This is a genomic window from Pseudoxanthomonas sp. CCNWLW251, assembly GCF_037402255.1.
Taxonomy (GTDB): domain Bacteria; phylum Pseudomonadota; class Gammaproteobacteria; order Xanthomonadales; family Xanthomonadaceae; genus Pseudoxanthomonas_A.
The window spans coordinates 116,199-171,906 of record NZ_JBBEGA010000006.1 but is presented as its reverse complement, the minus strand read 5'-3'; the positions used below and the strand labels follow the sequence as shown (position 1 = coordinate 171,906).

The following is a 55,708-nucleotide window of genomic DNA, read 5'->3' as shown; positions in this document are numbered from 1 at the left end:
AGCCTGCGCTTGTGGTCGGCCACCGTGCGCCAGCGGGTGGAGGAAATGTTGGGTTCCTCCGGCGTGTTGATGCCGAATGGCACCGATGCATTGCGGATCACGCTGAAGACGCTGGCCAGTGCCTTCACCGGATCTTCGCTCTTCGGAATCGCGTTGACGTAGAACGACGCGCGCGCGAAGCGGTCCGCGGCGCGGTTGGTACCCGGCAGCATCACCGTGCCCCCGATCTGCTTCCAGTACGCGTTGAGCGCGAGCTGCTGGTCGAACACCGGCGAATTGGTCATCACCTGGTACTGGCGGCCGTGGTGGATCACCTGCTTCCCGCCGATGTACTCGATGATGGCGCTGTCGCCGCTGGCGTCCGACAGCGACAGGTGCAGCGTGGCCAGCCGGTCCTCGCCGGGCACCTTGTCGGTCACCAGGGTGAAGGGCTCCTTGCGCAGCGCCTCGACGGCTTCCTTCACGCTGCCGTAGTTGTCCAGCGCGTACTGCGCCCACGCCGCGATGCTCAAGCCCGGGCCGCGCCCGTTGTAGACCGGGTACTCGGATTCCACCAGCCACAGCACGTTGGCCATCAGGCCGGCTTCGTTCATGCCGTCGGTGGTGGAGACTTCGTAGCCGGTGGCGATGACGCTGCCGTACTTCGATGTCCACGTGATCGAGTTCGGCCCCGCCTGTCCGCTGCGCTGCATGCCGCGCGGGAAGATCCACAGGTTCGTCGCCACGTCGTTCTTCCAGTCCATCGAACGGGCGGTGATGACGTCGTTGCCCGCCCCCAGATAGACCAGCCGGGTGCAGGCAGCGGCGGGCCGGGAGGACAGGGTGGGCAACAGCACGGCGGCAAGGGCAAGCGGCAGAACGAAGCGACGATCCATGGCGATCTCCGTAGGCGTGGGACGGCAGCAGGCGATGGCGGCGGGGGCCCGCCCTTTGAGCCAGCGAGTGTGTTAAACAGCGGTCCTCCCCCGCATCCGGAGATGCTGCCATGACATCCCCTCGCCTGTTGCACCGTTCGTCTTTCCAGGCCTTCCTGCTGACAGGCGCCGCCTTCGCCCTGTCTTCCTGCGTCAGCACCCCCGGCCCCCAGGTGGAGGGCGGCGGGCGCTGCAGCGATAGCGCGCTTGGCTGGGCGACGGGTCAACCTGCGGACGAGGCCACGCTCAAGCGCCTGTCGCGCGAGAGCGGTGCCGGGCTGGTCAACCCCATCGGCCCGAAGACGGTCGTGAAGCACGACGCGCGCAACGACCGCCTGCGCGTCTACCTCGACGCCGACAACCGCATCACCGCGGCCCGCTGCGAGTAAGCAGACCCCCATGCGCCGCGACCACATCCTCACGCTCTCCTGCCCGGATACCACCGGCATCGTCTATCGCGTCACCGGCCTGCTGTTCGACGCGGGCTGCAACATCCTGGACGCCCAGCAGTTCGGCGACGACGAATCCGGCCGCTTCTTCCTGCGCGTGCATTTCGATCTGCCGGAGGCGATTGCCGCCGATGCCCTGCGCGCGCGCTTCGCGCCGCTGGCCGACGCGTTCGCGATGGAATGGCAGATCCACGACGCACGCCGCAAGGCGCGGCTGATGGTGCTGGTAAGCAAGCAGGGCCATTGCCTCAACGACCTGCTGTTCCGCGTGCACAGCCGGCAGCTGCCGGTGGAGATCGCCTGCGTCGCGTCCAACCACGACGACTTCGCGGCGCTGGCGCAATCCTACGGCGTGGCGTTCCACCACCTGCCCGTCTCCGCAGCGCATCGGGATGAGCAGGAGCAGCGCATCATCGACCTGGTCGAACGCGAGCAGATCGACCTGGTCGTGCTGGCCCGCTACATGCAGATCCTCTCGCCCGCGCTGTGCGATGCGCTGGCCGGCCGCGCGATCAACATCCACCACAGCTTCCTGCCCAGCTTCAAGGGCGCCCGGCCGTACCACCAGGCGCACCAGCGCGGGGTCAAGATCATCGGCGCCACCGCGCACTACGTGACCCGCGACCTGGACGAAGGCCCGATCATCGAACAGGACGTCGCCCGCGTGGACCACGCGATGACGCCGAAGGAACTGGTCCGCATGGGCAGCGATATCGAATCGCTGGTGCTGGCCCGCGCAGTGCGCCGCCACGTGGAACACCGGATCCTGTTGAACGGGCACCGGACGGTGGTGTTCCGCTGAGCAGGGGATGGGCTTCCTGTAGGAGCGACGTCAGTCGCGACCGCGCCCCGATAGCGATCCACCGTGCAGAACAGGAACGCGCCGCAGCGCGCCCGCACGGAGAACAACCGGCTTGCCATATGAAGATTGGCCGTGCGGTCGCGACTGACGTCGCTCCTACAGATCAGGCCCCAACACGCCGACGCAGCCCCACCAGCACCGCGTACACCACCGCCAGCACCACCACCGCCACACCGATCGCCGTCCATTCGCGCGCGCTCAGCGTGGTCAGGATGGCGACCATGCCGACCACCGCCAACCCCGGCACCAGCGGACCGCCGCGCAGCACGAAGGGCTCGCCGCGTTCGCGCAGGTCGCTTCGTTGCGCGCGCCATGCCGCCACGCACACCATCACGTACACCAGGCACACGGCCCCGCCCGAGATCAGCACCAGTGCTTCGAAGTTGCCCACCACCGCCAGCAGGCAGGCAATGCCGGCGTGCGTGGCCAGCGCCAGCAGCGGTACACGGTGGGTGGCGCTGACGCGGCCGAAGGCCTGCGGCAGGTAGCCATCGCGCCCCAGCGCGAACAGCAACCGCGACGAACCCAGCAGGTTGCCCAGCAGGAAACCCGCCATCGAGATGCAGGCGGTGACCAGCAGCGCGATGCGCGCCGGATCCCACAGCCGCCCCGCGGCCTCGGCGATCGGCACGCTGCTCGAAGCCAAGGCCGGGCCCAGCACGCCCTGGCAGACGATCTGCAGGCCCAGGTACAGCAGCACCACCAGCAGGATGGCGCTGAGCGCAGCGCGCGGCACGCTGCGCGAGGGATCGCGCACTTCGCCACCGGGAATCAGCGCCGTCTCCACGCCGGAATACGCGAACACCACCATCACCATGGCCGCGCCCAGCGCCGTCCACGACGGCACGTCGGTGAAGGCAAAGCTGACCTGCGTGGTGTCGACGAAGGCCAGGCCCACGAGCACCAGCAGGAACAGCGGCACCAGCTTCAGCGTGGCCAGCGTCATTACGGCGCGCGCGCCCAGCTTCACGCCGAAGGCGTTCAGTGCGTAGATCGCGGCGTACACGCCCAGCAGCAACAGCGCGCGCGGCACCGGCGCGGCGACCACCGGCCACAGGCTGGCGACCTGCAGCGACAGCGCCGCCGCCACGCCGGCACTGGAGGCCACGTTGCAGATCCACATCAACGCCCCGGCCAGGAAGCCCGGCAGCGTGCCGAACACTGCGCTGACATAAGTGTATGGCCCGCCAGTGGCGGAGGCGCGGCTGCCGATGGCGGCGAAGCACAACGCCACCGGCACCATCACCACCGCGCCGGCCAGCAGCGCCAGCGGCGCAGCCGCACCGACCTGCGATGACAGCGCCGCCGGCATCTTGAAGATGCCGCCGCCGACGATGATGTTGATGACGGCCGCCGCCAGCGCCAGGCTGCCCACCGCACGCAGCAATGCGGCATCGCCCTGCAGCGGACGGGAGGAAGCAGGATCGGCGTCGCGGGTCATGGGTGTACGAGGGGCTGCTCAGTGGCCTGCGAGCCTGCCACGCGCGCCTATCGAATGCGAGCCGCGCGCGGGCATGCGCTCATGGTGATTCGCCATTGGACGCGCGCGCCGCAGGGGCTAGCATCGTGCTCCCCGCACGCCCCGGATGCCACCATGCTTCGCGCCCACCGCCTGTTCGCCGCCCTGCTCGTCGCCACCGCCGCACTGGCAGGTGCCGACGTCCGTGCTCAGGACGCCACCGCGCTCGCTGCGCTCGAGCGTGCGCAACCGCAGCTGGTGCAATGGCGCCGCGACTTCCACCAGCATCCCGAGCTGGGCGAGCAGGAAGTCCGCACCGCCAGGCGCGTCGCCGACCACCTGCGCTCACTCGGCCTGACGGTCCGCACCGGCGTCGGCAAGACCGGCGTGGTCGCGGTGTTGAAGGGCGCGAAGCCGGGTCCGCGCATCGCTTTGCGCGCCGACATGGACGCGTTGCCCGTCACCGAACAGACCGGCCTGCCGTTCGCCTCGAAGGTGAAGGCCGACTACCGCGGCCAACCGGTCGGCGTGATGCACGCCTGCGGCCACGATGCGCATGTCGCCATCCTGATGGGCGTGGCGCAGGCGCTGGTCGCCGCGAAGGACGAGCTCGCCGGCGAGGTTATGTTCGTCTTCCAGCCGGCCGAGGAAGGTCCGCCGGTCGCGGGTGAAGTGTTCGGCGCGGCGTTGATGCTGCAGGAGGGCGTGTTCAAGGACTTCACGCCCGATGCCGTGTTCGGCCTGCATGTCTGGGCCGGCCTGCCGGTGGGCAGCGTGGGCTATCGCAGCGGTCCTCTGCTCGCGGCGGCGGACGAGTGGTCGCTGGTGGTGAAGGGCAAGCAGACGCACGGCTCGCGTCCGTGGGATGGCGTGGACCCGATCACCCTGGGCGCGCAGATCCTGCTGGGCACGCAGAGCATGATCGCGCGGCAGGTGAACATCGCCACCAGCCCGGTGGTGCTGACGGCGGGCCAGTTCCAGGCCGGCGTGCGCTTCAACATCATCCCCGACGAGGCCACGCTGGTCGGCACGCTGCGTACGTTCGACCCGGTGGTGCGCGAAGACGTGATCGCACGCTTCCACCGCATCGCCGACGACTACAGCCATGCCAGCGGTGGCAGCGCCGAGCTGAAGGTGGCCAACAACGCGCCGGCCACCATCAACCAGCCCGCGCTCACCCAGCGCGTGCGGCCTTCGCTGGAAAAGGCGGTCGGCGCAACGAACGTGGTCGAGATGCCCTTGGTGACCGTGGCCGAGGACTTCTCGCAGTTCGCCAATACGGTGCCGGGCTTCTACTTCTTCGTCGGTGCGACGTCGAAGGGCATCGATCCGGCCACCGCACCGATCAACCACTCGCCGCAGTTTCTGCTGGACGAGCAGGCGCTGCAGACCGGCAGCCAGGCGATGCTGCAGGTGGCACTGGACTATCTCGCTACGAAGCCTTGATCTTCCCCTCTCCCCGCCTGCGGGGAGAGGGTGCCGAAGGCGGGTGAGGGGCAGACGAAGCCGTCGACCCCGACGTGTGCAGGACGCAATCGAAGCATCGCGCTCGCCCCTCATCCACCCTCCGGGCACCTTCTCCCCGCCTCGCGGGGAGAAGGACTACAGGCCCACCCACATCCGCAACGGATGCTGCGGATCGGCCAGCAGGCGGATCGCCAGCGCGATCGACACCGTGACCAGCAGCGGCTTGATGATGCGGGCGCCCTGCTTCATCGCGAAGCGCGAGCCCAGCTGCGCGCCGAGGAACTGCCCCGCGCCCATCACCAGCCCCACCTTCCACAGCACCGCGCCGAACGCGAGGAACACCGCGAACGCGCCCAGGTTGGAACCGAAGTTGAGGAACTTGGTGTGCGCGGTGGCCTTGAGGATGCCGAACCCGGCCAGCGCCACGAAGCCGAGCATCAGGAACGACCCCGTGCCGGGACCGAACACGCCGTCATAGAAACCGATCACCGGCACGAAGGTCAGCCCGAACACGAGCGGGCGCATGCGCTGGTGCCGGTCCACATGGCCGATGTCGGGCTTCAGCCCGAAATAGATGGCGATGCCCACCAGCAGGAACGGCAGCGCCAGCTTCAGCCACTCCACCGGGATGATGGTCGCCAGCAGCGCGCCGCCCACCGCGCCGAGCGCGGCGGTGAGTGCCATCGGCAACTGGCCTTTCAGGTCGACATGCCCATGCCGCGCGTAGGCCCAGCTGGCCGAGGCCGAACCGAACAGCGACTGCAGCTTGTTGGTGCCCAGCACGTGCAGCGGCGGAATGCCGGCCAACAGCATCGCCGGGATGGTGACCATGCCACCGCCGCCGGCGATGGCATCGATGAAGCCCGCCAGCATCGCGGCGAGGAACAACAGCAGGAGTACCTGCAGGGCGAGGTCGGGCATGGGGGTTCCGGACGGAAGTCGGTGCGTGTCCGCGTGTGCATTCTAGAAGCCGCGGCGGGGTTGTAGGAGGGGCTTCAGCCCCGACCTGACGTTATCGGCAAGGCGTCGGGGCTGAAGCCCCTCCTACAGTGCCAGCCCATTGCGGTTAGCATCGGGGCTTGCCTCCAGGAGCCGACACGATGCGCCACGCACGTCCCTTCGCCGTTTCCCTGCTCACCGTCGCGCTGGCCTGCGCACTGCCCGCCGCCGCGCAGGACGCCGCACCCGCGCAACGAGCGGAAGTCGCTGCCGCCGGCAAGGCCGTGCAGCAGCAGGTCGTGGACTGGCGCCGGCACTTCCACCAGCATCCGGAGCTGTCCAACCGCGAGGAGCAGACCGCCAGGCGTGTCGCTGAAGAGTTGCGCAAGCTCGGTCTGCAACCGCGCACCGGCATCGCGCACCACGGCGTCACCGCCGTCATCAAGGGCGGCAGGCCGGGTCAGCGCATCGCGCTGCGGGCGGACATGGACGCGCTGCCGGTGACCGAACGCAACAGCCTGCCGTTCGCATCGAAGGCGACCGCGACCTATCGCGGCGAAACCGTCGGCGTCATGCATGCCTGCGGCCACGACGCGCACACCGGCATCCTGCTGGGCGTGGCGAAATCGCTGGTGGCGATGAAGGACACGCTGCCCGGCGAAGTGCTGCTGGTGTTCCAGCCTTCCGAGGAAGGCGCGCCCGCCGGCGAAGAAGGCGGCGCATCGCTGATGCTGAAGGAAGGCCTGTTCAAGGACTTCAAGCCGGACGCGATGTTCGGCCTGCACGTGTTCTCGTCGATTCCCGTCGGCCAGATCGGCGTGCGCCAGGGCCCGTTGATGGCGGCCTCGGACAGCTTCAACCTGAAGGTCGTCGGCCGGCAGACGCATGGCTCGCGGCCATGGGGCGGCGTGGACCCGATCGTGGCGATGGCCGATGTCATCGGCACCACGCAGACGATCGTCAGCCGCCGCACCGACATCTCCCGGCAACCCGCGGTGGTCAGCTTCGGCGCCATCAAGGGCGGCATCCGCTACAACATCATCCCCGACGACGTGGAAGTGGTCGGCACCATCCGCACTTTCGACGAAGGCATGCGGCAGAAGATCTTCGCCGACCTGAAGAACGTCGCCAGCCACGTGTCCGCCGCGCACGGCGCGAAGGTGGAAGCCAACGTGCCCGACCGCAGTGGCAACCCCGCCACCATCAACGACCCCGCGCTCACCGCGCGCATGACGCCGAGCCTGCAGGCCGTGGTCGGCACGGACAACGTCATCACCCCGCCGCTGCAGATGGGCGCCGAAGACTTTTCGTTCTACGCGCTGGAAGTGCCGTCGATGTTCTTCTTCGTCGGCAGCACGGCGAAAGGCACCGACCCGGTGACCGCGCCCAGCAACCATTCCCCGGAGTTCATGCTGGACGAAGCCTCGCTCGACGTCGGCGTGCGCGCACTGCTGCAGGTCACGCTGGATTACCTGGAGAAGCCGAGGGGCTGAGATAGTTTCTCCCTCTCCCTGCGCCAGCGGGGAGAGGGTGCCGAAGGCGGGTGAGGGGCGAACGGAGACCTGTTCCTCGACGGCACGCGAAACCATTAGAAGAAGTGATCACGCATGTAATGGGCGCGCGACATGGCCAGCATCGCCGCTTCGTTCGCCCCTCATCCGGCCTGCGGCCACCTTCTCCCCGCCACGCGGGGAGAAGGAAAAGCCCGTCACCGATGCTCGCCTTCCACGTACAGCCACCGCCCGTCGAGACGGACGAAGCGGCTGCGCTCGTGCAGCCGCACGGCGCTGCCACCGCCGACGCGGTAGCGGGCGACGAACTCCACCTCGGCGGTATCCGGTCCGGTGACGCGATGCTGCTTCACCGACAGGCCCAGCCACGTGGTGCGTGGCGCGCCGGGCGCGTCCAGGCCCAGCTCGACCGGACAGGTGTCGGGATGCCAGGTGGCGCGCAGGTAGCCGGCATCGGCCATGACGAAGGCGCTGTAGCGCGAACGCATCAGCGCTTCGGCATCCGGGGCGATGCCACCGGCGTGGTAGCGGCCGCAGCAGGCCGCGTAATCGCGGCCGGTGCCGCAGGGGCAGGTGGTCATGCTTGTGCCCTTTGTAGGAGCGACGTGAGTCGCGATCGTATGCCTCCCGATAACGGGAAAGCGGGCGCCACGGGATACGGCAGGCGAATGGACGCAGACGTCATCCGGTCGCGACTCACGTCGCTCCTACAACGTCGCCCGCCCTCACCGCCGCCCGTTGCCGGTCTCGATGAAGCGCAGGAACTCGGCGCGGGTGCGTGCGTCTTCGCGGAAGGTGCCCAGCATCTTGCTGGTCACCATGCTGACGCCGCGCTTGTGCACGCCGCGCGTGGTCATGCATTCGTGCGCGCCGTCGACGACGACCGCCACGCCGCGCGGCTGCAGCACGTCCTGGATGCACTGCGCGATCTGCGCGGTCATCTTCTCCTGCACCTGGAAACGGCGCGCATACACGTCCACCACGCGCGCCAGCTTGCTGATGCCCACCACCTTGCCGTCGGGCAGGTAGCCCACGTGCGCGCGGCCGATGATCGGCGCCATGTGGTGCTCGCAATGGCTTTCGAACTCGATGTCGCGCAGCACGATCATCTCGTCGTAGCCGGCCACTTCCTCGAACGTGCGCGCCAGGTACTCGCGCGGATCCATCTGGTAGCCGCTGAACCAGTCGCGGTAGGCCTTGGCCACGCGCTTGGGCGTGTCCAGCAGGCCTTCGCGCGCCGGGTCTTCGCCGGCCCATTCGAGCAGCACGCGCACGGCATCCTCGGCCTGCGCCTGGGTGACCTTGCCGGGGTTGTCGTCGGACTGGCTCATCGCATCGATTCCTGCGGGGGGCGTGGAGGATAACCCATCATGCCGGACATGGCCCGGGCGGCCCCGGGCTGGGCCGCGTTCACCACTACGGAACGGGGCAACGTCCGGATGCGCGCCTCCACAGCGCGCGGCGCACCCTGCCGATGTCCGCTGCCGGAACAGGACTGCGGGCACGCGCCGGGGATCCACGACATGACGCCGCGCATCGCGCCTCGCATGCGCTTCACCTGAGCGCGCGCAGTTGGCTATGTGAACGTCGTGCATGCGTCGCCGTCACATCGTGTTTTCGTGCCTGCGCCTAGAACGGTTACTCCTTTCACAGCCACGGAGTACCGCCATGGCACGTTCCCGCACTGTCAACACCGCGCAAGTCCACGAGCTGCTGCTGCAGGCCATCGAAACCGAACGCGGCGGCATCCAGATCTACACCACGGCGATCAAGGCCGCAGTGAACAAGGACCTGAAGAAGGAGTGGGGTGAGTACCTCGACGAAACACGCACGCATGAAGAAGTGCTTACCCGCGTGTTCGAGCAACTCGGCATGGATACCGAAGAGAAGTCGCCAGGCCGCAGCGTGGTCGCGCACCAGGGCGCTTCGCTGGTGAAGGCCATCGAGATGGCCATGAAGAGCGACACGCCGGAGGCCGCCGAACTGGTCGCTGCCGAATGCGTCGTACTGGCCGAAACCAAGGACCATCAGAACTGGGAACTGATCGGCAAGGTCGTGGAACAGGGCGGCGAACTGGCCAAGGTGCTGGAGCCCGCGTACAAGGCCGTGGAAAGCGACGAAGACCACCACCTGTACCACACGATGGGCTGGTGTCGGGAGCTGTGGATCCAGTCGCTGGGCATGCCCGCAGTGCTGCCGCCCCCGGAAGAGGTCAAGAAGGTCGAAACCGCGATCGGTGCCTCGCGCGCCGAACAGAGCCGCGACGAGATGCTCGGGCACAAGCACTGAGTTTCCACCGGCCGCACGCCCGGTCTCCGGCCATCCTTCTCCCCGCATGACGGGGAGAAGGAATGGGCGCACCGTCTTGCCGCCCACCTGGCTACCGGATCAGGGCTTCCTGCCGATGAAGGTGATCTCGCCCGAGGTTTCCAGCACGGCCAGTTCGATTTCCCCCAGCGTGGCGTAGCCTGCGGAACGGCGCGCGATGGCGAAGTCGTGCTCGCTCAGCGACTGGCGCGCCAGCTCATCGCGGAAGAGTTCGCCATGCCGCAGCAGGATCACCGGCTTGCCCTCCACCACCTGGTCGAAGCGGCGGCTGCGCGCGGAAAGTTTGCCCACGCTCCAGTTCAGGCCCAGCAGCGTAGCCGCCAGGATCAGGCCGCCCAGCAACGATGTGTCCTCGCCGATCAGCGAGTTCTGCACCGCCGTGCCCAACAGCACCACCACCAGCAGATCGAACGGCGTGAACTGGCCCACGGTGCGCTTGCCGGTCAGGCGCACCATCAGCAGCACCACCACGTAGACGGCGACGGCACGCAACACGAATTCCCACCACGGCATGCCCAGTTCGAACAGGCTGCGCGCCACGCTTTCCATCGTCGTCACCTCGTCGTGTATCAGGGTTTGCCCGCCGGCCGCTCATCGCCGTCGGGCGTGTAGGCGGGCGGGGAATAGAAGTTGACCGTCTTCAGCGGCGTACGGCCGGTGGCGCGGATCTCGTGGCGTTCGCCGCGTTCGATCAGCAGCAGGCTGCCGGGCTTCAACGCGCGGCGCGCGCCTTCCACGATGGCCACGCCCTGGCCCTCGGCGACGAACAGCCACTGATCGGCGCCGCGATGGCGATTGTCCGGTCCGCCTTCCCTGCCACCGGGCCTGATGACCATCTGCGCCGCCTGCACACCGTTGACCTCGAAGATCGGCAGGAAGCCGACGCCCATGCGCAGATGCCTGGATTTCATGGATCTTTTCTCGCCTGTTGCGCGGTCCGTGCGCAGCATCGGTCGTCGCACGTGCAGGTTCCGTCAAAAAAAACGGCGGGGATTGCTCCCCGCCGCGTGCATTCCCTTGCTGCCTCACCTCAGTGAGGCCTGGATTCCGGAATGTTCACTTTGTCGATGCCGTGGATCACGCCATTCCTGGCCATGATGTCGGGCCGGGTGAGGTGGGCGCCGTCGATGCTGATCTGTCCGTCGGCAATCCTGATCGGCGCGCCCTGGCCCTGCACGGTGCGCGCGGACTGCCATTTGCCCACATCGGCCGTGGTCTTGCGGCCGGTGACCAGGTGATAGTTCACCAGCGCGGTGAGCTCATCCTTGTTGGACGGTTCCAGCAGGCGATCCAGCGTTCCGGCGGGCAACGCCGAGAACGCATCATCGGTCGGCGCGAACAGGGTGTACTGATCGCTGCCATTGAGGGATGCGGTCAGCCCTGCCTTGTCGATGGCATGGGCGAACGTGCCGAACGTGTGGTTGCTCCTCAGGGTGCCTACCAGGTTCTGTTGCACGAGGCCTTCTTTCTGCTGCATTTCCATGGGGGTTCCTGCGGGATGGACCCTTCCTGGGTCTCGTGGACGGCCAAGGCCGTGACCCGGCGCGATGCCAGGTGCAGCTCAATGCGGAGGATGGGGAAGACGTGGCGCGCGGCTGAGCAGCCGATACGGTATTGCACCGTAGCTGCGCCACGATGCGCGCCCCGTCGTGACCGTGGCGTGACGCCCGCCTGTCCGAAACCGCGCCGTGCATGCTGGCGACGTGCTAGCTTGGCTTCACGCGGAATTCCGAAACTGGTTAACTTCCGCGCCCGCAGTGTGCCGGCTCGCACAACGTCCGGAGCCGCCATGAACACCAAGTTGCATCGCGTCATCTCGAATGCATCCGGCTTCCAGCGCGTCGCGCACCTGCTGAATGACCGCGCGGTGGAATGCGCCGAGAACGAAGGCTGGCCCATTCCGGCCGAGGCGCGCGAACCCATGCTGGTGGTCGTGCAGACCGGCGTGGTGCAACGCGTGGCGGTGTTCTTCGGGCAGCATCTCAAGCGCGAGATCCATTTCTGGTCCGGGCGCAAGGATGCACTGCGCAGGGCGAGGCCGCGGCGCGCACTTCCGTCGCTGCTGCTGCACGCATCCGCCTCACCGTGATCACGCCGCCCGGGTGAGGCCACGGCCGCATCCGGCACTGCAGATCCCGATACCTCGCTTGGCCCCGGGCGCGTTGCGCATGCCGGGGCTGCATGGCTGGACAGTATTGCGGATGGAATGGCATGGTCGCCCTGCCCGCGACGGATGCGGTTCCCGCCGCCATCGCGCCACCCTGCACGGAGGCTCCATGAAGACCAAGTCCCTCGCCCTGTTGGCCGCACTCACCCTGCACGCCGCGCCCGCGTTCGCCGCATCACCGCTGGTCGGCCGCTGGGCACTGGATGTGGCGACGTTGCCGATGCCCCCCGACGCACGCCCGCGCAGCGTCACGATGGAATTCAGGCAGCCCGGCGACGGGATGTGGTCGACGCATATCGAGATCGTCGATCCGAATGGCGGCACGATGGATTCGGACGCCACCCTGGCGCTGGACGGGACACCCGGCAAGATCACCGGCAGCTACTGGGCCGACGTCGGCACGGCGAAGATGCCCGCCCCCAACGTGGTGGTGCTGCAGCTCGCCTACCAGGGCACGCCCTCCTCGACCCGCATCTACTCGGTCACGGAAGACGGCGGCACGCTGACCGAAACCAAGGCCGCCTTCCACAAGGACGGCACTCCGTTCCTGCAGACGACGACGTTCAAGCGGCTGCCCTGAAGGCGCACCCGCCCCACCTGCGGACCACCGCCAACGAAAGGAACGTCGAAGTTCCGCCCGCCTCCCTCCGATTCCCCATGCACAAGGAACGCGCATTCGTGAAGCTACGCACCCGTCTTTCCGCCATCGCCCTGGCCCTGTTCGCTTGCGCACCGCCGCTCCATGCGGCGGACGCCATCCTTGATGAAGTCATCGCGGCGGCACGCACGCGAGGCGTGAATGGCCACCTGCCGGATTGGCCCGTCGTTGAACGCGAGGCGTACGTGTTGCTGGCGGCCTCGCCCGGCGAAGCCGGTCGCACCACTGCCATCCGACATGTCCTTGGCGCCCTCAAGGATGGGCATTCCTTCTACATGCCACCCCCGCCTTCGTCAGCGCCGTCCGGAGCAGCGGCCGGCACGTCCACCGGCAACCCGGCGGCACGCACGCCGAAGCCCATCGCGCAGGCGCATGGCACCGTCGAAGGCGTCGGCCATCTGGCGATCAACGCCTGGAGCGGCGGGTCGGCCGAGACGCCCGCGGCGACGCGCGATGTGCGCGATGCACTCAACCAGTCACTGGCCAACGCCCCCTGCGGATTGATCATCGACGTCGCCCACAATCCGGGTGGCAACATGTGGCCGATGATGGGCGGCATCGCGCCGCTGTACGACGAGGGCGTACTGGAGACCTTCCAGGGACGCAGCGGAGCGCCGCAGGTGGTCAACGTCCGCGACGGACAGCTGCGGATGAACGAAAGCGTGTTTCCGCGCGTGGAGCTGCCGGCCCTGGTACGCAAGCCCGCGCACCTCGCCGTCATCCTGGGGCCGGGCACAATGAGTTCCGGTGAGATCCTGGCACTGGGCTTCAAGGGCCAGCGCAACGTGCGCTTCTTCGGCCAGCCCACCCGGGGCGCCACCACCGCCAACGCGAGCATGCGCTTGTCGAACGGCGGCATGGTGGCGTTGACCACCGCGCATATCCAGGACCGGCGTGGCGTGATCCACCAGGGGCCCGTCGTGCCTGACGAGACCACGGACCAGCCGCTGCAGGCCGCACGCGCGTGGCTGGTCAAGCAGTGCGCGCAACACTGACGCCGAGGTTGGCGTGAGCCTGCGGGCGATCCGCGGGGGTCCGGGCACAAGGAGGCACGGCGCCGCGCGAAGCGGTGGCGCACGCTCCCGGCATTGCTGCACGTGCCGTCCGTATCACCCGGATCGCGCCGCCCGGATGACGTCATCACTTCATCCGATGCTGCCAGACACCGACCTCTCCGTTCGCAGGCATGGCAAGGATGCCTGCGCCCAACGTAGGCGTGCGGCGTCCATGGCTGCGGCCAACCGCACCACCGCATGGCGTCACCGCCCTGGCGCAGCGCGCTGGTGGCGGTGCCGGCGGCCATGCTGAGCTGGCGCCCAGAGCATCCGCCATTGCGCGTCCCTGCGCTCCCCGCCGACCATGGCCGTCGTACGACCGCGCATGGACACGCGCCATGCCTCATCCACTCCGAGCCCGCCCATCGCCCATGTGTTCGTCTGAACGTCCTTCAACCTGTTGCGAACACGGTGCGACATGCCGATGACGCCGGCGCGCGCCAGCCGGCACGCGTTGCCGCCGTTCTGGCTGCCGGTGCTGGCCGGGCTGCCGCTGGGCGTCTGCCTGCTGGTGATGGCCATGCCGATCCTCGGCCACGGCAATGCCACGCTGGCACGCACACTGTACCTGTCGGCGTTCGTGTTGTGGGTGCTGCCGCTGACCGCTTTGCAGCGATGGCTGTGGCGGCGCGGCATGGCGGTGTGGCAGATCGCGCTGGTGCTGCTGCTGGCGACCTATGCGATGGCGCTGGCCACGCGCCTGCTCAGTGTCGCACTGCAGGCCGCCACCTCAGGCAGCCTGGCGCGTCTTGTCGCGCCGGGCACGCTGGATGTCGGCTTGTTGTTCCGTGGCCTGGAAGGCGCCTGGCTGGTGCTGGTGGCGTACTGCGCGGTGCATGCGGTGGTGACGTACTACGCGGAGCTGCGCCACGAGCAGGCCCGGCACCTGGAGGCGCGTGCCCTGGCGCGTGATGCCGAACTGCGTGCACTGCGCTACCAGCTGCAGCCGCACTTCCTGTTCAACACGCTCAACGCGGTCTCCGCACTGGTCGCCGAGGAGCGGGGCCCGGAAGCACGGCAGATGCTGGCGCGGCTCGGCGACTTCCTGCGCGCGGTGCTCGACGCACGCGCGGGACACGAGGTGACGCTGGCCGAAGAGATCGTCATGACCGAAGCCTATCTGGAAGTGGAAAAAGCCAGGCTTGGCCGGCGCCTGCTGCTGTCGTGGCATGTCGGTGACGGCGTGCTCGGCGCGCACGTGCCCGGGCTGCTGCTGCAGCCGCTGGTGGAGAACGCGATCCGCCACGGCATCGCCCCGCGCACTGCGCCGGGCCGCCTCGACATCCGCATCGTCCACGACGATACGCAGCTGGATATCCGCATCGACAACGACCTTCCTGCGCCCGGCGAAGCACCACCACGATCGGAGGACGCGCGTACCGCCGTCGGCCTGGACAACGTGCGTGGCCGCCTCGCCCGGCTTTATCCGGACCATGCCGGCCTGCAGGCCGGCATCGATGCGGGGCGTTACCGCGTCCGGCTGACGTTGCCGCTGCGCACCGCGCCGGAGCCGGCTGCGTGATCCGCGTCTGCGTGGTCGACGACGAACCGCTCGCACGGCGCGGTGTACTGTCGTTGCTGGCGGCGTTCGACGATCTGGAGGTGGTGGGCGAGTACGAAGACGGCACCACCGCGCTGGCCGGCCTGCAGGCGCAGCCACCTGATCTGGTCTTCATGGATGTGCAGATGCCGGGCATGACCGGCCTGGACGTGCTGGCGGCGCTGCCGCCGCAACAGCGACCACTTGCGATCCTGCTGACCGCGCACGACAGCTTCGCGGTCAGGGCGTTCGCCCTGAACGCCGTCGACTACCTGCTCAAGCCCGTCGATGACGTGCGTTTCGCCGAGGCCATGACCCGCGCGCGCCAGCTGCTGCGCCTGCGTGACCTGGACACGGCGCGCACGCTGCCCGTTGCCGACGCGCCGACGCGGCACCTGGAGAAATTCTCGGTGCGGATCGGCCACCGCACGCTCTTCATCCGCGCCGACAGCGTCGCGTGGATCGGCGCCGACGGCGACTACGCCGTGCTGCATGTCGGCGAACGCACGTACATCGTGCGCGAATCGCTGCACCAGCTCGCCGCTCAGTTGGACCCGGCGCGCTTCGTGCGCGTGCACCGCTCTTCCATCGTGCGCCTGGACCAGGTGGCGGAGCTGCAGCCGCTGACCAACCGCGATGCGGTGCTGCGGCTGCACGATGGCACGCCGGTGCGCGTCAGCCGCACCTACATCGACGCGCTGCTGTCTGCGCTGCACGCGGGCGGCTGATCCCGGCAACGGCGCGCGCGCACGCCGTCTCATCCGCCGCGCGGGCACCGCCCCACCGGACCGGCGCAGCGCGTGCACGTGCAGCCGCACGCGCGACGACAACGCAGGATCGCGCCACTAGGGTGAGGGCTCCCTTTCCGGAGCCGTCCGATGCGCGCCACCTCCTTCCGTCCGTTCGCGCCACTGCGCTTCATCGCATGCATGCTTGCGCTGTCCTGCACGGCGACGACCGCGCTTGCCGCCGACACCTGCGGCGGGCCGTCCGACGATGCCGCCGCCATGACGGCGCAACAACTGCTGCAGGCCCTGGTGGCCACCAACGGTGTGCCGGGCATGGGCGCCGCCGTGTGGCGCGACGGTCGCGTGGTGTGGACCGGCTGCGCGGGAATGCGCGATGTCGAAGCCCGCATGCCGGTGCAGCGCGATACGGTGTTCCGGCTGGCCAGCGTCTCCAAGGTCATCGCCGCCACTGCGGCAGCGAAGCTGGCGGAAGAGGGTCGTATCGACATCGATGCGCCCGTCGGCGACGCACTGCCCTGGCTGCCGCCGGCGTGGTCGCCGGTGACGGTGCGCCAGCTTGCCTCGCACACCTCCGGCGCACCGCACTACGCCGGCAACGACCTCCAGGTGCTCGGCCGCGTCCGCTATCCGACCGCGCGCGATGCGGTCGGCATTTTCTCCGGCCGCACGCTGCTGTCGGCCCCCGGTACCACCTACCGCTATTCGTCATGGGGCTACACGCTGCTCGGCGCGGTGATCGAAGCGCGTTCGGGCGAACATTTCCTCGACTACGTCCGCCACCACGTCACCGATGGCCTGGCGATCGGTGCCGACGGCGAAACGGATGGCGGACACGCTTCGCAGCTGTACGACATCGAACACGGCGCTGTGCGCCACGTACCGCGCACCGACATGAGCTATACCTGGCCTGGAGGTGGACTGGCCGCCACGCCCGAGGCGCTGGCCACCTTCGGCGGCCGCGTGCTGGAGCACCGCATCGTCGGCGCCGCGCGCTGGCAGGCGATGCGACAACCCATGCGACTGGCCAGCGGCGCCCCCGCGCATGACAGCACCTACGACGTCGGCTTCGGCTGGCGCATCGGCCGCGATGCCGACGGCGAACCCACCGCGCACCACGCCGGCATCACCACCGGCGCGCGCAGCATGCTGATGCTGTGGCCGGCGCAGGACACCGCTGCCAGCGTGCTGTCCAACGCGATGTGGGTATCGGCGATGGAGCCCACCGCGCAGTTGCTGGCGGCGCCATTCCGCCCGCAACCGGACGGACTGGTCGCGGCGGCCTGCCCTGCCTCCGGTCGCGTGGCCGGCACGCTGAAGGGGGCGCGCTTCGACACCGAGGCTTCGTTCCGCATCGAGCACGGCCGCTGCGTCGGCGAACTGGCCGGCGCGGAACCGCTGCGCGCCTTCTTCGCCAATGCCTACGCGTGGCCCGGCCAGCGCCTGCGCATCGTCTCGCTGGCCAGCGACGGCTCGCTGTCGCGCGCCGCACTGGCCACGCCCTACGGCCTGTACGACCTGCGTGCTACCGGCGCACGCCGCTGGTCGGCAGCGTTCAACGCCGAGGCGACGCTCGAACTGACGCTGTGATCCCCGCGCGCGCTTCCGGGGTCTGCGCGCGTGTTGCCTCTCCGACCCCCCCCCTCATGAAAAGGATTCACACGATGCGTTTTCGCACCCTCGCCTGGAATGTCCTGGCACTCGGCTGCCTCATCGCTGCCGGCTGCAGCTCCATCGCCAGCCGCACCAACTCCCTGTCGGACGAACGCATCCTGTCCGAAACCGGTGGCGTGCTCGGCCTGTCCCCTTCGGAACTGACGATCGCGGAACGCCGCACCGAGGGCACCAACACCTACGTCACCCTCAAGGCCCGCAACGGCAAAACGTATGCCTGTACCGTCAACGGCGGCAACCTGCTGTCGTTCGGCATGACCAACCCGCCGGTGTGCCAGCCACGCTGACGCCGTGCACGTCACCGGACGCTGACGGCGAACAGTGAGCGGGCGCACCCGCGCTCCGTTCGCCCCTCATCCGCCTTCGGCACCCTCTCCCCGCAAGCGGGGAGAGGGAGAACGCTCCCTCCATGCCTCTTTTTCCCCACAGACGATGAGGGAAAGAAAAACGCTCCGCGCCATGAATCCTTCTCCCCGTTCACGGGGAGAAGGTGCCCGGAGGGCGGATGAGGGGCGAGCAGAAAGGCGGTGCTGAAGCCACGTAGCCCGGGCAAGCGCAGCGCACCCGGGGCATCGGGACATGTCCGGCCCCGTGTGCCCGGATGCGGCCACTGGCCGTATCCGGGCTACGCCGGCTTCGAAGGCGTCATGCACGCGCGACACGCAGCGGCAGTTGCGTTGCCCCTGGATCAAGACAGTTGCTCCACCGCGCGCGGGGCGAGGGAGAAACACAAGCACTGCACGCCCCCCTTTTCATACCCCGGGTGCGTAGCACTTGCGCGTGCTACCTGCCCGCACCCATCTCCAGATGGGTCAGGTACAGCCGCAGGTCGAACTCCAGCCGGTGGTAGTCGGGTTCCATGTGCGTGCACAGCTGGTAGAAGGCCTTGTTGTGGTCGGCTTCCTTCAGGTGCGCCAGTTCATGCACCACGATCATCTTCAGGAACTCGGCGGGGGCGTCGCGGAAGACGGTGGCGATGCGGATCTCGCGGCTGGCCTTGAGCCGGCTGCCGTGCACACGCGAAATCGCGGTGTGGGTGCCCAGCGCGTGCTTCATCACCTGCAGCGTGCTGTCGTAGGCCACCTTGCCCAGCGGCACCGAGCGGCGCAGGTGGCGTTCCTTCAGCGCCTGCACGTAGTCGTACAGCTGGCCGTCGCTGCGCACCGTATGCAGCTGGCCGTACTTGTCGGCCAGCATCGGGCCCAGCCGCTCCTGCGCGATCAGCGCACGCACGCGTGCCTGCAGGTCGGCAGGGTAACCGGCGAGGTATTTCAGGGCATCCATCGTGGGCGTGGACGGCGGGTGGCGGGCGGGGACGGCGGGTATGATGGCCCGGAAACCTCCTGCACGACACCACGACATGGCAAAGGGAAATCCGCTACAGGAACAGCTGCTCAAGGCAGGGCTGGTCAAGAAATCCAAACTGGCCGAGGTCGCACGCGAGCAGAACAAGGCGCGCCACGGCAAGGGACCGGCCGCGCCCAACGACATCCAGCGCGATGCGGAACGGGCTCGCGCCGAAAAGGCCGAACGTGACCGCGCCATCGAAGCCGAGCGCAAGGCGCAGGCGCGCAGCGCGGAACTGCGTGCACAGGCGCGGCAGATCATCGAAGACCGCAAGGTGCCGCGCACGGGTGAAGTCGAATACCGCTTCACCGCGCACGGTGCCATCCGCACCGTGCTGGTCAACGACGACCTGCGACGGAAGCTGTCGGCCGGCGCGCTGGTGATCGTGCAGCTGGATGACCGCTACGAACTGCTGCCGCGCGTGGCCGCCGACAAGGTGCGCGAACGCGATGCCGGCATGATCGTGCTGGACCATGGCCAGGGCACCGACACCGGGGCCGCCACCTCCGAGGACGATGCGTACTACGCGCAGTTCCAGGTGCCCGACGACCTGATGTGGTGACAGCGACCGCCGCATCGCTTTGACAAGGAGTTCCACCATGCGCCTGCACCGCCTGCTTACCTGCCTGCCGATCGCGTTGTTGCTGGCGTTGCCGCCGGCACGTGCCGTGGATGCCTCCACGGCGGTGGCGCCGCCGGTGGAAGACACCGGCACGTTGGCCGCCGCACCCTACCGCATCGACATTCCCGCCGACTGGAATGGCGAACTGGTCATGCTGGTGCACGGCTTCGAGCCGGTCGGCGTGCCGCGCGCGTCGCCGTGGCCGGCGAACGAGGCCACGCCGGTGTTCCTGTCGAAGGGATACGCGGTGGCGCAGAGCGGGTTCGCGACGCAGGGCTGGGCGATGCGCGATGGCATCGACGATACCGAGCGCCTGCGCGCGCACTTCGTCGAACGCCATGGCGCACCGCGTCGCACGTGGCTGGTGGGTTTCTCGATGGGCGGCGGCATCGCCGTGGCCAGTCTTGAACAGCAGCCGGCGCAGTACGACGGCGCGCTGTCGCTGTGCGGCGCCAACGTGCCGGGCGCACGGTTGGCGGAAGAGTTGTTCACCACGCTGGTGGCGTTCGATACGTTCTTCCCCGGCGCCACGGGCGTACCCGACGGTGGGCTGTCCGGTCCTGCCGCGGCGGAGCTCGGGCAGATGGACGTGATGAACGCGGTGACCGGCGCGTTGCCCGGCAACCCGGACGCCGCCGCGTTGCTGGCCAAGCACATGGAGGTGCCTGTCGACGCGGTGCCCGGCATCGTCAGCCTGCATGCCCTGGTATTCAACGACATGCGACGCCGCGCGGGTGGGCTGCCGGTGGACAATACGCGCACGGTGTACACGGGGTTCGGCGACAACGCAGTGTTCAATGCGGCGGTGCCACGCCATGCGGGCGATGCGGCGGCGATGGCCTATGCAGCCACCGCACCGGCGCTCACCGGGCAGGTGCGCAAGCCGCTGGTGATCCAGTACAACACCGGCGACCCGACCATCGCGCCGCGTCTGCAGCCCCTCTATGCGGCCCTCGCGCACGCGGGCGGGGACGTCATCGCACCGCTGGTGCTGCCCGACGCGGGCGAAGGGCATTGCGGGTTTTCCCCGGAGCAGATCGGCGAGGCGTTCCGCACGTTGACGCAGTGGTCGGTCACGGGGAAACGGCCGGGCGGGGAGTGAGGCGCGGCCGGTATCGCCGGCCACGCACTGGTACTGCCGCAAAAGAAAGGCCCCGCGTTGCGGGGCCTTCTGCTGTCTGGGGCGGTCGCGTGTCAGTCGTTGCCGCCGCTCCCAGTGTCGGGTGTCCGGTGCGTGGCTGCGGCGAAAGCGCGAGGTCAGTTCGCGCCGGGCTCCATCGAGGCCCTTGTCCTTGCCGGCACCAGGGGCGGGCTTGAGCCGGAGCCGATTCGACGCGCGCTGCAGTCCGGGCTTTGTCGGCCATGGCGCCGACGGCATGGTCGAACTCAACGGCTTCCACGTTGCACTTCCAGGCCTGAGGGTCGCCGTCGACAGCACGCTCGCCGAAGGGGCTGGGGATGTGCACCGGACATCGCAGGGGATGGATCAACACAGGCGCTACTCGCTTCCGGATGGCCGATGGGCGCATTGCCGAGGGATTGATGTGCGGCGACGCGTTCGGGGGGATGAAGCAATTGGGTATGCTGCCAACGCCGGCGACGGGATCGGCGACGGGAGGCAGCTCGGCCGGTGGCACACCTCGCTGGAAAAGAGCCCGACATGGCGACACCGATGATGGAGACCGGGTCCGGCTTCGGTCGCCGGGGCGTGGCCATCCTGGGGGCATGGACCTTGGTCGCGATGCTCTTCGCCGGGCAGGCCTGGTTCGCCGCCCAGGTACGGGGCGAACCGCTGGCGTGGGTCCGCGCCAGTGTCATCTGGCTCGTCTGGGCCGCCGTCTGGGCTGCCCTCACGCCGGCCGCCCTCCGGCTTGCGGCACGGTTTCCGCTACAACGACCACAGGTCCTCCGCGCGCTCGTGGTCCACGGCCTCGCTTCGGGGATCTGCGCCTTAGTCAACCTGGCGCTCTTCGCGCTGGCGGCGCCGATGATCGGCGCGGCCCAGGTCGAGCCCACCTGGTTCGGCACCTTCAACCGGCTGCTCGGCACGACGTTTCTCCTGAATCTCCCGGTGTACTGGCTCATCGTCGCTGTGGCACACGTGGAGCGTTTGGTGCGGACCGCCCGCGAAAAGGATCGTCGGCAGCTCCGCCTGGAAGCGCAGCTGGCGGACGCCCGCCTGCAGACATTGCGCACCCAGCTGCAGCCTCACTTCCTTTTCAACGCCCTGAACACGATCTCCGTGCTGATGCACGAGAATGCCGACTCGGCGGATCGGATCCTCTTGCAGCTGAGCGCCCTGCTGCGCCGCTCGCTCGACAGCAGCGAGGCGCATGAGGTGCCGCTTGGCGAGGAGATCGGCTTTCTGGAAAGCTATCTCGAGATCGAGCAGGCCCGCTTCGAGGGGCGTCTGAGCTACCGAATCACAGTCCCCGACGAGGTGCGTGAAGCGCGGGTCCCCAACCTGATCCTCCAGCCCCTGGTTGAGAACGCCCTGCGCCATGGACTGGCCACGCGCGCAGGACCTGGGCACATCGAAATCAGGGCGGACCGGCAGGACGATGCCCTGCTGCTGCGCGTTTCGGATGACGGCCGAGGATTGCCACCGTCGACGACCGAACGCATCGGCCTGGCGAACACGCGGGCGAGGTTGCGCTTGCTGTATGCGGACAGGCAGCGCTTCGAAGTGCGAAATTCCGACGACGGCGGCGTCATCGCCGAGATCGAGCTACCCTGGCGCACTGTCGCATGACCCTCCGCGTACTGATCGTTGACGATGAACCGGTCGCCCGCCGCGGGATAGTGCGGCTCCTGCGGCAGGAGCCGGACATCGAAGTCGTCGAAGAGTGCGAGGACGGTGGAGCGGCCATATCGGCCATCAGCGCGCATTCGCCCGACCTCGTCTTCCTCGATGTGCAGATGCCCGAACTGGATGGCTTCGCCGTTATCGAAGCCATCGGCGGCAACCGCATGCCGGCGGTCGTGTTCGTGACCGCATTCGATCAACACGCTGTGCGCGCGTTCGATGCCCAAGCGATCGACTACGTGCTGAAGCCGATCGATCCGGAACGCTTTCGCCGTGCGCTGCAACGCGCCCGTTCCCACGTCGGCCATCCCGATGACAGCTTCGCCCGCCGCGTTTCCGAGGTGCTGAAATCGATCGATCGAAGTGCACCTCAGCGCTATCCCACGCGACTCGCAATCCGTTCAGAGGGACGCGTCCGATTGCTCGACATCGACGAGGTCGATCGCATCGTCGCCGCAGGAAACTACGTCGAGATCCACACAGGCGCGAAACAGCACCTGCTGCGCGAGACGATGGCCAGTCTCGAGTCCCGCCTGGATCCACAATGTTTCATCCGGGTATCACGCGCAGCGATCGTCAGCATTGCCCGGATTCGCGAAGTCCAGCCACTGTTCAATGGCGACTTCGTCGTTCTCCTCAAGAACGGGGCGCAGGTCAACGGCAGTCGCCGTTATCGGGCGGCGCTCGACGTGTTGCTTCGCTGAGCGCCGTTTTCCTCTGCGCTCGCTGTGCGGGTGACACAGTAGAGTACGCTCTGCCGCCTGGAGGGGGGATCTCAACCGCAGACTTCAGGGATTGCGGCCAACGCGGCCGCTGCATGCAGCCCTGCGGCACCCGTGGACGTTCCTTGAGCTGCGTGGCCACGCCTTCGATGTCGGCACGCAATCGTGGCAGCCCGGCTCATCACGAAGTTCAGCGCGCACCCCGGAGCCACGATCGACAACATGCCGGCAGCGCCGAGCCGTGACGCGCTCCCGTCACTCCGCAGCCACCACTCATCCCGCCACCACGTCCACCCGACACCAAGGGCGCGCGAGCGGTCGTGCACGACCCCATCATCCGCAACACGCGCTTCCGCGTTTCGGAGATGGTCATGAAAACCTGCAACATCCTGCTGTCCGCAATGGCAACACTCGTCGCCCTCACCGGCATGACTCCGTGCGGAGCCACTGCGTCCGACGGCGTTCGCGCCGAGTCTCTGGAACTCAACAAGTCGGTCACCCGCAGGGTGTACGAGGAAGGCCTCAATCAGGGTCGATTCGAAGTGCCGTACAGCGCGGACTTCGTTGGCCACGGCGGCAGGAGAAACTTCACCCATGCCGACGGCATGGCAGAAGCCAAGGGATGGCGCGAGGCGTTTCCGGATCTCAACATCACGGTCGACAAACAGGTTGCCGAGCGCGATCTGGTGGCCGTGCACTGGACCGCGCGCGGGACCAACACCGGCACAGGGAATGGCATTCCGGCGACCGGTCGCGCAGTGCAGATCACGGGCACGACGCTGTTTCGAATGGCGGACGGACGAATCGCCGAGGAATGGACCTGCGCCGATTCGTTTGGGCTGATGAAGCAACTGGGCCTGTTGGCGACGCCGGCAGCAGCGCCAGCGCGATAGGTTGGCGTGAGCGTGCGAACCCCGAAGCCGGGCACGCACCATTCGTCGGCCCGCGTGGGGCCGCTTTGGTCATCGGGAGGGTGCAACCACCATCTGACCGCGCGTGCCGGGCACGCGCGGGAGGTTCTCAGCGCCAGCTCGCCTTGCGCGAGGGCTGCGGGGGCGTGGGGGCCGGGTCGATGGTGGGCACCAGCATCGACAGCCGCGCCTTGGCGAACTCGCCGCCGCCGTCGACATCCAGCTTGCCCACGCTGTTGGCGTTGATCAGGCCGGTGTCCAGGAACACCTCCTCGCCCACCGTCAACGGATGACGGGCACTGCACAGCTTCGACGGCACATGCAGCACGCTGATGCCATCACGCTGCCACTTGGTCTCCGGCACCAGCCGGCGGACGATGGAACCATCCACCCAGACTTCCACCGAATCCGACGACACCGACCGGCACTTGCCGATCCCAACATCAAAAGCCATGCACCCTCCTACAGGGCGGTATGCGTAAGCGTGAACAGGAAGCCACGCGCTTCAAGCAGGGCACGCATCCGCCTTTCGGCCGGTGCGCGATGGAATTGGCGGCCCGCCCACAGACTGAAGCACGGGCGACCGGTGTTGTGGCCGTGGCCAAGCTCGCGCCGGGACACCGCGATATCGAGCGACTCGCACGCCGTGGCCCACATCACCCGCAGGTCGCCGGGACCAATGGATTGCTGCGATCCCAGATGGAGAATGAACACCTGGACCTGCTGGTTCGTCATACACACCTCCTCGGCACGCGCTCAGTCGCGTTCGGTAAGCCGAGAGGGAGAGAAATCGGCCCGCGGGAGGCGGCGGAGGAGACTGCCAGTCAGCCAGGACAGGTATACGCCCTTGGGGGCGTGACCGCAAACCCGTGTTCATGCTTTGCGACGCGCGTGCGATGCGGTTGCACGGTGCTGCGGTGCTACGACGCGATGCGTGGACGCGCCAACCGCCAGCCCAGCCCCGACCACCGGCTTGCATGCCGCGACAGTGCGTCGCGGATCACCGCTTCGCTGCCGGCGATGTGCAGTTCGCGCCGGGCGCGGGTGATGCCGGTGTAAACCAGCTCGCGCGACAGCACGCGGTTGCCGCGTGCCGGCAGCAGCAGCCAGACCGCGTCGAACTCGCTGCCCTGCGCCTTGTGTACGGTCATGGCGAACGCGGACTCGTGCGCGGGCAGCGAGGCGGGATGGAACGCGCGCGGCTGTGCGGGTGTGTCGCCCGGGAACCAGGCCAGCAACACGCCTTGCGCATCGCGGAAACACAGCCCGATGTCGCCGTTGAACAGGCGGTGGCGATAGCTGTTCTCGGTGACGATGACCAACTGGCCGTGGAAGTGTCCCTGCCCGGCGCGCTGCAGGCCGGTGCCGCCCTCCACCAGCAGGCGCTCGATGCGCGCGTTCAACGTGCGCGCGCCCTGCGGGCCTTCACGCACGGCGGTGAGGATGCGCAGGCGCGCGGACAGTGCCAGCGCGTCGGTGGGCGTGGCGGCTTTGCCCAGCGCGCGCCAGTGCGACAACAGGTCTTCGCGCTGCATGTCCAGCGGATCGGCCAGGTCTTCATGGAACCGCATGCCGGCAAGCGTGTCGCCGCGCAGCAGCGACAGCGTGGCGGAGGCATCGCCTTCGCGCACCGCGGCGGCCAGCGGCGCCAGCTGCAAGGCCTCGCTCTGGCGCCAACCGCGCTGCAGATGCACGCGGATGCCGGCGAAGCGGCCCGGTCGCTGATCCCCGCCTGCATGGTGATCAGCGGGCGGAGCATCGCCGAGCAGCGGGTGGAGCGCCCCCGCATCCTGCATGCCGATGTCGTTGCCTTCCCCGGCCGCGCTGAGGATGGCGGCCAGCACGTCGCCCGCTTCCACCGATGGCAACTGGTCCGGATCGCCCAGCAGCACCAGGCGCGTGCCATCGGCCACCGCGTCCACCAGCTTGGCCATCAGCGGCAGGTCGATCATCGAGGCTTCGTCGACGACGACCACGTCGAACGGCAGCGGGTTGTCGGCGTGATGGCGGAAGCGGGGCGAATCCGGAATCGTGCCGAGCAACCGGTGCAGGGTGGTGCCCGTGGTGGGCAGCGCCGCGAGCAGGTCGGCGTCCACGCCCTGCGCCGCCAAAGCCTGCACTGCATGGCGGACGCTCTCGGCCATGCGTTCGGCAGCGCGACCGGTAGGCGCGGCCAGGGCGACGCGCGGCGCGGCGCGGCCCGCGTGCTGCGCCTGTGCGGCCAGCAGCACCAGCAGGCGCGCGGTGGTGGTGGTCTTGCCGGTACCGGGACCGCCGGTGACCAGCAGCAGGGCATGGCGCAGCGCAAGCGCGGCGGCACGCGCCTGGTGAGCATCGTGCGCGGCCGGCGGAAACAGCTGTGCGAACACGGGCGCGAGCGCATCGATGCCGGTTGCCGGCACCGCGTGCGCGGCGAGGCGTTGCAGGCCGAGCGCGAGCGCGCGTTCGTACTCGCGATAACGGCGCAGGTAGAGCAGGTCCTGTTCCAGCACCAGCGGCGCGTGCGGATCGGCGATGGCATCGGCATCGTCCGGCGTGGCCACCCAGCGCGAGGCGGCAAGACATGCGCGCCACGCATCGGCGGATGGCCAGTCGATGGGGGCTTCGGCATCGAGCAGTGCCTGCGGCTCGCGCAGCGAGAGCCCGGCATGGCCCTTGGCGACGGCGAGCGACGCCAGCGCGGCGGCGGCCAGTACCGCGTCGGGCGTGGACGCATCCAGACGGCGCAGGCTCTGCGCGAGGGCGTGGTCCAGGGTGCGCAGATGGCCGTGGCGGAACAGGGCATCGAGCAGGCTCATGCGGCCGCCTCCTGACCGTGGCCGGCGAACAGGGCATCGAGTGCGTGCACGAGTTCCGGCGCGAAGCGCTGCGCATGTACACCGAGCGACGCATCGCGCGCGGGTTCGAGTCCACGGCAGAACACGTAACGTATGCCGCCGAAGTCGCGTGCATAGTCATAGCCGTCGCCCAGGCGGAAACGCAGCCAGCGGTGCAGCGCGACGGTGTAGACCAGAGCCTGCAGATCGTACTCGCTGTGCGCCATCGCGGCGGCCAGCGCGGGCGCGTCGTAGCGCGGCAGGCGGTTGGACTTGTAGTCGAGCACGTACCAGCGCCCGTCGCGCACGTAGGTCAAATCGATCTTGCCGGTCATCAACCCTTCCAGCCGCGAGCGCAGGCCGAACCCCTGGCGCGCGCGCACCACGCCATGCGCGTGCAGCAGCGCCAGCAACGCCGGCACGGCGGTGGACGCGAGGGCGAAGTGGAATTCGATTTCGGCACGTCGCTCGTATTCGCCCAGCGCATGCAGTGCGCCGCCCTCGGGCAGCGCGACGGTCAGCGTGCGCCCGACCAGCGAGGTGAGCAGCGCGATGCCGTCGGCCAGGTCGTCCTGGGCGTAGCCTTCCCTGCGCAGCGCAGCGAGCAGGGCAGCATGTTCTCCTTCCGGCGCCGCATCGCCCACCTGCCACGGCGCCCATGCGCTGAATCGGGTGTCTTCGAGCGCCGCATGCAGCACGTTGCCGAAACGGCTGCCACTGAAGCGCGGGTCGTACGCGTCGGCGGGGATGTCGGGGGATGCGTCCGCGTCATCGGGCGGCTGCACCGGTTCGTCCGCGGCCGCGCCATCGGCCTCGGTGGAGGCGGCATCGATGGCGTGGCCCGCATCGGCATGTGCGAGCTGGGTGAAGCTGTAGACCCACCAGTCGGGCGCGATGGAACGCCGGGCGATGCGGGCGGCCGGCACCGCGCCCTCGGCCACGGGCGGCAACCACGGCAATGCCGCGGGCGGCGACGTGGGGTCGATGCGGATGCCCGGGTCGCGCGCCAGCAGGGCGTCGGCATCGCGCACCATCGCCCACAGCGGTGACTGGGCGTGCTGGTAGAAGGCGCCCGCTGCCAGCCACAGCGCGTGGCAGGCACGGGTCAGGCCGACGTACAACAGGCGCGCATCTTCGGCGCGCTGTGCCTCGCTCCATTGCGCCTTGGCCGCGCTCCAGCCGGAGACTTCGTCCTGCAGCTTCCAGTGCAGCACGCGGCCGTCCGCGTCGGTGACGACGACACGCTGGCCGGGATCGGGCGCCTTGCCGCCGATGCCTGCGTACGGCAGGAACACCAGCGGATACTCCAGGCCCTTGCTCTTGTGCAGCGTCACCACCTGCACGCGGTGCGCGTCGGATTCCAGCCGCAGCAGCTGCGCGTCGTCATCGGCGCCGGTGCCGGCATCGGCGATGGCAGCGGCCAGCCAGTCGACGAGGCCGGGCAGGCCGAGCGTACGGGCGTCGGCCTCCTGCAGCATTTCGGCCGTCTGCAGGTAGTTGGTGAGCCTGCGCTCACCGTCGAGCAGGCCGAGCAGGCGCGGGGCGTGCTCCGCGCACAGGTCGTTGACCAGCGCCAGCGGGCCGCCGCGTTGCAGGCGTTCGCGCCAGTCCTGCGCGCGCTGTTGCCAGCGGCGCATCGCATCGCCGTCGGTCTCGAGTGCGGCGATGCCGTTGGCATCCACGCCCAGCAGGACGGTGGACAGCGCGGTGCGCAGATGGCCGTCGTCCGCGCCGTGCATCAACGAGCGCAGCAGCGCGTGCAGTTCGCGCGCTTCCGGCGTGGCGAACAGGCTGAGCTTGCCGGCCGCGACGGCGGGAATGCCGACCTCGGCCAGCGCCTGCCGGATGCGGGTGGCATCCCTGTGCGTGCGGACCAGCACGGCGATGTCGCCGGGCCGCACGGGCCTGCCGGCGATCGTCGCCGCGCCGGACCGCGCCTCGACCAGCACGCCATGGATGGCGGCCACGCAGGCAGCGGTGGCCAGCTCACGCGAGGTGCCTGCGTCCCAGGGCTTGAGCTTGCCGTCCGGTCCGGGCGCTGGCGATGGCGCCTGCCACACGGTCAGCGCGGGTGCGGCCGTGCCATGGCGCTGGAAGTCGTCATCGTGACGGGTGCCGCCGGGCGCGACCGGATGGAAACGGATGCGCTCATCGACGAACGCGGCGTCGCCGGCCTGGGCGTACAGCGCTTCGATGGCGCGCAGCACCGAGGGCCGCGAACGGAAGTTGTGCGACAGCGGTGGCGCGTCGACGGCATCGGCCTGCGCGGCGAGGTAGGTTTCCACGTCGCCGCCACGGAAGCCGTAGATCGCCTGCTTGGGATCCCCGATGACGAACAGCGCCGGCTGCGGACTCCTGCTGCCGAACACGCGGTCGAAGATGCGCCACTGGCGCGGATCAGTGTCCTGGAACTCGTCGACCAGCGCGACGCGGTACTGCGCCCGCAGGCGCTGCACCAGGGCGTCCGCATGCGGCGTTTCGAGCGCGTCGGCGACGCCGTCGATCAGGTCGTCGTAAGTCTGCACGCGCAGCTGCTGTTTGCGCAGCGCCAGCCGTGCCCGGGCATCGTCGCGCAGGCGATGCAGCAGGGCGACGCGGCGCGCCTCCCGGTAAGCCTCGATGCGGTCCTGCATCTGCAGGTACACGTCGATGGCCTCGCTCAGCGGCGACGCCGGGGTGCGGCCCGTGCCGCCCTTGCTGGTTCTCTGCAGCAGTGCCTCGCAGCGCAGCTGCGGCAGCTTGTCGTGCGCGAATGGCACGCCGGCATCGTCCGCGAGCGCCCACGCACCCAGCGCGTCGAACAGCGCGGCGATCCACTCGACCTTGTAGCTGCCGCCGTGCAGCACCTTGCCCTCCACCGCGGCGACCAGGGCATCGCGGAACGCGTTCCCGTGGGCGCGGTACGCGACGGCGAGTGCTTCGCCCGCCTCGCGCAACGCGGGTGCGGCAGGCAGCGGATCGACGGGGTGCGGCTGCAAACGCTCTTCGCGCAGCAACGCAGGCAGGTCGGCCGCCAGGGCCTCGGGGCCGCCCTTCCACAGCGCAAGCAGATCCTCCGCACCGTCATCGTCCACGCCATGCGCGCGCCACAGGTCCGCGGCGATTTCCTGCCGCAGCGATGCGTCGTTGGCGAGCAACTGCGGGGCATCGAAACCGTGCCCGCTTTCCAGAGCGTGTTCGCGCAGCACCCGTGCACAGAAGCCGTGGATGGTGAACACCGCCGCCAGGTCCATGCCGTCGGCGGCTTCGCGCAGGCGGCGGTGCAGTGCAGTGGGGGATTCGCCACTCCGCGCGAGATACGCGTCGAGGAGCGCGCGCGTCAATGCCGCTTCCGGCCCTTCCTCGGCGGCAGCGACGGCGGGCAGCGATACCGCCAGCAGCAGACGGGCACGGATGCGCGCGCGCAGCTCCTGGGTGGCGGCCTCGGTGAAGGTGACGGCCAGGATCTCGCCGATGCGCAGGCCACCTTCCACCACCAGCCGCACGACCAGCGTGGCCAGGGTGAAGGTCTTGCCGGTACCGGCGGACGCCTCGATGGATTGCACGCCATCGAGCGGCAGCGCGAGATAGGGATCGCGTGCGGCGGTCATCCGGCGTCCTCCGCGTCGAAGACGGGAGCCAGCGCGCGCAACGCCTCGGGATCGGTGCCGGCGTAGACCTCGCCCTGCGTGACCGCGAGATAGATCGACATCGAAAGATCCGCGAACCGCAGCCGTGTTGCGTCATCGGTGAACGGATCGCACCCGCGCAGCGCGAGCCGCAGCGCATCTCCGCTGCCTTCGCTCCAGCTGCGCTCGCTTCCGTACCATTTCTTCGCCGCTTCCTTCAGGCCCGCTTCCATGTCGGGCGCGGCGGCGAAGAATTCCCAACCGCTGTAAGGCGCGAACGGCAGCGGTTCGCGCAGGCCCTGTTCGCGCAGCCAGAGCAGGTGCCGGAGCACCGTGCGCGCCTGGTCCGGAGCGAGTGGCGGACGCACGTGGGGACCGAACGGATGGCCGGATGCCGGCTTCCTGCCGCCTTCGTGGAATTGAACCAGGGGCAGCGCCAGGCCGGCCGCACTGGCGAGCAGCCAGTCCAGGCCGTCGCGGATCGCCGCGTTTCCGCCCGGAGCACCGATGCGAACGCGGGCAAGCCCGTGCAGATACACGCCCGCCAGCGTGCCGTGCAATGCGACGCCGTCGATGTCCACCTCGATGCGCTGCGTCGCCGGCACGTCGCTGCCACGCCAGTCGGCGAAGGCGCGCGCATACGGCATGACCTCGCTGCGCAGCGCGGCCAGCGTGCGCCGCCCCAGCGGACCCGAGGGCAGCAGTGCGCGGGCGCGCAGGGCGGCATGCAGCGTGGCGTCATCGTCGCCCTGCTGCACCCCGGCGAACACGGCCGCCTGCACTTCGCTGCGCGCCAGGCCGCGGCCCGGCAGCAGCAACGGTTCGACGTCGTCGCCCGTCTCGTCGATCCCGTCCAGCCGCAGGCCGAGCCGCTGGCGCAGGAACTGCTCGGCCGGTGCGGTCAGGAAGCGGCGCAGCAGGTCGAGCGACAGCGGGGAGCCGGCGTCGGCAGGTGGCGGCATCGCGTCGCCCGGGAACCAGCGCGGCAGGGGCGAGCGTCGCCCCGCCAGCTGGCCGGCGGCGGGATGCCATTGCCGGCGGTAGCTGAAGCGGCGTGGGTCGTCGTCGCCACCGAACGCGGCGGGCGAGAACGGCTGCAGCGGATGGTGCACCACCAGCGCCCTGGCGACGGAGGACGGATTGGCATGCTGCTGCGCGGCGGCGTCGATGAGTTCACTGACCAGCACCGACGGTTCGCGTGCGCTGCCGTCGCGCGGATCGGCTCCGAGATAACTGAGTAGGAACACGTCCTGCGCGGCGGCGAACAGTTGCAGGAACAGGAAGCGGTCGTCTTCGCGCAGCGAGCGGTCGCCATGCCGGCGCTGGTCGGTGCCGAGTTCGGCCGTGAGCTTGCTCAGGCCGGCGGCGGGATCGCGGCGCGGATAGTCGCCATCGTTCATGCCGAGCACGCAGATCACGCGGAACGGCAGCAGCCGCATCGGCACCATGCGGCCGAAGCTGATGCCGCCGGTCAGCAGGGGCGCGCGCGTATCGGCTTCGGCAAGTGTGGTGGTGAAGTGTGCGCGCACCACGTCGGCCGGCACGGTGTCGGCATAGCCCGCTTTCTCCGCCTGCGCGGCGAAGTCGTCGATGAGCATGCGCAGGCGGTCGAGTGCGCGCAGGCGGGCAGGCAGGACGGGTTCGCGCGGCAGCAGTGCGGCGAGCAGTCCGAGCAGCCGTTCGCGCCATTGCGCGGGCGTGATCGCTTCGCCCAGCGATTTCTGGTGGCGGGCCAGCACGCGCAGCAGGCGGACCAGGATGTCCAGCGCGTCGAGCGCACTGCCTTCCAGTTCCGGCCAGGGCGCGACGCCGGCGATGTCGTCCTGCGCGCCGCTGGCGTGGCCCAGCAGCAGGCGGTCGAGCGCGAACTGCCAGGTGTAGGCATCGTCGGCGGGCGCGTCGTGCGCGGCACGGTGCTTCGCATCCAGTCCCCAGCGCGCGCCTGCGGCCTGCAGCCACGCGTGCAGGCGCTCGAAGGCGGGGGCATCGAGACCGGCCGCGTTCGCGATGGGCGCACTGGCGAGCAGATCGAGGATCTCGTGGGTGCCGAAGCGCGAGACCGGCAGGCCGAGCAGGCGCACGAACACGTCGGCCAACGGCTCGCCGGCCAACGGACTGGTGTCGGCCAGCGCGTACGGCAACCGGTCGCCATCGCCCGGTGCGCCGAACACGGCTTCCAGGTAGGGCACGTACGGGTCGATGTCCGGCGCCAGCACCGCGATTTCGCGCGGCTGCAGCGGCGGATCGAAGCGGTCGTCCTCCAGCAACGCTCGCAGCTGGTCATGCAGTACCTGCAGCTCACGCAGGCGCGTGTGGCAGGCGTGTACCTGCAGGCTGGGATCGTCGGTGCGCAGGGCCGGCAGCAGGTCGGGCGGCTGCGCACGGCGATGGAACAGGTCCGACTGCAGTCGCCGCAGCAGGCTGCCCTGGAACTTGCCGCCCCCCGCACCGGGATCGGCATGGCCGCGCACGTCCAGGCTGGGATGCACCAGTTCGTAACCGCCGATCACGGCCATGAAGTCGCGCCCCGCCGCACCCCAGGCCTGCAGCAGGCGGGCGTCGGCGGTCGTGTCGTCCTCGGCGCCCGCGCGCAGGCGTTGCAGGTCGCCCCAGTATTCCTTCACCGGCGAAGGGACATAGAAATGCAGCGTGCCCACGCGCGCCTGCGTGGCCAGCACCCGCAGCACGTCGGGGGAGACATTGAGCGTGGCGAACGCGAACACGCGTGGCGGCAGTCCCTGCGGCAACGGCTGGCCTGCGCCCTCGAAGCGGTCGAGATAGCGCTGGATGCGCCGCGCGCGGTAGTCGTGGCCACCGGCGACGTGGCGCCACAGGATCGCCTGCGGGTCGTCGGGATCGGCGCCACTTTCCCAGCGCAGCAACCAGTCGCGACGCCAGGCCTGGTACTTCTCGAACACGTCGGCCAGTTCCCCCGCCAGCGCCCACGGCTTGAGTGGATCGGGCCGGCGCGCCGCGGTACCCGCCAGGTAGGCGGCGATCTGCGCCATGGCCGGACGCGCGAGCAGCACGGGGTCGGTCAGCGCGGCGTACAGCCGCCAGTGCAGCGTCGCGGCATCGAGATCGTCGCCCTCGCCCGACACATTGGCGTCCAGCGCACGTGCGACGAACTCGCCGGGGGTGAGGAATTCCAGGTTCGCGGCGATGCCGTGCTCGGTGGCCAGCGTGGCCTGCAGCCAACGCCGCATCGCGACTTGGGGGATCAGCACGGTGTCCGGGGCCAGCAGCGGCACGCCGGGCGCGGCCGTGCTCAATTCCCGTGCCAGCAGGCCCGCCAGCACCTCCAGCGCGTTGGAGTGGTAGAGGCGGAAGTCGGGCGTGGCGTGGGTCGTCATCGTCGTCGCCATTGTGCCGGATGCCGGTATCGCGCCGGAGATACAGCTGTTTGGGCCACAGCATCCCGCACGACCGTGCGCGCGGGCGGCGGTCGGGTGCCACAATAATCAAACTGCGCGGTACGGTTTATGTTCAGCCGTTGGCCGTGAAGCTACATCGTTGTTTTTGCGTTAACCCGCTACTCCCCCCGCTCCGCCACCCCCGCTCCGCCACCCCCGCTCCGCCACCCCCGCTCGCCGACGACGCCCATGACGCCTGCCGACGCCCCTGCCGTGCACCTGTCCGGCCTCCGCCTTGATCGCGGCGGCCGCAGCATCCTGCGCGACATCGACCTGTCTGTGCCGCGCGGCAGCATCACCGCGGTGCTGGGTCCGTCGGGCAGCGGCAAGTCGACGCTGCTGGCCGCGTTGACCGGCGAATTGCCGCCAGCGGCGGGCAGCGTGGAGGTGTTCGGCCAGCCCGTGCCGCACCGCAGCCGCGCCTTGCTGGAAATGCGCAAGGGCATCGGCGTGCTGCTGCAGGGCAACGGCCTGCTGACCGACCTCACCGTGGCCGACAACGTGGCGCTGCCGCTGCGCACGCATACGAAGCTGCCGGACGCACTGATCCGCCGGCTGGTGGATTTCAAATTGAATGCGGTGGGCCTGCGCGCCGCCGCCGACGCCTATCCGCGCGAACTGTCCGGCGGCATGGCACGCCGCGTGGCGCTGGCCCGGGCGCTGGCGCTGGACCCGCCACTGATGATCTACGACGAGCCGCTGACCGGGCTGGACCCGATCGCCAGCGGCGTGATCATGAGCCTGATCCAGCGTCTCAACGACACCCTGGGACTGACCAGCATCATCGTGACCCATCACGTGCATGAAACCCTGCCCATCGCCGACCAGGCGGTGGTGATCGCCAACGGCGGGCTGGTGTTCTCCGGCACGCCGGCCGAACTGGAAGCGACGTCCGACCCGCTGGTGAAGCAGTTCCTGCGCGGCGAACCGGATGGCCCGATCGCGTTCGACACGGTCAAGCGCGGGGAGGCTGCGTGATGCGTTATTGCACGGCGCAGATTGTCCCTCTCGTCATCCCGGCGAACGCCGGGATCCATGTTGATTTTGATTCTGCTCGCAAGGCCCGGAGCAACCGCAAGAGCACAATGGATTCCGGCGTTCGCCGGAATGACGGCTCAAGCGCGGCAGACGGCGCTGTTGGGGAGGTGCACTGATGCCCTTCGTCGAAGCCACCCGTTCGCTGGGCCGTGCCGGCCTGTTCTCGCTGTCGGTGTTCCGTGCCTCGAAGCCGACCCGCGACTTCTTCGCCGAGCTCACCCGCGAGATCTACAAGATCGGCGGCCGCTCGCTGCCGATCATCGCGGTGGGCGGTGCGTTCGTGGGTCTGGTGCTGACGCTGCAGGGCTACCGCACGCTGACCACGTTCGGCGCCAGTGATGCGCTGTCCACGTTGCTCGGCCTGTCGCTGTACCGCGAACTGGGCCCAGTGCTGACCGCGCTGCTGTTCATCGGCCGCGCCGGCAGCTCCATCGCTGCCGAGCTGGGCCTGATGCGCGCCACCGACCAGATCAAGGCGCTGGAGCTGATGGCCATCGATCCGGTGGCCAAGGCCGTGGCGCCGCGTTTCTGGGCGGCGGTGCTGACGGTGCCGCTGCTGACCGGCTTCTTCTGCTCGCTGGCGATCAGCGCGAGCTATTTCGAGGCCGTGCACGTGCTCGGCCTGGACAACGGCACGTTCTGGTCGGCGCTGCAGAACAGCGTGGATTTCTGGGACGACTTCGGCGTGGCCCTGCTGAAGTCGGCGGTATTCGGCGGTACGGCCGCGCTGGTCGCGGCCTACGTGGGCTTCCACGCCGAGCCGACCATCGAGGGCACCTCCGTGGCCACCACCCGCGCGGTGGTGAATGCCTCGCTGCTGGTGCTGATGTTCAATTTCGTCATGTCTGCATTGCTTTTCAGGAGCTGACCCATGTCCGTCCGTGGACCCCGTCTCGAGTTCGCCGTCGGCGCCTTCCTGCTGCTGGCCCTGGCCTCGCTGCTGGTGCTGGCGCTGGCTTCCACCAACAAACGCTTCGGCGTGGGCGGCGGCAGCTACGAGCTGACTGCGCGCTTCTCCAACCTCGGCCAGCTGCGCAAGCAGGCCCCGGTGAAGATCGGCGGCGTGGTCATCGGTCAGGTGGCCGACATCCGCCTGGACCCGGTCAAGTTCGACTCACTGGTCACGCTGTCCATCGACAGCCAGTACAAGGACCTGCCGGCCGACACCGCCGCCGGCATCTTCACCAGCGGCCTGCTGGGCGAGAACTACATTGGCCTGTCGCCGGGCGGTGATCCCGAAGTCCTGAAGCCCGGCGAGGAGATCGCCTTCACCCAGCCGGCGGTCGATCTGCTGCAGCTGGCCGGCAAGTACATGTTCAGCGGCGGCACCAACAATGCCGGTGCAGGCTCCGGGGAAACCCCGGCCAGCGGCGAGACTGCCGCGCCCCCCGTTACGGAAGAACCCACGCCATGAAGACCCTGATGAAGCCCTCCCTCCTGTCCGTCGTGCTGTCTGCCGCGCTGTTGGCGTCCGCGCCGGTCGCTGTGTTCGCACAGGCAGCGGCGCCCGCCACCGCTACCAAACAGAACACCGCCAGCCAGGTCGTGCTGGCCAGCAGCACGCGCATCCTGACCACGCTCGACCAGCGCCGTGCCGAATTCAAGTCGAATCCGGCCGCGCTGCGCCAGTTCGTCACCGGCGAGTTCAACACGCTGTTCGACGGCGACTACGCTGCCCGCCTGGTGCTGGGCGTGCACGGCCGCGGCGCCTCCGATGCCGACGTGAAGCTGTTCGGCCAAGCCCTGACCGAGCGCCTGCTGTCGGCGTACGGTGCGCGCCTGGCGGACTTCAATGCCCGCCTCAAGGTGCGGGTGAAGTCCGAAACGCCGCTGCCCGGCGGCCGCGGCGTGAAGGTCGACACCGAGTTCCTGCAGCCCGACCAGACCGTCACCCCGATCACCTTCTACGCGCGCAACGTGGGTGGCCAGTGGAAGGTGTTCGACGTGCTGCCGGAAGGCGTGTCCTTCGTGCAGACGTTCAAGACCCAGTTCGACACGCCGCTGCGGCAGAAGTCCATCGCCCAGGTGGCCGCGGACCTGAAGTCCGGCAAGCTGCAGGTCAACGGCAGTGCCAGCGGCCGCTGACGCCAGCGGCCGCCGGGACGGTGAGGCGCTCGTGTTCGCGGGCGCGCTGGACCGCGCGGCGGCGGCAGCGCTGTGGCCACAGGTCACGGCGCAGCTGGCCGGCGTGCAACGCATTGTCCTGACCAACGTCACTACCGTCGACAGCGCCGGGCTGGCACTGTTGGGCGAGCTGGCCGCGCGCCTGCGCGCCAGCGGCGCCGCTCCCCGTTTCGAAGGACAGCCCGCAGGTCTCGCCGACCTCCAGGCCGCGTATCGCCTGACGCCGGAACTGGATTTCCCGGCGTAACCCCCACCCCCGCCGTTTTTGCAGGAATCAGGATGAATCTGTTCCGCCTCAGCACCGTCGTCCTGCTCGCCGCCCTGGCGACCGCATGTGCGTCGGCGCCCAAATCCTCGACAGCCGCGCCGACCGACGCGGTGGTGATCGACAGCACCGCGTCGGCCCCGTTGCCGACCGAACCGCCCATCGACCCGGCCAGCATCGACACGCCTGCGCCGGCGACGGACACCGCCACGGCGTCGGAGGGCGAGGACGACTTCGCCGCCATCTACGGCCAGGGTGCCTACGACCCGGTGGCCGATCCGACCCTCCCCGCACCCGCACAGTCGCCGACCGCCTACGACCCGTGGGAGAAGTTCAACCGGAAGGTGCACGCGTTCAACAACGTCGTCGACCGTGCGGTCGCACGCCCGCTGGCCCGTGCCTACGTGGCGGCGGTGCCGCGACCGGTGCGCTTGGGCGTTGGCAACTTCTTCGACAACCTGCGCCAGCCGCTGACGATGGTGAACCAGCTGCTGCAGGGGCGTCCGCGCGATGCCACGCAGACGTTCGGCCGCTTCCTGCTGAACTCCACGGTCGGCATCGGCGGCATCTTCGACCCCGCCAGCGACCTCAAGATGAAGCGCCGCAGCGAGGATTTCGGCCAGACGCTCGGTACCTGGGGCTGGAAACGCTCTCGTTATGTGGAGCTGCCGTTCTTCGGTCCCCGTACCGTGCGTGATGTGCTCGGACTGGCAGGCGACATGCCGCTCAGTCCGACCCGGTACGTGGAAGACGACAAGACCCGCATCTTCCTGCAGGGGCTGAACCTGGTGGACACCCGCGCCCAGCTGCTGTCGCTGGACAGCCTGCGCGAAGGCGCGGTGGACGATTACGCGCTGGTCCGCGATTCGTGGCTGCAGCGCCGCAATTACCAGATCGAAAGCCACCGCACGCCGAAGCAGACCGAAGAAGAACTGCCGGAGTACCTGCAGGACGAGAGCACCCCCACCGTGCCGGCGGACGCCATGCCGATGCCGGAGATCAGCGGCGGCGGTTGAGGCGGGATTGGAATGCGATCAAAGACAACGGCGCCATTAGGCGCCGTTGTCTTTTGGCTGTTGCCCTCTCCCTGCGCAGCGGGGAGAGGGTGCCGAAGGCGGGTGAGGGGCGAACGGAGAGGTGATGCCTGCGCGCGCAGTTCCTTACCGCGCTCGCCCCTCATCCGCCCGCTGGGCACCTTCTCCCCGCACGCGGGGAGAAGGAACAACGCCCGACGCCTCACTCTGCTTCGTCGCCGCCCAGCAGCTTCTGCGTTTCCTCACCCGGCAACGCTTCGACGCCGCGCAGCTGGCGCTCGATCGCGCGCGTACGCACCCCCGCCTGCTTGATGCTGTTCTGCACCGTGTCCAACTGGCTGTTGGCTTTCTCCAGCACCGTGGCGAACTTGCCGAACTCGGTCTTCACCGCTCCCAGCAGCACGCGTACCTCGCTGGAACGCTTCTCGATGGCCAGCGTGCGGAAGCCCATCTGCAGGCTGTTGAGCAGTGCCGCCAGCGTGGTCGGGCCGGCGATGACGATGCGGTAGTCGCGCTGCAACGCATCGACCAGGCCCGGACGGCGGATGGCTTCCGCATACAGGCCTTCGGTGGCCAGGAAGAGCACCGCGAAATCGGTGGTGTGGGGAGGCACCACGTATTTTTCGTTGATCGACTTCGCCTGCACCTTGATCGCACGTTCCAGCTGCGTGGCCGCGACACGCATCGCATCGGCGTCGCCGCGCTCCTGCGCTTCGATCAGCTTCTCGTAATCCTCGCGCGGGAACTTGGCATCGATGGGCAGCCACACCGGCACGTCGCCATCCTGCCGGCCAGGTAGGCGGATGGCGAAATCGACGGCTTCGTTGCTGTCCGGACGCACCTTCACGCTGCGCGCGAACTGCTCGGCCGTCAGCACCTGCTCCAGCAGGTTCTCCAGCTGCACCTCGCCCCAGCCGCCGCGATCCTTGACGTTGCTCAGCACGCGCTTGAGGTCGCCGACACCGGTGGCGAGCTGCTGCATTTCGCCCAGGCCACGCTGGACCGCCTCCAGCCGCTCGGACACCAGCGAGAACGACGCATCGAGCCGCTGCGTCAGGGTGGCCTGCAGCTTTTCGTCCACCGTCGCACGCATCTGCTCCAGCTTCTGCGCGTTGTCGGCCTGCAGTTCCTTCAGGCGATCCTCCAGCGTGGCGCGCATCTCGCCGATCCGCTGCTCGTTGCGCTGGGTGAGTTCGTTGAGCCGCTGACCCAGTGTGTCGGCGAAGCGCTGCTGCGACTCGGATGCTTCCAGGCGCCCCTTGCGCGCGTCTTCGGTCAAGGTATCGCGCAGCACGTCCAGGCGCTGGTCGGTGCGGGTGCTGAGATCGGCCAGGTTGCGGGCAAAGCCGTCGATGCGGGCCTCCTGCGCGCGCGACAACCCCTCCAGCTGCTCGCGCAACTCGCCACGGCCCTCACGCTGCTCGTCGCGCAGCGCCCGTTCCAGCAGGTCACCGATGCGGGCCTCCGGACGGCGCAGCACCAGCACCGCCAGCAGCACGACGGCGAAGGCCACGAGAATCAGCAGGAGGACGAGCAGGGTCTGGGAATCCATGCGGACAGTGTAGCCGCTGGCGTCTCATCGCCTGAGCCGGCCACGGCGCGAACGCCCTCGCACAGGAAGCGCGCGCCGCGTCACGGGACGTGGAGATGCGGCTTGACCCGCTCGAGCCGGCGGCGCACAGTCGCCGCGCACTGACCGCTTGGGGAAAGCCGGCATGCTGCAACGCCTCCGCACGCTGATGGGCGCCGCGCCCGATCCGCTGCCCGCACTCGCCGGCGCGCGGATCGCCGCATTGCGCGACGCGCTGGGCGAACCCGAATACATCGACCGCGACGACGACCGCCGGCACCGCGTGGACGTGCACGTGTACGCACGCGAGTTCTCCGGCGGTGGCGACATTGGCCACGTGCTGGTCACCAGTGGCATGAGCGACCGCCTGATGACGATGCCGGCGGGCTATGACGGCGATGAATCCGCCGCGCGCGAGCTGTTCTGGTACGTCCGCGAGCCGCATCCGGACTTCATCGCCCAGCTGCGCTGGCTGGCCAAACTGCCGTTCGCCGAAGGCAGCTGGCTGGGTTACGGCCATACCGTGCCCATGCCCGTGCCCCCCCTGGCTGCCTCGCCGTTCTCCACGTTCCTGCTGCTGCCGCCCGCGGTCGCGGCGGACCGGCACCTGTTCGACAACCTGCATCTGCACGGCCATGGCATAGAGACCCTGGTGGTGCACCTGCTGTCGGATGCGGAGTACGACCTGGTGCGATCTGACGAAGGCTTGGACGTGTTCCTCGACCTGCTGGATGTGCACCACTACCCGCAGGTGTTCGATCCGTCGCGATCGTCCTACCTCTGAGCGATCCCGCATCGCGTGGTGCGGCGCCGATTGCCAGCCCGTGCCCTGCCCGCTTAGGCTGCGGGCGGCCCCGGGGCGGGGATCGTGCCGGCGGGTCCTGTCCTCCCCTCACCATTCCTGCGCCGGCCCATCGCCGGCGTGCAGTCCCGTTGACGCATTCGAGGAGTTTCCATGACCTGGCTACGGCGCAAATCCATCGACCGGATCACCGAGCACGAAGAGGGCCGCCGACTGGTTCCCACGCTGAGCTGGCCGCACCTGGTGGCGCTGGGTATCGGGGCCATCGTCGGTACCGGCATCTACACGCTGATCGGCGTGGGCGCCGAGAAGGCCGGGCCCGCGGTACTGATCTCGTTCGTGGTCGCCGGCATCGTCTGCGCGTGCGCCGCGCTGGCCTACGCCGAACTCTCGACGATGATGCCCGCCGCCGGCAGCGCCTACACCTACAGCTATGGCGTGCTTGGCGAAGCGATCGCGTGGATCGTGGGCTGGAGCCTGATCCTGGAATACTCGCTGGTCGTCAGCACGGTGGCCGTGGGCTGGTCGGGCTATTTCGTCGGCTTCCTCGAATGGGTGCAGCAGAGCTTCGGCTGGAACGTCACCCTGCCCGCAGCGCTGTCGGCCGGTCCGCATGCCGGTGGCCTGATCAACCTGCCGGCCATCGTCATCACGTTCCTCGTCGCGGGGATGCTGATCGCGGGGACGCGCGAAAGCGCGACGCTCAATGCGGTCCTGGTGGTGCTCAAGCTGATCGCACTGGCGGTGTTCATCGCGGTCGCACTGCCGGCCTTCAACCCGGACAACCTGCAGCCGTTCATGCCGTACGGCTTCCCGAAATCGATCGGGCCCGACGGGGTCGAACGCGGCGTGATGGCGGCGGCGGCGATCATCTTCTTCGCGTTCTACGGCTTCGATGCGATCTCCACCGCCGCCGAGGAAACCAAGAATCCCGGCCGCGATCTGTCCATCGGCATCATCGGCTCGATGGTCGGCTGCACGCTGATCTACCTGGTGGTGGCGGTGGCCGCGGTAGGCGCCCTGAGCTACACGGTCTTCGGCCAGAGCGCCGAGCCGCTGGCGCTGATCATGCGCGAACTCGGCCACGGCACGGCCGCGCTGGTCATCGGCATCGTGGCGATCATCGCGCTGCCGACGGTGCTGCTGGCGTTCTTCTACGGTCAGAGCCGCATCTTCTTCGTGATGTCGCGCGACGGCCTGTTGCCGCGCAATCTGTCGAAGGTCAACGCGCGTACCGGCACGCCGGTAGCGATCACCGTGTTCACCGCGGTGCTGGTGGCGGCGCTGGCCGGCGTGGCGCGCCTGGATGAAATCGCCGCGCTCGCCAATGCCGGCACGCTGGCGGCCTTCGTCGCGGTGGGCGTGTGCCTGCTGGTGCTGCGCGCGCGCGAACCCAACCGTCCACGCGTGTTCCGCACGCCGCTGGCCTGGGTGGTCGGGCCCGTCGCGATACTGGGCTGCCTGTACCTGTTCTGGAGCCTGCCGCAGCGCACGCAGCTGTGGTTCCTGGTGTGGAACGCGGTCGGCATCGTGGTCTACCTGGCCTATGGTCGCCGCAACAGCATGCTGGCCAAGGGCGGCGACGCCTGATCGCGCCATGCAGCAGCGAAACCGACAAGCGGGCTTCGGCCCGCTTTTTCTTTGCCCGCGCCCATCGATGCATTTCCCCATACGCCTGCGTGTGCACGCGTGATGCTTCATTCCCGGCGCCTGCGGCACTAAGATGCCGCGCAGGCACACCATCCCCCGGGTTACGACGTTGATCATCCATCCCAAAGTCCGCGGCTTCATCTGCACCACCACCCATCCGCTCGGTTGCGAGCTCAACGTGCGTGACCAGATCGCCGCGACGCGCGCGCAGGGCGTTCGCACCGACGGACCGAAGAAGGTGCTGGTGATCGGTGCGTCCAGCGGCTACGGCCTCGCGGCGCGCATCAGCGCGGCCTTCGGTTTCGGTGCGGACACGCTGGGCGTGTTCTTCGAGAAGCCGGGCAACGAGAAGAAGCCCGGCACGGCGGGCTGGTACAACTCGGCCGCGTTCGACAAGTTCGCGAAGGAAGCCGGCCTGTACAGCAAGTCGATCAACGGTGACGCATTCTCCGACGAGGCGCGTGCGAAGGTCATCGAACTGATCAAGGGCGAAATGGGCGGCAAGGTCGACCTGGTTATCTATTCGCTGGCTTCACCGGTGCGCAAGCTGCCGACCACCGGCGAAGTGAAGCGCTCGGCGCTGAAGCCCATCGGCGCGTCGTACACGTCCACCGCCATCGACACCAACAAGGACGCCATCACCCAGGCCACCATCGAACCCGCCACCGAGCAGGAGATCGCCGACACCGTCACCGTGATGGGCGGACAGGACTGGGAACTGTGGATCGATGCGCTGGACAAGGCCGGTGTACTGGCCGATGGCGCGCGCACGGTCGCCTTCAGCTACATCGGCACCGACATCACCTGGCCGATCTACTGGCACGGCGCGCTGGGTCGCGCCAAGGTGGACCTGGACGAGACCGCGCAGCGCCTGGACGCACGCCTGAAGACCACTGGCGGCACCGCGAACGTCGCCGTGCTGAAGTCGGTGGTGACCCAGGCCAGCTCCGCGATCCCGGTGATGCCGCTGTACATCAGCATCGTCTTCAAGGTGATGAAGGAACTGGGCCTGCACGAAGGCACCATCGAACAGCTGGACCGCCTCTATCGCGATCGCATGTACCGCACCGACGGCACGCCGGCCGAAACCGACGACGAGAACCGCCTGCGCCTGGACGACTGGGAGCTCAAGCCCGAGGTGCAGGCCCAGGCCAAGGCGCTGTGGCCGCAGGTGACCACGGAAAACCTGTTCCAGCTGACCGACTACGCGAACTACAAGCACGAGTTCCTGAAGCTGTTCGGCTTCGAACGCGGCGACGTGGACTACGACGCCGAGGTGGACCCGGACGTGCAGTTCGACTGCATCGAGCTGTCTCCGGAAGGCTGAGCGTCCCGTGTAGCGCAAGAAAAGGCGGGCTCCGGCCCGCCTTTTTCTTTTCCGTCCTGTAGGAGCGACGTAAGTCGCGACCGCACGGCCGGACAACAAGGACATCATCAGCAATCGCAGGTGCGCCGGATGCTCGTCCGGCGCCATCGACACCTGTCAGCGTGCGGTCGCGACTTACGTCGCTCCTACAGGGAAGCGGGCCTGCAATCCGGACCCAGCGCACGGATACGCATGCCGCGCACGTACACGGCGTTGCCGTGGTCCTGCAGGGCGAGGTGGCCGCGACGCGCCTTGGCGAAGTCCGCCTGCCCGGCGAACTTGCTGGCCGCCACGCGCTGGCGCCAGTCTTCGCTGCCGCTGTCGTACACCGCGACGCGTACGCCATTGAGCCAGTGCTCCACGCGCGGGCCACAGGCGAAGATGCGCGCGTGGTTGTAGTCATCGATGGGGCGCAGCATGTCGCGGGCCGGTGCGACCAGGTCGTACGCCGCGCCCGCGCGATGACTGGGGACGATGCGGTCCTCGGCCTCACGATCGTCAAGCAGCTGGTACTCGACCGTGCGTGCCCACACCGGCGAGGCATCGACCGCGCGATAGAACAAACCGCTGTTGCCGCCCGCAGGTAGGCGCCATTCGAATTCCAGTTCGAAATCGCCGTACGTGCCGACGCTGATGATGTCGCCACCGCCCGCCACCGTGAGCGCGAGTTCGCCGTCGCTCACCTGCCAGCGCGGATCCAGCGTGGACGCGCCGACGCTGCGCCATTGCGCGGTATCAGCGAGCGATTGCCACGGCGCGGCCGGCGTGGAGGCACATCCCGCGATCAGGACGGCCAGCAGGATCGATACGATCCGCCTGCCGCGCATGTTCAGTCGACCACGCGGCAGAACACCGCCTTCAAGTAGCGCGACTCCTGCACGTGCGCCATGAACGGATGGTCGGGCCCGGCACCGGCGACTTTCAGGATCTGGATCGTCCGGCCGGAGAAGTACGCGGCGCGGCGCAGCATGTCGAGGAATTGTTCCTCGCTGACCAGGCCGGTGCACGAGAACGTGGCGAACAGGCCACCGGGCTTCACCACGCCCAGCGCCAGCTTGTTCATGTCGAGGTACTTCTTCAGCGCGGCGATCACCTGCTCGCGGTCGCGCGTCATCTTGGCCGGGTCCAGGATCACCACGTCATACTGCTCGCCGCGGTTAGCCGCGTCGCGCAGGTACGGGAAAATATCGGCCTGCACGAACTTCGGCCGCACATTGTTGAGTTTGGCGTTGCCCTTCGCGATCTGGATGACGTCCTGGTCGATGTCCACGCCGATGACCTCGGACGCACCGCGCGCCGCGGCATACACCGCGAAGCCGCCGGTATTGCAGCACAGGTCCAGCACGGTCTTGCCTTCCACCTGCCGGCTCAGCCATTCGCGGTTCTCGCGCTGGTCGGCAAAGAAACCGGTCTTGTGCGCGCCCGCGGGATCGGCGCGGAACTTCACGCCGTATTCGGTGATGACCTCGGCTTCGGTCATGGTGTTGCCATGGAAGTCGAAGCTTTCCTGCTTCTGCACGTGTTCGTCGGCGAAGCTGTGGAAACGGCAGCCGGGGAACTGCTCGCGCAGCGCCTCGTAGATCCATTCGCGGTGGCGGAACATGCCGGCGGCGAAGAACTCCACCACGATCAGGTCGCCGTAGCGGTCCACCACCAGGCCGGACAGGCCATCGCCCTCGGCATGCACCACGCGCCAGGCATCGCTGATGGCATCCAGTTTCAGCACGTCACGGCGCAGCGACACGGCGTCGGCGATCTTGCGCGAGAACCAGCCGGCATCCACCGGAATGTCCGGATGCGTCTCCAGGATGCGCACGGCGATCCGCGAGTGACCGTTGTAGAAACCGCGGCCGATCCACTCCCCGTCCACGCCGACCACTTCGACGACGGTGCCCGGCTTGGGTTTGGCGGTGGGCTTCTCTACCAGCTTCTGGAAGATCCACGGGTGGCTGGAACGCCAGGCGTTCTTCAGGCGTACGGTCGGGTTGGGGGTATTCATGAACGCATTTTACCCGCGCGGTTGACCGCATCGCGTGCCACCCGGACAATTCGCGGCAGAAGGGGAGTAGCTCCCAACGTGCCGGCCGTCATTTCGAGCAGCGATGCTCCGGTCCCACGGCAGCCCACCGGGCTGTGAGCGAGACCTTCGCCGCGATGGCGAAGGCACCCCCGGACTCCCGTTTCCCCGGTTTCCGAGATGTCCGCGCCTGCGGCCGTCCTCCACTTTTTCGGGAATCTCGATGGAAACGATTGGCAACACCTGGTTATGGGCCGGCTTCGGCGGCCTGGTGGTGATCGCGCTGCTGGTGGACCTGGTGCTGATGCGCCACGGCGGCGCACACAAGGTGACGTTCAAGGAAGCGATGTGGTGGAGCCTGGGCTGGATCGCCCTGGCCATGGCCTTCAACGGCGGCCTGTGGTGGTACGTGAACGAGACCGCCGGCCTGGTGGAAGCCAACCGCGTGGGCCTGGAGTTCCTGACCGGTTACCTGGTCGAGAAGGCGCTGGCGGTCGACAACATCTTCGTGTTTCTGATGGTGATGACCTACTTCGCCGTGCCCGAGGAACAGCGCCAGCGCGTGCTGGTGATCGGCATCCTGGGTGCCATCGTCCTGCGCAGCATCCTGATCTTCGCGGGCGCGGCGCTGCTGGCGAAGTTCCACTGGCTGCTCTACATCTTCGGTGCGTTCCTGCTGCTGACCGGCATCAAGATGTGGTTCGCTGCCGGCAAGGAGCCGGACCTGGAGAAGAACCCCGCGCTGCGCTGGATGCGCAACCACCTGAAGTTGACCGACGGTTACCGCGGCGCGGCGCTGAGCGTGCGCGAGAACGGCGTGCGCTGGTTCACCCCGTTGTTCGTGGTGCTGGTGCTGATCGGCGTGACCGACGTGATCTTCGCGGTGGACAGCATCCCGGCGATCTTCGCGATCACCTCGGACCCGTTCATCGTGCTGACCTCGAACGTGTTCGCGGTGCTGGGCCTGCGCGCGATGTTCTTCCTGCTGGCGGGCATGGCCGACCGCTTCCACCTGCTGCCGTATGGGCTGGCGGTGGTGCTGGGTTTCATCGGCACCAAGATGCTGCTGATCGACGTGTACGAGATCCCGGTGCCCTGGGCGCTGGGCACGGTGGCCGCGATCCTGGGCGTGACGGTGGCGCTGAGCCTGGCGCGCCCGCAAAAGGCCGACAGCGCGGCCTGATGGGGTCCTGGCGGACCATCCCGCGTGCGGGATGGTCTGTCCATCCCGGCCCGGCCTTGCATTCGTCCGGGCCGCCGCCAGAACTGGACCATGGACCTGCACCCCGACGACCCGGCGTTCGATCCGGAATCCCAACAGCGCCACGACCGCAGACGGCTGCTGCGCGCGCTCAACCTGAGCCTGGCCTTCGTGCTGTTGCTGGCCATCGTGTACTCGGCCCAGAACAGCTTCGACGTGCGCGCCTTCACCATCTCGCCACTGTCGGTGGAGGGCCTGCTCGGCATCCTCACTGCGCCGCTGCTGCATGGCTCGCTGGAACATATCGCCGCGAACGCCTCCGCCTTGCTGATCCTCGGCACGCTGGCCGGTGCCGTCTATCCCCGCGCCACGCTGTGGGCGATTCCGCTGGTGTGGCTGGGCGCAGGGCTTGGCCCGTGGCTGCTGGCCGATCCGGGCACGCACACGCTGGGTGCCAGTGGCCTGACCCACGGCCTGATGTTCATGATCTTCATGCTGGGCCTGCTGCGCCGCGACCGCGCGGCCATCGCGGCCGGCATGATCGCCTTCCTGTTCTACGGCGGCATGGTGCTGACCGTGCTGCCGCGCGAAGCCGGCGTGTCATGGCAGGCGCACCTGGGTGGCGCTGTGGCGGGATTGATCGCGGCGTTCCTGTTCCGCCGCCTGGACCCCGAATTGCCGAAGAAGAAGTACAGCTGGGAGATCGAGGAAGAGGAAGCCGCCGCGCGTGTCGACGATGAACTCGAACTGCCGGCGCCCCGCGAAGTCCCGCTGCTGTGGTTGCGCCCGGAGCATCCGGAAGAGGAACAACGCGGCGTGGTGTTGCGCTTCCCTCCGCGCGAGCCGCCGACGTCGTGACGCCTCTTGTGGGAGCGACGCAAGTCGCGACGGGATGGCACTTGGTCTAGGACAAAAGGAAAAGGCAGACCATCTCGATCTGCCTTTTCTTCTTCCGGATGATGACGCGGTGCCCGGTCGCGACCCACGTCGCTCCTACAGTGGAACCATCAGAACTTCGCGCTGAACTCCACACCCACCGTGCGCGGCTCGTTGATGAAGCCGGTCAGGTTGTTGAAGTCGATGCCGCCGACGATGCGGGTCTGGTCGGTGATGTTGCGACCGAACACCGCGACCTCGTAGTCGCCGTAGTTCCACGCGTAGCCGATGCGCAGGCCCCCTTCCAGCGAGGACTTGCCGCGGAACTCTGGCGACTCGTACAGGAAGAAGTTCACTTCACTGCGGTAGGCCCAGTCGGTGTAGATGTACAGTTCGGCACCCTCACCCAAACCGATGCCGTAACGTGCGGTCAGGTTGTGCACCCACTTCGGCGCCTGCGGCAGCGGATTGCCATCGATCGAATAGCCGGCCGGCGTCAGCGGATCGGTGACGGTGCAACCGCCGCCGCAACCCGGCACGGTGAGGTTGGCGTCCTTGATCTCGGTATCGTTGTAGCTGCTGCCCAGCGTGACCAGCAGGCTGTCTGTCAGGTACGCCTCCAGGTCCAGTTCGAACCCCTGTCCAACGCTCTTGTCGGCATTGAGCAGCGTGGCGATGTTGGAGCCGCCGCCGACCGCGATGATCTGCTGGTCATCCACGTTGTAGCGGAACACGTTGAAGCCCAGGCGCGCGCGCTTGTCCCACAGGTCGGCCTTCACGCCGATCTCGTAGGAAATGACTTCCTCCGAATCCGCCGTGGACACACCGCCATTCGGTGCGGTCGCGGCGGCGAACAGCAGGCGGCCCTGCACCGACGGCGCACGGAAACCCTTCGCAACGCGGCCGTAGACATTGACGTCGTCGTTGATCGCGTAGACAGCGCTCAGGTCCCAGCTGACATCGTTGACGTCGGTGCTTACGCGGTACGGGCCACCGACCGGCGCGCCGAACGGCGCCGCTTCCAGCACGCTGGCGCTGAAGTCCTTCTTGTCCTGCGTGTAGCGCACGCCGCCACGCAGCTTCAGCTGCTCCGTGACGTCGTATTCGCCCGAGGCGAACACGGCCCACGCCGTGTTTTCCTGCTCCTGCACGGCATGACCAGCGCGCGGGTTGCCCGGCGTCAGCGAGTCGTAGTTGAAGCTGTCGATGGTGATGTCTTCCTTGAAATAGAAGACACCCGCCTGCCAGTTGAACTTGCCCGCGTAGTCGGACTCCAGGCGGAATTCCTGTGTCACCTGCTTGTGGTCCGGCAGGCCGTCGGCAGACTCGGACGCGAACGGGATCACGCCGGGGCCTGAGTCAGGCAGGAACACGGCACCGTAACCCCCGTCGATGTCGCCGCGGTTGAGCGATTCGGCGGTTTCGTAGCCCGTGATCGAATACAGGCTCAGGTTGCCGAAGTCCCAGCTCAGGCGCGCGCTTCCGCCCCAGGTGTCCAGCCACGAGAAGTTCTGCCCATCGACCGACACCTTGTCCTTGTCGAAACCGGGCACGAAGTTGTTGCTGCCGGGATCGATGATGTTGGCGCGGAACAGGCGCGCAGTGCCGTTGAGCTGGCGCTTGTGCAGGTTCAGCAGGGCTTCGAACGCATCGCCTTCGTAGAGGAACTGCACGCGCGCGGCGGATTCGTCGTAACCCTCGAAACCGTCGCTGGTGCCGGCGGCGTAGGTGTTGGATACCCAGTCGTCCTTGCGCTGGTACAGCGCGGAGACGCGGGCAGACCAGCGCTCGCTCAGGGGGCCGCCGACGGCACCCTCGAAGTTCCACATGTTGTCGGTGCCGTAGGCGAGCTGGGCGTAGCCCTCCAGCTCACGGGTCGGCTTGGCGGATTCGAACTTCACCACGCCGGCCGGCGTGTTGCGGCCGAACAGCGTGCCCTGCGGGCCGCGCAGCACTTCGATGCGCTCCAGGTCGAACACCGGGAAGCCCTTCAGCAGCGGGCTTTCCTGGACGACTTCGTCGTAGATCAGCGAAACAGGTTGCGAGGCATTGAGGTCGAAATCGGTGTTGCCCAGCCCGCGGATATAGAAGCGCGGGAAGGCGCGGCCGTAGGACGACTCGATGTTCAGGCTGGGCACCCGGCCGGACAGGAAACGCACGTCGTTGCCGCCGGAACCGAGTACGTCCAGCTTCTCGGCGCTGACATTGGAGATCGACACCGGCACATCCTGGATGTTCTCGACCTTGCGCTGCGCGGTCACTTCGACGGTGTCGAGGGTGGTTGCGCTCTGCGTCGCGGGCTCGGCGGGTGCAGGCGTTTCCTGGGCGAAGGCGGTGCCGAAAGGCAGCAGCGAGGCGATGGCAAAGGCGAGGCGATGCGGCCGGGCGACGGCCGGGCGGAGTCGGGACATGGCGGTGGCTTTCCGAGTGGGTGGGAGTCGGGGCGCGCGGAGGCGCTAGCACGCGAATGTTGCATTACAGCAACAACAGGGGCAATGGCCGGAAGTCCCGTTCCTGACGAAGGTAACGGCGGTTGCCCTCCACAGTCGGTATTTCCGTACGCCCGGCAGCCGGCCGGTACGTTCAGGCCACCGACGTGACCGGTGGCAGGTGACGGCACGCGGGGACGGCGGGCTAGACTCGGCGCCCTTTCCCCGCCTCAGGATGGCGCCCATGACGCACTGGTTCTTCAATCTCCCCGGCAGTCCGGACCGCACCGGTCCGCTGGACGAAGAGGCGGCGCGCAGCCATGCCCAGCGCAACCCCGGCGCATTGGCCTGGCGTGAAGGCATGCGCGAATGGAAGCCCGTACGCGAGCTGCCGGAGCTGGCCGGACAGGCTGCGCCGCCGCCCCACCTGCCACCGCTGCCGGGCTCCGGCGGGCGCAAGGCGGCGGACGAGATCGACTTCCGCATCGTCGGCGGCGACATGCAGTTCGTCGAAGTGGAACTGGACCCCGGCGAAAGCGCCATCGCCGAAGCCGGCGCGCTGATGTTCAAGGACAGCAGCGTGCAGATGGACACCGTGTTCGGCGACGGCTCGCACAGCGGCCAGGGCGGCGGCTTCATGGACAAGCTGTTCTCGGCGGGCAAGCGCGTGCTGACCGGCGAGAGCCTGTTCACCACCATGTACACGCATACCGGCCAGGGCAAGGCGAAGGTCGCCTTCGCGGCGCCCTACCCCGGCACCGTGCTGGCGATGAAGCTGGACGACCACGGCGGCCGCCTGATCTGCCAGAAGGACAGCTTCCTGGCCGGCGCGCGCGGCGTCACCGTCGGCATCCACCTGCAGCGCAAGATCCTGACCGGCCTGTTCGGCGGCGAGGGTTTCATCATGCAGAAGCTGGAAGGCGACGGCTGGGTGTTCGTGCACGCCGGCGGCACCGTGGTGGAGCGCGAGCTGCAGGCGGGCGAACGCATCGACGTGGATACCGGCTGCGTGGTGGCGTACCACGCCAGCGTGAACATGGACGTGCGCCCGGTCAGCGGCATCAAGAGCATGTTCTTCGGCGGCGAAGGCGTTTTCCTCGCCACCCTGACCGGCCCGGGCAAGGTCTGGATGCAGTCGTTGCCGTTCTCGCGCCTGGCCGGCCGCATGCTGCAGGCCGCACCGCAGGGTGGCGGCCAGAATCGGGGCGAAGGTTCGGTACTGGGTGGCCTGGGCCGGATCCTGGACGGCGACAACAGTTTCTGACGCCGCGAGTGCGGTTGGCCCTCATTGCGGCGGCGCGCTGTATGCTCCGCCGCTGGTCGCCCCACCCTGCCCTCTCCCCATGCGCCTGATCTCCCGTTCGCGTCCCTTCCTGTTCGCGTTGTGCGCGGTTCTGCTTGCCGCTTGCGGCGGCGACAACGTGCGACCCGTACCGCCCGCCGCCGTGGTGAAGCCGGTGCCGGCGGCGCCGAAGCCCAGGGTCGGCATCGCGCTGGGCGGCGGTGCGGCCAAGGGCTTCGCGCACATCGGCGTGATCAAGATGCTGGAAGCCAACGGCATCGAGCCGCAGGTCGTCTCGGGCACCAGCGCCGGCAGCGTGGTCGGCGCGTTGTATGCGAGCGGCATGGATCCGTTCCAGATGCAGAAGCAGGCGTTCGCGCTGGACGAGGCGAAGATCCGCGACGTGCGCCTGTTCTCCGGCGGGCTGGTGCAGGGATTGAAGCTGCAGGACTACGTCAACGAGCTGGTGGGCAAGCGCACCATCCAGCAGTTGAAGAAACCGTTCGCCGCCGTGTCCACGCAGCTGGAGAACGGCGAGCGCACGGTGTTCGTGCGCGGCAACACGGGCCAGGCGGTGCGTGCGTCCAGCAGCATTCCCGGCGTGTTCGAACCGGTGGTGATCGGCAAGGCCAGCTACGTGGATGGCGGCGTGGTCAGTCCGGTGCCGGTGGATGCCGCGCGCCAGCTGGGCGCGGATTTCGTCATCGCGGTGGACATCTCCACCAAGGCGCCCGGCACCAAGCCCGGCAGCATGCTGGGCATCGTCAACCAGTCCATCGGCATCATGGGCCAGCGCCTGGGCGAACAGGAACTCGCGCGTGCCGACATCGTCATCCGGCCGAAGGTCAACGATATCGGCCCGGCCGATTTCGAACAGAAGAACAACGCCATCCTCGAAGGCGAACGCGCCGCACTGGCGGCGATGCCACAGATCAAGGCGAAGCTCGCCGAGCTGCAGCGCACCCGCAATGCCGCGCATGCGGCGAGGCACGCCCCGCCCAAGCCCGATCCGCGTTGCCTGGAAGAACCCTCGCGCCTGGGTCGCCTGTTCGGCCGCGACGTGAAGTGCGATGCGGCCGGACAACCCGTAAAACAGTAGCGCGGAGCGCGGTCCGCTGCTCCCGATCCCGGCGCTCGACCAATTCCTGACACCATGCGGAGCCGCGCAAGCCCGGCGCTACGCAGTGGTGACGCGGAGCAGGTTGTCCCGCGCTCTCGCCTCCAGCGCACTGCGGAAATGCGGCGTGCTGTAGATCGCCGTTCGATCGAGGAATCCGCGCAGGATCTCGCGCCGCTTGCGCCGGAACAGGAAGCCCGGCACGAAGGCGTACTCCTTGCGGATCTGCTGCTCGTACTCGTCGAAGCGCGTGCGTTCCGCGCCCAGGATCGACAGGTCGATGTCGACCAGCAGTTGTTCATCGTGTCCTGACGGCACGGCGGTGTGCCGCGTGGCCATGATCAGCGTATGCACGCGCTGCGCGGCCTCTGCCGCGACCCCCGCATCCCGCAACGCATCGCGCGCCCAGTCGGCACTGCGCTGCTCGTTGTCGTGGGCCTTGATGTCATAGATGGCGTCATGGAACCACAGCGCCAGTTCGACTTCGTGGGGGTGCGTCGCCAGCGCATGCGCACGGTCGAACGCCATCAGGCATTCCCCCAGATGTTGCAGCGTGTGGTAGTGGCGCTGGGGTTCGGCATACGCCGCCATCAACTGCGCGAACAAGGCACCTCCCTCGCCCGTCGCGCCGATGCCGGTCCATGCGCGTTGCCAGGATCCGGGGAAGATGTCCATGGTTGCAATCCAGGCGGAGGGCGGTGTTCCCATTGCAGGAGCGACGTGAGTCGCGACCGCACGGCGTGAACATCAATGTACGCACGAAAAGACCGCTCCGCATCACTCCAGGATCACTCCTCTCCTGTCATCCCGACAGCGTGGGCGTGCGTTCGCGACTCACGTCGCTCCTACAAGGAGGGAAGCAACCCGTGCCCGCCCACCGGTGCGGTTTCGATGTGGCTGTCGAATCCCGCGATCAGCGGCCGCGCCTTCGCGATGGCCTGCTGCACGGCCGGCAACGTGAGCGAGGCCGTGTGGCTGGCCGCATCGGTCCAGACCTCGGTGATCCAGATCGCATCCGCATCGGCGGGATCACCCGCGATCACGTAGCTCAGGCAGCCCGGCATGGCTTCGGTGCCTTCCAGCAGAATCGCGAGCAGCGCGTCGCGCTGGCCCGGTGTGGCGCGCATCTTGCCGATCAGTCCGTACATGATGGTCTCGAGGGTCGGTAACCGCGTGCGTTGTAGCACGTGTCGCGGACAGGATCCGCGTGGACGCGACCTGGGGACGCTGCGCTAGTCGCCCCACTTCGCCAGATAGTCGCCGTAGGCGGCCTGCCAGGCATCCGACCCGAACGCGCCTCCACTCTGGTGCGTCAACGCGATCGGCCAGGTTCCCAGGCGCAACCCCGCCTGCCTGGCGGACCGGCAGAAATCCATGTCGTAGAAGTGGAAGCCGAAGCGCGGATCGAATTCGACGCGCGCCTGCGACAGGGCTGCCCGGCGTGCGGCGAGGAAGACGCCATCCAGCAGTTCGCAGTCGGCAGGCATGCCGCCGAAGTAGGACACCCCGCCAAAAGGATATGCGCCGTGCGCCACCCCGCCCGACAGGTGGGCCTTGTCGTCCCATGCCAGCGTCATGTCGGCGAACGCCCATGCGGGCTGCCGGGGCTGCCTGCGCCGGTTGCCTGCCACGCCGACCACGTCGTAGCGGAGCAGCGCGTCCTGCAAGCGGTCAGCGAGGAAGCTGTCGTCGATCCAGACATCGTCGTGCACGAATACCAGCACATCACTGTCCTGGCTTTCCCTGATCGCCTGGTTGTAGACCTCCGGCAGGCCACGACCGTTCTGGTACGCGATCCGGCTCCGGATGCGCGCGTCGAACGACAGCCGGCGCAACGATGTCCCCAGCGCACTGCCCTCCCGGAAATCCCACTCTGTCCGCCGTGTCGCGCTGACAACCATGATCGATGTCATCCGGCATACCCCAATGGCATGCCGCCGTCGGTCTTGACCGCACGCAGCACCAAGCTGGAGTTCACGTCCGCCACGCCGCTGGCATTGAGCAGGTTGTCGAGCAGGAAGCGGGAGAAGTGCTCCAGGTCCTGCACCACGACGTGCAGCAGGTAGTCCATGTCGCCGGTCAGCGCGTAACAGGCGACCACTTCGTCCCAGCCCCGCACGCCATCGCCGAAGTGCTGGACGCTGGCAGGGTCGTGCCTCTCCAGTTGCACGCGGACGAAGGCCTGCAGCCCGAGCCCGACCGCCTTGGGGTCGACGCGGGCAGCGTACCCGGCAATCACGCCCGTCGCCTCCAGCCGCTGGATGCGGCGCAGGCAGGCCGAGGGCGACAGGTTCACCTGCGCCGCGATGTCGGCATTGGTGGCACGGCCGTCGCGCTGCAGCAGCGCCAGCAGGCGCAGGTCAATGCGGTCGAGAGAGGCAGATTCGGTCATTTGCTGCACAGGATAGCCTGTTCACGCAATTTCATTGCACCATCTGTCGGTGTGGGCGCAATTTAGCAAGCCTGTTGCGCGCGTCTGCCGCTAGCATCGGCCTATTCCTCCTCCCTCCGGGAAGCCGCCATGAACGAGCCTCGCCGCGTCGAGCACCAGCAGACCGACAAGGGCTACGTACCGGTATATACGACAGCCATCGTGGACCAGCCCGCCGAGTACCCGGCCAACGACCATGCCACCTGGGGTGCGTTGTACGAACGCCAGCGCGCGCTGCTGGTCGGCCGCGCCTGCGACGAGTTCCTGCAGGCGCAGGACGCGATGGGCATGACGCCGGACCGCATCCCGCGCTTCGATGAGCTGAACGCGGTGCTGCGCGCCACCACCGGCTGGCAGCTGGTCGGGGTGGAAGGACTGCTGCCGGAGCTGGAGTTCTTCGACCACCTGGCCAACCGGCGTTTTCCCGTCACCTGGTGGATCCGCCGGCCGGACCAGATCGACTACATCGCCGAACCCGACCTGTTCCACGAC

The 55,708-nt window shown here is 68.3% G+C and carries 53 protein-coding genes (2 of these 53 only partly in view); 31 read left to right on the top strand and 22 right to left on the bottom strand.

Annotated elements, in window-relative coordinates:
- On the bottom strand, positions 1–875 hold the 5' portion of the coding sequence (locus WBN46_RS18715) for a linear amide C-N hydrolase (protein WP_337732894.1). 184 nt of this gene lie to the left of the window's left edge; only the first 875 of its 1,059 coding nucleotides appear in the window; it begins with the start codon at positions 873–875; its stop codon lies off the left edge, out of view.
- 110 nt (positions 876–985) lie between these two features.
- Here WBN46_RS18715 and WBN46_RS18710 point away from each other — a divergent pair, with 110 nt between their 5' ends.
- Both WBN46_RS18710 and purU read left to right on the top strand, forming a co-directional pair.
- A complete protein-coding gene (locus WBN46_RS18710; protein WP_337732893.1) occupies positions 986–1,303 on the top strand; it encodes a hypothetical protein in 318 nt (105 codons plus the stop codon).
- Positions 1,304–1,313: 10 nt separating this feature from the next.
- Entirely contained in the window at positions 1,314–2,165 is an 852-nt protein-coding gene (gene purU, locus WBN46_RS18705) for a formyltetrahydrofolate deformylase (protein ID WP_337732892.1), read from the top strand.
- A gap of 163 nt (positions 2,166–2,328) precedes the next feature.
- On the opposite strand, the gene WBN46_RS18700 is transcribed toward purU, so the two are convergent.
- The gene (locus WBN46_RS18700; protein ID WP_337732891.1) at positions 2,329–3,666 is read right to left on the bottom strand and encodes an APC family permease; all 1,338 of its coding nucleotides are present in this window, start codon (positions 3,664–3,666) and stop codon (positions 2,329–2,331) included.
- 153 nt (positions 3,667–3,819) lie between these two features.
- Here WBN46_RS18700 and WBN46_RS18695 point away from each other — a divergent pair, with 153 nt between their 5' ends.
- Positions 3,820–5,130: an amidohydrolase gene (locus WBN46_RS18695; protein ID WP_337732890.1), complete on the top strand. Its 1,311-nt coding sequence runs from the start codon at positions 3,820–3,822 to the stop codon at positions 5,128–5,130.
- A gap of 156 nt (positions 5,131–5,286) precedes the next feature.
- On the opposite strand, the gene WBN46_RS18690 is transcribed toward WBN46_RS18695, so the two are convergent.
- Entirely contained in the window at positions 5,287–6,072 is a 786-nt protein-coding gene (locus WBN46_RS18690) for a TSUP family transporter (RefSeq protein WP_192203189.1), read from the bottom strand.
- 179 nt (positions 6,073–6,251) lie between these two features.
- Between WBN46_RS18690 and WBN46_RS18685 the strand changes: the two genes are divergently transcribed.
- Positions 6,252–7,583 carry a M20 family metallopeptidase gene (locus WBN46_RS18685; RefSeq protein ID WP_337732889.1) on the top strand — a complete coding sequence of 444 codons (1,332 nt, stop codon included), beginning with the start codon at positions 6,252–6,254 and terminating at the stop codon, positions 7,581–7,583.
- A gap of 215 nt (positions 7,584–7,798) precedes the next feature.
- On the opposite strand, the gene WBN46_RS18680 is transcribed toward WBN46_RS18685, so the two are convergent.
- Both WBN46_RS18680 and folE read right to left on the bottom strand, forming a co-directional pair.
- Positions 7,799–8,182, bottom strand: a complete 384-nt coding sequence (locus tag WBN46_RS18680; protein WP_337732888.1) for a YchJ family metal-binding protein — start codon at positions 8,180–8,182, stop codon at positions 7,799–7,801.
- A gap of 144 nt (positions 8,183–8,326) precedes the next feature.
- Positions 8,327–8,932 (bottom strand): GTP cyclohydrolase I FolE, encoded by a 606-nt coding sequence (gene folE, locus WBN46_RS18675; protein ID WP_337732887.1) that lies wholly within the window; start codon positions 8,930–8,932, stop codon positions 8,327–8,329.
- A gap of 337 nt (positions 8,933–9,269) precedes the next feature.
- Here folE and WBN46_RS18670 point away from each other — a divergent pair, with 337 nt between their 5' ends.
- The gene (locus tag WBN46_RS18670) at positions 9,270–9,890 is read left to right on the top strand and encodes a hypothetical protein (protein WP_142122914.1); all 621 of its coding nucleotides are present in this window, start codon (positions 9,270–9,272) and stop codon (positions 9,888–9,890) included.
- A 99-nt stretch (positions 9,891–9,989) separates the two neighbouring features.
- Here WBN46_RS18670 and WBN46_RS18665 read toward each other — a convergent pair whose 3' ends face one another.
- The 3 genes from WBN46_RS18665 to WBN46_RS18655 all read right to left on the bottom strand — a co-directional run bounded on the left by WBN46_RS18665 (position 9,990) and on the right by WBN46_RS18655 (position 11,406).
- A complete protein-coding gene (locus tag WBN46_RS18665; protein WP_192203234.1) occupies positions 9,990–10,478 on the bottom strand; it encodes a YetF domain-containing protein in 489 nt (162 codons plus the stop codon).
- A 20-nt stretch (positions 10,479–10,498) separates the two neighbouring features.
- Positions 10,499–10,840, bottom strand: a complete 342-nt coding sequence (locus WBN46_RS18660) for a cupin domain-containing protein (protein WP_337732886.1) — start codon at positions 10,838–10,840, stop codon at positions 10,499–10,501.
- A gap of 119 nt (positions 10,841–10,959) precedes the next feature.
- Positions 10,960–11,406 (bottom strand): fasciclin domain-containing protein, encoded by a 447-nt coding sequence (locus WBN46_RS18655; protein ID WP_337732885.1) that lies wholly within the window; start codon positions 11,404–11,406, stop codon positions 10,960–10,962.
- 312 nt (positions 11,407–11,718) lie between these two features.
- On the opposite strand from WBN46_RS18655, the gene WBN46_RS18650 reads away from it, so the two are divergent.
- From WBN46_RS18650 to WBN46_RS18620, 7 genes are all read left to right on the top strand, one after another.
- On the top strand, positions 11,719–12,018 hold the full coding sequence (locus WBN46_RS18650; RefSeq protein WP_192203185.1) for a hypothetical protein: 300 nt from the start codon (positions 11,719–11,721) through the stop codon (positions 12,016–12,018).
- Between the two features lie 187 nt (positions 12,019–12,205).
- Complete coding sequence (locus WBN46_RS18645; RefSeq protein ID WP_337732884.1) at positions 12,206–12,676, top strand: LuxR family transcriptional regulator; 471 nt, start codon at positions 12,206–12,208, stop codon at positions 12,674–12,676.
- 98 nt (positions 12,677–12,774) lie between these two features.
- Positions 12,775–13,749, top strand: a complete 975-nt coding sequence (locus tag WBN46_RS18640) for a S41 family peptidase (protein ID WP_337732883.1) — start codon at positions 12,775–12,777, stop codon at positions 13,747–13,749.
- A 478-nt stretch (positions 13,750–14,227) separates the two neighbouring features.
- On the top strand, positions 14,228–15,331 hold the full coding sequence (locus WBN46_RS18635; RefSeq protein WP_337732882.1) for a histidine kinase: 1,104 nt from the start codon (positions 14,228–14,230) through the stop codon (positions 15,329–15,331).
- Positions 15,328–16,077 carry a LytTR family DNA-binding domain-containing protein gene (locus WBN46_RS18630; protein WP_337732881.1) on the top strand — a complete coding sequence of 250 codons (750 nt, stop codon included), beginning with the start codon at positions 15,328–15,330 and terminating at the stop codon, positions 16,075–16,077. The genes WBN46_RS18635 and WBN46_RS18630 overlap by 4 nt, the downstream gene beginning before the upstream one ends.
- Before the next feature lie 150 nt (positions 16,078–16,227).
- Positions 16,228–17,685: a serine hydrolase domain-containing protein gene (locus WBN46_RS18625; RefSeq protein WP_337732880.1), complete on the top strand. Its 1,458-nt coding sequence runs from the start codon at positions 16,228–16,230 to the stop codon at positions 17,683–17,685.
- A 74-nt stretch (positions 17,686–17,759) separates the two neighbouring features.
- Positions 17,760–18,056: a hypothetical protein gene (locus WBN46_RS18620; protein WP_337732879.1), complete on the top strand. Its 297-nt coding sequence runs from the start codon at positions 17,760–17,762 to the stop codon at positions 18,054–18,056.
- 496 nt (positions 18,057–18,552) lie between these two features.
- Here WBN46_RS18620 and WBN46_RS18615 read toward each other — a convergent pair whose 3' ends face one another.
- Positions 18,553–19,053, bottom strand: a complete 501-nt coding sequence (locus tag WBN46_RS18615) for a M48 family metallopeptidase (RefSeq protein ID WP_337732878.1) — start codon at positions 19,051–19,053, stop codon at positions 18,553–18,555.
- Between the two features lie 76 nt (positions 19,054–19,129).
- Between WBN46_RS18615 and WBN46_RS18610 the strand changes: the two genes are divergently transcribed.
- The 5 genes from WBN46_RS18610 (at position 19,130) to WBN46_RS18590 (ending at position 24,159) form a co-directional block, all read left to right on the top strand.
- Positions 19,130–19,678, top strand: coding sequence for a DUF2058 domain-containing protein (locus tag WBN46_RS18610; protein WP_337732877.1), 549 nt, complete (start codon positions 19,130–19,132; stop codon positions 19,676–19,678).
- 37 nt (positions 19,679–19,715) lie between these two features.
- Positions 19,716–20,840: a hypothetical protein gene (locus tag WBN46_RS18605; RefSeq protein ID WP_337732876.1), complete on the top strand. Its 1,125-nt coding sequence runs from the start codon at positions 19,716–19,718 to the stop codon at positions 20,838–20,840.
- A 558-nt stretch (positions 20,841–21,398) separates the two neighbouring features.
- Positions 21,399–22,490: a histidine kinase gene (locus WBN46_RS18600; RefSeq protein ID WP_337732875.1), complete on the top strand. Its 1,092-nt coding sequence runs from the start codon at positions 21,399–21,401 to the stop codon at positions 22,488–22,490.
- The gene (locus tag WBN46_RS18595) at positions 22,487–23,248 is read left to right on the top strand and encodes a response regulator (RefSeq protein WP_337732874.1); all 762 of its coding nucleotides are present in this window, start codon (positions 22,487–22,489) and stop codon (positions 23,246–23,248) included. Before WBN46_RS18600 ends, WBN46_RS18595 begins: the two co-directional genes overlap by 4 nt.
- Positions 23,249–23,586: 338 nt before the next feature.
- Positions 23,587–24,159 carry an ester cyclase gene (locus tag WBN46_RS18590; RefSeq protein WP_337732873.1) on the top strand — a complete coding sequence of 191 codons (573 nt, stop codon included), beginning with the start codon at positions 23,587–23,589 and terminating at the stop codon, positions 24,157–24,159.
- A 127-nt stretch (positions 24,160–24,286) separates the two neighbouring features.
- Here WBN46_RS18590 and WBN46_RS18585 read toward each other — a convergent pair whose 3' ends face one another.
- The 5 genes from WBN46_RS18585 to recC form a co-directional block, all read right to left on the bottom strand.
- Positions 24,287–24,631 carry a hypothetical protein gene (locus WBN46_RS18585; protein WP_337732872.1) on the bottom strand — a complete coding sequence of 115 codons (345 nt, stop codon included), beginning with the start codon at positions 24,629–24,631 and terminating at the stop codon, positions 24,287–24,289.
- Positions 24,632–24,639: 8 nt separating this feature from the next.
- Positions 24,640–24,912, bottom strand: a complete 273-nt coding sequence (locus WBN46_RS18580; RefSeq protein WP_142122901.1) for a hypothetical protein — start codon at positions 24,910–24,912, stop codon at positions 24,640–24,642.
- Positions 24,913–25,097: 185 nt separating this feature from the next.
- On the bottom strand, positions 25,098–26,975 hold the full coding sequence (recD, locus tag WBN46_RS18575; protein WP_337732871.1) for an exodeoxyribonuclease V subunit alpha: 1,878 nt from the start codon (positions 26,973–26,975) through the stop codon (positions 25,098–25,100).
- Positions 26,972–30,583 (bottom strand): exodeoxyribonuclease V subunit beta, encoded by a 3,612-nt coding sequence (locus WBN46_RS18570; protein WP_337732870.1) that lies wholly within the window; start codon positions 30,581–30,583, stop codon positions 26,972–26,974. The genes recD and WBN46_RS18570 overlap by 4 nt, the downstream gene beginning before the upstream one ends.
- Positions 30,580–33,954 (bottom strand): exodeoxyribonuclease V subunit gamma, encoded by a 3,375-nt coding sequence (recC, locus tag WBN46_RS18565; protein WP_337732869.1) that lies wholly within the window; start codon positions 33,952–33,954, stop codon positions 30,580–30,582. The genes WBN46_RS18570 and recC overlap by 4 nt, the downstream gene beginning before the upstream one ends.
- A gap of 249 nt (positions 33,955–34,203) precedes the next feature.
- Here recC and WBN46_RS18560 point away from each other — a divergent pair, with 249 nt between their 5' ends.
- The 6 genes from WBN46_RS18560 (at position 34,204) to WBN46_RS18535 (ending at position 38,457) form a co-directional block, all read left to right on the top strand.
- Positions 34,204–34,992 (top strand): ATP-binding cassette domain-containing protein, encoded by a 789-nt coding sequence (locus WBN46_RS18560; protein ID WP_337732868.1) that lies wholly within the window; start codon positions 34,204–34,206, stop codon positions 34,990–34,992.
- Between the two features lie 175 nt (positions 34,993–35,167).
- Positions 35,168–35,920, top strand: coding sequence for an MlaE family lipid ABC transporter permease subunit (locus tag WBN46_RS18555; protein WP_192203171.1), 753 nt, complete (start codon positions 35,168–35,170; stop codon positions 35,918–35,920).
- A 3-nt stretch (positions 35,921–35,923) separates the two neighbouring features.
- The gene (mlaD, locus tag WBN46_RS18550) at positions 35,924–36,466 is read left to right on the top strand and encodes an outer membrane lipid asymmetry maintenance protein MlaD (RefSeq protein ID WP_192203170.1); all 543 of its coding nucleotides are present in this window, start codon (positions 35,924–35,926) and stop codon (positions 36,464–36,466) included.
- Between the two features lie 8 nt (positions 36,467–36,474).
- Entirely contained in the window at positions 36,475–37,137 is a 663-nt protein-coding gene (locus WBN46_RS18545; protein ID WP_337732925.1) for an ABC transporter substrate-binding protein, read from the top strand.
- The gene (locus tag WBN46_RS18540) at positions 37,121–37,423 is read left to right on the top strand and encodes an STAS domain-containing protein (RefSeq protein ID WP_337732867.1); all 303 of its coding nucleotides are present in this window, start codon (positions 37,121–37,123) and stop codon (positions 37,421–37,423) included. Before WBN46_RS18545 ends, WBN46_RS18540 begins: the two co-directional genes overlap by 17 nt.
- Before the next feature lie 32 nt (positions 37,424–37,455).
- Positions 37,456–38,457: a VacJ family lipoprotein gene (locus WBN46_RS18535; protein WP_337732866.1), complete on the top strand. Its 1,002-nt coding sequence runs from the start codon at positions 37,456–37,458 to the stop codon at positions 38,455–38,457.
- A gap of 220 nt (positions 38,458–38,677) precedes the next feature.
- Here WBN46_RS18535 and rmuC read toward each other — a convergent pair whose 3' ends face one another.
- Positions 38,678–40,027 (bottom strand): DNA recombination protein RmuC, encoded by a 1,350-nt coding sequence (rmuC, locus tag WBN46_RS18530; RefSeq protein ID WP_337732865.1) that lies wholly within the window; start codon positions 40,025–40,027, stop codon positions 38,678–38,680.
- 163 nt (positions 40,028–40,190) lie between these two features.
- Here rmuC and WBN46_RS18525 point away from each other — a divergent pair, with 163 nt between their 5' ends.
- From WBN46_RS18525 to fabV, 3 genes are all read left to right on the top strand, one after another.
- Positions 40,191–40,829, top strand: coding sequence for a suppressor of fused domain protein (locus WBN46_RS18525; protein WP_337732864.1), 639 nt, complete (start codon positions 40,191–40,193; stop codon positions 40,827–40,829).
- Between the two features lie 171 nt (positions 40,830–41,000).
- Positions 41,001–42,437 carry an amino acid permease gene (locus WBN46_RS18520; protein WP_337732863.1) on the top strand — a complete coding sequence of 479 codons (1,437 nt, stop codon included), beginning with the start codon at positions 41,001–41,003 and terminating at the stop codon, positions 42,435–42,437.
- Positions 42,438–42,606: 169 nt separating this feature from the next.
- Entirely contained in the window at positions 42,607–43,824 is a 1,218-nt protein-coding gene (gene fabV, locus WBN46_RS18515) for an enoyl-ACP reductase FabV (protein WP_337732862.1), read from the top strand.
- Between the two features lie 185 nt (positions 43,825–44,009).
- Here the strand turns inward: fabV and WBN46_RS18510 are convergent, their stop codons facing one another.
- Together WBN46_RS18510 and WBN46_RS18505 are read right to left on the bottom strand one after the other, a co-directional pair.
- Complete coding sequence (locus tag WBN46_RS18510; RefSeq protein WP_337732861.1) at positions 44,010–44,690, bottom strand: DUF1080 domain-containing protein; 681 nt, start codon at positions 44,688–44,690, stop codon at positions 44,010–44,012.
- A 2-nt stretch (positions 44,691–44,692) separates the two neighbouring features.
- The gene (locus WBN46_RS18505; protein WP_337732860.1) at positions 44,693–45,862 is read right to left on the bottom strand and encodes a class I SAM-dependent rRNA methyltransferase; all 1,170 of its coding nucleotides are present in this window, start codon (positions 45,860–45,862) and stop codon (positions 44,693–44,695) included.
- Between the two features lie 241 nt (positions 45,863–46,103).
- Here WBN46_RS18505 and WBN46_RS18500 point away from each other — a divergent pair, with 241 nt between their 5' ends.
- The gene (locus tag WBN46_RS18500; protein ID WP_337732859.1) at positions 46,104–47,063 is read left to right on the top strand and encodes a TerC family protein; all 960 of its coding nucleotides are present in this window, start codon (positions 46,104–46,106) and stop codon (positions 47,061–47,063) included.
- Positions 47,064–47,153: 90 nt separating this feature from the next.
- Positions 47,154–47,939: a rhomboid family intramembrane serine protease gene (locus WBN46_RS18495; protein WP_337732858.1), complete on the top strand. Its 786-nt coding sequence runs from the start codon at positions 47,154–47,156 to the stop codon at positions 47,937–47,939.
- 149 nt (positions 47,940–48,088) lie between these two features.
- On the opposite strand, the gene WBN46_RS18490 is transcribed toward WBN46_RS18495, so the two are convergent.
- Entirely contained in the window at positions 48,089–50,368 is a 2,280-nt protein-coding gene (locus WBN46_RS18490; protein WP_337732857.1) for a TonB-dependent receptor, read from the bottom strand.
- A gap of 262 nt (positions 50,369–50,630) precedes the next feature.
- On the opposite strand from WBN46_RS18490, the gene WBN46_RS18485 reads away from it, so the two are divergent.
- Both WBN46_RS18485 and WBN46_RS18480 read left to right on the top strand, forming a co-directional pair.
- Positions 50,631–51,650, top strand: a complete 1,020-nt coding sequence (locus tag WBN46_RS18485; protein ID WP_337732856.1) for a TIGR00266 family protein — start codon at positions 50,631–50,633, stop codon at positions 51,648–51,650.
- 52 nt (positions 51,651–51,702) lie between these two features.
- On the top strand, positions 51,703–52,767 hold the full coding sequence (locus WBN46_RS18480; RefSeq protein WP_337732924.1) for a patatin-like phospholipase family protein: 1,065 nt from the start codon (positions 51,703–51,705) through the stop codon (positions 52,765–52,767).
- A 78-nt stretch (positions 52,768–52,845) separates the two neighbouring features.
- Here the strand turns inward: WBN46_RS18480 and WBN46_RS18475 are convergent, their stop codons facing one another.
- The 4 genes from WBN46_RS18475 to WBN46_RS18460 form a co-directional block, all read right to left on the bottom strand.
- A complete protein-coding gene (locus tag WBN46_RS18475) occupies positions 52,846–53,460 on the bottom strand; it encodes an N-methyl-D-aspartate receptor NMDAR2C subunit (RefSeq protein WP_337732855.1) in 615 nt (204 codons plus the stop codon).
- A gap of 170 nt (positions 53,461–53,630) precedes the next feature.
- Positions 53,631–53,933 (bottom strand): putative quinol monooxygenase, encoded by a 303-nt coding sequence (locus WBN46_RS18470; RefSeq protein WP_337732854.1) that lies wholly within the window; start codon positions 53,931–53,933, stop codon positions 53,631–53,633.
- 84 nt (positions 53,934–54,017) lie between these two features.
- Entirely contained in the window at positions 54,018–54,698 is a 681-nt protein-coding gene (locus tag WBN46_RS18465) for a glycosyltransferase (RefSeq protein WP_337732853.1), read from the bottom strand.
- On the bottom strand, positions 54,695–55,177 hold the full coding sequence (locus tag WBN46_RS18460) for an Lrp/AsnC family transcriptional regulator (RefSeq protein WP_337732852.1): 483 nt from the start codon (positions 55,175–55,177) through the stop codon (positions 54,695–54,697). Before WBN46_RS18460 ends, WBN46_RS18465 begins: the two co-directional genes overlap by 4 nt.
- Before the next feature lie 129 nt (positions 55,178–55,306).
- Between WBN46_RS18460 and phhA the strand changes: the two genes are divergently transcribed.
- A protein-coding gene (gene phhA, locus WBN46_RS18455; RefSeq protein WP_337732851.1) for a phenylalanine 4-monooxygenase crosses the window boundary here: on the top strand, positions 55,307–55,708 show its beginning. It continues 483 nt past the right edge of the window; the window shows 402 of its 885 coding nt (coding positions 1–402); the start codon lies at positions 55,307–55,309; its stop codon lies off the right edge, out of view.

Excerpts from the sequence above, each read along its gene's own strand:
- WBN46_RS18520 (WP_337732863.1), top strand. The coding sequence starts at position 41,001 with ATGACCTGGCTACGGCGCAAATCCATCGACCGGATCACCGAGCACGAA.
- WBN46_RS18510 (WP_337732861.1), bottom strand. The coding sequence starts at position 44,690 with ATGCGCGGCAGGCGGATCGTATCGATCCTGCTGGCCGTCCTGATCGCG.
- WBN46_RS18660 (WP_337732886.1), bottom strand. The coding sequence starts at position 10,840 with ATGAAATCCAGGCATCTGCGCATGGGCGTCGGCTTCCTGCCGATCTTC.
- WBN46_RS18495 (WP_337732858.1), top strand. The coding sequence starts at position 47,154 with ATGGACCTGCACCCCGACGACCCGGCGTTCGATCCGGAATCCCAACAG.
- WBN46_RS18620 (WP_337732879.1), top strand. The coding sequence starts at position 17,760 with ATGCGTTTTCGCACCCTCGCCTGGAATGTCCTGGCACTCGGCTGCCTC.
- rmuC (WP_337732865.1), bottom strand. The coding sequence starts at position 40,027 with ATGGATTCCCAGACCCTGCTCGTCCTCCTGCTGATTCTCGTGGCCTTC.
- WBN46_RS18680 (WP_337732888.1), bottom strand. The coding sequence starts at position 8,182 with ATGACCACCTGCCCCTGCGGCACCGGCCGCGATTACGCGGCCTGCTGC.
- WBN46_RS18695 (WP_337732890.1), top strand. The coding sequence starts at position 3,820 with ATGCTTCGCGCCCACCGCCTGTTCGCCGCCCTGCTCGTCGCCACCGCC.
- WBN46_RS18690 (WP_192203189.1), bottom strand. The coding sequence starts at position 6,072 with ATGCCCGACCTCGCCCTGCAGGTACTCCTGCTGTTGTTCCTCGCCGCG.
- WBN46_RS18475 (WP_337732855.1), bottom strand. The coding sequence starts at position 53,460 with ATGGACATCTTCCCCGGATCCTGGCAACGCGCATGGACCGGCATCGGC.
- WBN46_RS18525 (WP_337732864.1), top strand. The coding sequence starts at position 40,191 with ATGCTGCAACGCCTCCGCACGCTGATGGGCGCCGCGCCCGATCCGCTG.
- WBN46_RS18605 (WP_337732876.1), top strand. The coding sequence starts at position 19,716 with ATGCGCCTGCACCGCCTGCTTACCTGCCTGCCGATCGCGTTGTTGCTG.
- WBN46_RS18560 (WP_337732868.1), top strand. The coding sequence starts at position 34,204 with ATGACGCCTGCCGACGCCCCTGCCGTGCACCTGTCCGGCCTCCGCCTT.
- WBN46_RS18710 (WP_337732893.1), top strand. The coding sequence starts at position 986 with ATGACATCCCCTCGCCTGTTGCACCGTTCGTCTTTCCAGGCCTTCCTG.
- WBN46_RS18465 (WP_337732853.1), bottom strand. The coding sequence starts at position 54,698 with ATGACATCGATCATGGTTGTCAGCGCGACACGGCGGACAGAGTGGGAT.
- WBN46_RS18615 (WP_337732878.1), bottom strand. The coding sequence starts at position 19,053 with ATGGATGCCCTGAAATACCTCGCCGGTTACCCTGCCGACCTGCAGGCA.
- WBN46_RS18580 (WP_142122901.1), bottom strand. The coding sequence starts at position 24,912 with ATGACGAACCAGCAGGTCCAGGTGTTCATTCTCCATCTGGGATCGCAG.
- WBN46_RS18460 (WP_337732852.1), bottom strand. The coding sequence starts at position 55,177 with ATGACCGAATCTGCCTCTCTCGACCGCATTGACCTGCGCCTGCTGGCG.
- WBN46_RS18500 (WP_337732859.1), top strand. The coding sequence starts at position 46,104 with ATGGAAACGATTGGCAACACCTGGTTATGGGCCGGCTTCGGCGGCCTG.
- WBN46_RS18610 (WP_337732877.1), top strand. The coding sequence starts at position 19,130 with ATGGCAAAGGGAAATCCGCTACAGGAACAGCTGCTCAAGGCAGGGCTG.
- recD (WP_337732871.1), bottom strand. The coding sequence starts at position 26,975 with ATGAGCCTGCTCGATGCCCTGTTCCGCCACGGCCATCTGCGCACCCTG.
- WBN46_RS18665 (WP_192203234.1), bottom strand. The coding sequence starts at position 10,478 with ATGGAAAGCGTGGCGCGCAGCCTGTTCGAACTGGGCATGCCGTGGTGG.
- WBN46_RS18485 (WP_337732856.1), top strand. The coding sequence starts at position 50,631 with ATGACGCACTGGTTCTTCAATCTCCCCGGCAGTCCGGACCGCACCGGT.
- WBN46_RS18545 (WP_337732925.1), top strand. The coding sequence starts at position 36,475 with ATGAAGCCCTCCCTCCTGTCCGTCGTGCTGTCTGCCGCGCTGTTGGCG.
- WBN46_RS18635 (WP_337732882.1), top strand. The coding sequence starts at position 14,228 with ATGCCGATGACGCCGGCGCGCGCCAGCCGGCACGCGTTGCCGCCGTTC.
- WBN46_RS18670 (WP_142122914.1), top strand. The coding sequence starts at position 9,270 with ATGGCACGTTCCCGCACTGTCAACACCGCGCAAGTCCACGAGCTGCTG.
- WBN46_RS18490 (WP_337732857.1), bottom strand. The coding sequence starts at position 50,368 with ATGTCCCGACTCCGCCCGGCCGTCGCCCGGCCGCATCGCCTCGCCTTT.
- WBN46_RS18700 (WP_337732891.1), bottom strand. The coding sequence starts at position 3,666 with ATGACCCGCGACGCCGATCCTGCTTCCTCCCGTCCGCTGCAGGGCGAT.
- WBN46_RS18585 (WP_337732872.1), bottom strand. The coding sequence starts at position 24,631 with ATGGCTTTTGATGTTGGGATCGGCAAGTGCCGGTCGGTGTCGTCGGAT.
- WBN46_RS18625 (WP_337732880.1), top strand. The coding sequence starts at position 16,228 with ATGCGCGCCACCTCCTTCCGTCCGTTCGCGCCACTGCGCTTCATCGCA.
- WBN46_RS18555 (WP_192203171.1), top strand. The coding sequence starts at position 35,168 with ATGCCCTTCGTCGAAGCCACCCGTTCGCTGGGCCGTGCCGGCCTGTTC.
- WBN46_RS18505 (WP_337732860.1), bottom strand. The coding sequence starts at position 45,862 with ATGAATACCCCCAACCCGACCGTACGCCTGAAGAACGCCTGGCGTTCC.
- recC (WP_337732869.1), bottom strand. The coding sequence starts at position 33,954 with ATGACGACCCACGCCACGCCCGACTTCCGCCTCTACCACTCCAACGCG.
- WBN46_RS18595 (WP_337732874.1), top strand. The coding sequence starts at position 22,487 with ATGACCCTCCGCGTACTGATCGTTGACGATGAACCGGTCGCCCGCCGC.
- WBN46_RS18570 (WP_337732870.1), bottom strand. The coding sequence starts at position 30,583 with ATGACCGCCGCACGCGATCCCTATCTCGCGCTGCCGCTCGATGGCGTG.
- WBN46_RS18470 (WP_337732854.1), bottom strand. The coding sequence starts at position 53,933 with ATGTACGGACTGATCGGCAAGATGCGCGCCACACCGGGCCAGCGCGAC.
- WBN46_RS18600 (WP_337732875.1), top strand. The coding sequence starts at position 21,399 with ATGGCGACACCGATGATGGAGACCGGGTCCGGCTTCGGTCGCCGGGGC.
- mlaD (WP_192203170.1), top strand. The coding sequence starts at position 35,924 with ATGTCCGTCCGTGGACCCCGTCTCGAGTTCGCCGTCGGCGCCTTCCTG.
- WBN46_RS18650 (WP_192203185.1), top strand. The coding sequence starts at position 11,719 with ATGAACACCAAGTTGCATCGCGTCATCTCGAATGCATCCGGCTTCCAG.
- WBN46_RS18535 (WP_337732866.1), top strand. The coding sequence starts at position 37,456 with ATGAATCTGTTCCGCCTCAGCACCGTCGTCCTGCTCGCCGCCCTGGCG.
- WBN46_RS18645 (WP_337732884.1), top strand. The coding sequence starts at position 12,206 with ATGAAGACCAAGTCCCTCGCCCTGTTGGCCGCACTCACCCTGCACGCC.
- WBN46_RS18655 (WP_337732885.1), bottom strand. The coding sequence starts at position 11,406 with ATGCAGCAGAAAGAAGGCCTCGTGCAACAGAACCTGGTAGGCACCCTG.
- folE (WP_337732887.1), bottom strand. The coding sequence starts at position 8,932 with ATGAGCCAGTCCGACGACAACCCCGGCAAGGTCACCCAGGCGCAGGCC.
- purU (WP_337732892.1), top strand. The coding sequence starts at position 1,314 with ATGCGCCGCGACCACATCCTCACGCTCTCCTGCCCGGATACCACCGGC.
- WBN46_RS18685 (WP_337732889.1), top strand. The coding sequence starts at position 6,252 with ATGCGCCACGCACGTCCCTTCGCCGTTTCCCTGCTCACCGTCGCGCTG.